This is a genomic window from Flaviramulus aquimarinus (assembly GCF_039543205.1).
Lineage (GTDB): Bacteria > Bacteroidota > Bacteroidia > Flavobacteriales > Flavobacteriaceae > Flaviramulus_B > Flaviramulus_B aquimarinus.
In genome coordinates this window covers 230,686-288,356 of the sequence record NZ_BAABJH010000006.1, presented here as the reverse complement: position 1 = coordinate 288,356, position 57,671 = coordinate 230,686, and the positions used below count along the sequence as shown (strand labels likewise).

Annotated in this window: 50 protein-coding genes (2 of these 50 only partly in view); 27 read left to right on the top strand and 23 right to left on the bottom strand. The window is 30.0% G+C overall.

All coding sequences use genetic code 11. From position 1 onward, the window contains the following. The 9 genes from ABD941_RS12770 to ABD941_RS12730 form a co-directional block, all read right to left on the bottom strand. Positions 1-194 carry the start of a VWA domain-containing protein gene (locus ABD941_RS12770; RefSeq protein ID WP_345274530.1) on the bottom strand. The gene continues 1,840 nt to the left of window position 1, outside the view, so 194 of the gene's 2,034 nt are visible here — the first part of the coding sequence; its start codon is at positions 192-194; its stop codon lies off the left edge, out of view. 50 nt (positions 195-244) lie between these two features. Continuing rightward, on the bottom strand, positions 245-991 hold the full coding sequence (gene fabG, locus ABD941_RS12765; protein ID WP_345274529.1) for a 3-oxoacyl-[acyl-carrier-protein] reductase: 747 nt from the start codon (positions 989-991) through the stop codon (positions 245-247). Between the two features lie 115 nt (positions 992-1,106). Next, a complete protein-coding gene (gene sucD / locus ABD941_RS12760; protein ID WP_345274528.1) occupies positions 1,107-1,979 on the bottom strand; it encodes a succinate--CoA ligase subunit alpha in 873 nt (290 codons plus the stop codon). A 76-nt stretch (positions 1,980-2,055) separates the two neighbouring features. Further along, positions 2,056-3,000, bottom strand: a complete 945-nt coding sequence (locus ABD941_RS12755; protein ID WP_345274527.1) for a UDP-3-O-(3-hydroxymyristoyl)glucosamine N-acyltransferase — start codon at positions 2,998-3,000, stop codon at positions 2,056-2,058. Positions 3,001-3,071: 71 nt separating this feature from the next. After that, positions 3,072-3,638 carry an elongation factor P gene (gene efp / locus ABD941_RS12750; protein WP_345274526.1) on the bottom strand — a complete coding sequence of 189 codons (567 nt, stop codon included), beginning with the start codon at positions 3,636-3,638 and terminating at the stop codon, positions 3,072-3,074. Between the two features lie 6 nt (positions 3,639-3,644). Beyond that, the gene (lpxA, locus tag ABD941_RS12745) at positions 3,645-4,430 is read right to left on the bottom strand and encodes an acyl-ACP--UDP-N-acetylglucosamine O-acyltransferase (RefSeq protein ID WP_345274525.1); all 786 of its coding nucleotides are present in this window, start codon (positions 4,428-4,430) and stop codon (positions 3,645-3,647) included. A gap of 2 nt (positions 4,431-4,432) precedes the next feature. Then, entirely contained in the window at positions 4,433-5,839 is a 1,407-nt protein-coding gene (locus ABD941_RS12740; protein WP_345274524.1) for a bifunctional UDP-3-O-[3-hydroxymyristoyl] N-acetylglucosamine deacetylase/3-hydroxyacyl-ACP dehydratase, read from the bottom strand. After that, positions 5,830-6,852 carry a UDP-3-O-(3-hydroxymyristoyl)glucosamine N-acyltransferase gene (gene lpxD, locus ABD941_RS12735; RefSeq protein WP_345274523.1) on the bottom strand — a complete coding sequence of 341 codons (1,023 nt, stop codon included), beginning with the start codon at positions 6,850-6,852 and terminating at the stop codon, positions 5,830-5,832. Before lpxD ends, ABD941_RS12740 begins: the two co-directional genes overlap by 10 nt. Before the next feature lie 54 nt (positions 6,853-6,906). Beyond that, positions 6,907-8,127 carry an HD domain-containing protein gene (locus ABD941_RS12730; RefSeq protein ID WP_345274522.1) on the bottom strand — a complete coding sequence of 407 codons (1,221 nt, stop codon included), beginning with the start codon at positions 8,125-8,127 and terminating at the stop codon, positions 6,907-6,909. Between the two features lie 113 nt (positions 8,128-8,240). Here ABD941_RS12730 and porX point away from each other — a divergent pair, with 113 nt between their 5' ends. From porX to ABD941_RS12710, 4 genes are all read left to right on the top strand, one after another. Continuing rightward, the gene (gene porX / locus ABD941_RS12725; RefSeq protein ID WP_345274521.1) at positions 8,241-9,788 is read left to right on the top strand and encodes a T9SS response regulator signal transducer PorX; all 1,548 of its coding nucleotides are present in this window, start codon (positions 8,241-8,243) and stop codon (positions 9,786-9,788) included. Between the two features lie 92 nt (positions 9,789-9,880). Further along, positions 9,881-10,285, top strand: coding sequence for a tRNA (adenosine(37)-N6)-threonylcarbamoyltransferase complex ATPase subunit type 1 TsaE (tsaE, locus tag ABD941_RS12720; RefSeq protein WP_345274520.1), 405 nt, complete (start codon positions 9,881-9,883; stop codon positions 10,283-10,285). A gap of 199 nt (positions 10,286-10,484) precedes the next feature. Further along, the gene (locus ABD941_RS12715; protein WP_345274519.1) at positions 10,485-10,616 is read left to right on the top strand and encodes a hypothetical protein; all 132 of its coding nucleotides are present in this window, start codon (positions 10,485-10,487) and stop codon (positions 10,614-10,616) included. Then, positions 10,591-11,100: a hypothetical protein gene (locus ABD941_RS12710; RefSeq protein WP_345274518.1), complete on the top strand. Its 510-nt coding sequence runs from the start codon at positions 10,591-10,593 to the stop codon at positions 11,098-11,100. Before ABD941_RS12715 ends, ABD941_RS12710 begins: the two co-directional genes overlap by 26 nt. Positions 11,101-11,233: 133 nt before the next feature. Here the strand turns inward: ABD941_RS12710 and ABD941_RS12705 are convergent, their stop codons facing one another. Continuing rightward, positions 11,234-13,657 carry an outer membrane beta-barrel protein gene (locus ABD941_RS12705; RefSeq protein ID WP_345274517.1) on the bottom strand — a complete coding sequence of 808 codons (2,424 nt, stop codon included), beginning with the start codon at positions 13,655-13,657 and terminating at the stop codon, positions 11,234-11,236. Between the two features lie 302 nt (positions 13,658-13,959). Between ABD941_RS12705 and ABD941_RS12700 the strand changes: the two genes are divergently transcribed. The 3 genes from ABD941_RS12700 to ABD941_RS12690 are packed head-to-tail and all read left to right on the top strand — an operon-like array spanning position 13,960 to position 16,158. Then, positions 13,960-15,159 (top strand): alanine dehydrogenase, encoded by a 1,200-nt coding sequence (locus tag ABD941_RS12700; protein ID WP_345274516.1) that lies wholly within the window; start codon positions 13,960-13,962, stop codon positions 15,157-15,159. Positions 15,160-15,193: 34 nt separating this feature from the next. Further along, the gene (locus tag ABD941_RS12695; protein ID WP_345274515.1) at positions 15,194-15,565 is read left to right on the top strand and encodes a hypothetical protein; all 372 of its coding nucleotides are present in this window, start codon (positions 15,194-15,196) and stop codon (positions 15,563-15,565) included. Continuing rightward, the gene (locus ABD941_RS12690) at positions 15,565-16,158 is read left to right on the top strand and encodes a sugar transferase (RefSeq protein WP_345274514.1); all 594 of its coding nucleotides are present in this window, start codon (positions 15,565-15,567) and stop codon (positions 16,156-16,158) included. Before ABD941_RS12695 ends, ABD941_RS12690 begins: the two co-directional genes overlap by 1 nt. 26 nt (positions 16,159-16,184) lie before the next feature. Here the strand turns inward: ABD941_RS12690 and ABD941_RS12685 are convergent, their stop codons facing one another. Then, a complete protein-coding gene (locus tag ABD941_RS12685; RefSeq protein WP_345274513.1) occupies positions 16,185-17,357 on the bottom strand; it encodes a proline dehydrogenase family protein in 1,173 nt (390 codons plus the stop codon). 94 nt (positions 17,358-17,451) lie between these two features. Between ABD941_RS12685 and aroB the strand changes: the two genes are divergently transcribed. Continuing rightward, the gene (gene aroB, locus ABD941_RS12680) at positions 17,452-18,519 is read left to right on the top strand and encodes a 3-dehydroquinate synthase (protein ID WP_345274512.1); all 1,068 of its coding nucleotides are present in this window, start codon (positions 17,452-17,454) and stop codon (positions 18,517-18,519) included. Between the two features lie 125 nt (positions 18,520-18,644). On the opposite strand, the gene ABD941_RS12675 is transcribed toward aroB, so the two are convergent. From ABD941_RS12675 to ABD941_RS12660, 4 genes are all read right to left on the bottom strand, one after another. Beyond that, on the bottom strand, positions 18,645-21,056 hold the full coding sequence (locus tag ABD941_RS12675; protein ID WP_345274511.1) for a GumC family protein: 2,412 nt from the start codon (positions 21,054-21,056) through the stop codon (positions 18,645-18,647). Between the two features lie 10 nt (positions 21,057-21,066). Then, complete coding sequence (locus ABD941_RS12670) at positions 21,067-21,843, bottom strand: polysaccharide biosynthesis/export family protein (RefSeq protein ID WP_345274510.1); 777 nt, start codon at positions 21,841-21,843, stop codon at positions 21,067-21,069. An 84-nt stretch (positions 21,844-21,927) separates the two neighbouring features. Continuing rightward, a complete protein-coding gene (locus ABD941_RS12665) occupies positions 21,928-23,889 on the bottom strand; it encodes a polysaccharide biosynthesis protein (RefSeq protein ID WP_345274509.1) in 1,962 nt (653 codons plus the stop codon). Continuing rightward, positions 23,886-25,016 (bottom strand): DegT/DnrJ/EryC1/StrS family aminotransferase, encoded by a 1,131-nt coding sequence (locus ABD941_RS12660; RefSeq protein ID WP_345274508.1) that lies wholly within the window; start codon positions 25,014-25,016, stop codon positions 23,886-23,888. Before ABD941_RS12660 ends, ABD941_RS12665 begins: the two co-directional genes overlap by 4 nt. A 565-nt stretch (positions 25,017-25,581) precedes the next feature. Between ABD941_RS12660 and asnB (ABD941_RS12655) the strand changes: the two genes are divergently transcribed. After that, positions 25,582-27,390 (top strand): asparagine synthase (glutamine-hydrolyzing), encoded by a 1,809-nt coding sequence (gene asnB / locus ABD941_RS12655; RefSeq protein ID WP_345274507.1) that lies wholly within the window; start codon positions 25,582-25,584, stop codon positions 27,388-27,390. A gap of 81 nt (positions 27,391-27,471) precedes the next feature. On the opposite strand, the gene ABD941_RS12650 is transcribed toward asnB (ABD941_RS12655), so the two are convergent. Next, positions 27,472-29,283, bottom strand: a complete 1,812-nt coding sequence (locus ABD941_RS12650; protein WP_345274506.1) for an Ig-like domain-containing protein — start codon at positions 29,281-29,283, stop codon at positions 27,472-27,474. A 642-nt stretch (positions 29,284-29,925) separates the two neighbouring features. On the opposite strand from ABD941_RS12650, the gene ABD941_RS12645 reads away from it, so the two are divergent. From ABD941_RS12645 to ABD941_RS12565, 17 genes are all read left to right on the top strand, one after another. Beyond that, positions 29,926-30,909 carry an SDR family oxidoreductase gene (locus ABD941_RS12645; RefSeq protein ID WP_345274505.1) on the top strand — a complete coding sequence of 328 codons (984 nt, stop codon included), beginning with the start codon at positions 29,926-29,928 and terminating at the stop codon, positions 30,907-30,909. Between the two features lie 7 nt (positions 30,910-30,916). After that, the gene (locus ABD941_RS12640) at positions 30,917-32,296 is read left to right on the top strand and encodes a nucleotide sugar dehydrogenase (protein WP_345274504.1); all 1,380 of its coding nucleotides are present in this window, start codon (positions 30,917-30,919) and stop codon (positions 32,294-32,296) included. Between the two features lie 6 nt (positions 32,297-32,302). Next, positions 32,303-33,580: a nucleotide sugar dehydrogenase gene (locus ABD941_RS12635; protein ID WP_345274503.1), complete on the top strand. Its 1,278-nt coding sequence runs from the start codon at positions 32,303-32,305 to the stop codon at positions 33,578-33,580. 84 nt (positions 33,581-33,664) lie between these two features. Further along, a complete protein-coding gene (locus ABD941_RS12630) occupies positions 33,665-34,609 on the top strand; it encodes a glycosyltransferase (RefSeq protein WP_345274502.1) in 945 nt (314 codons plus the stop codon). Between the two features lie 14 nt (positions 34,610-34,623). After that, positions 34,624-36,159: a hypothetical protein gene (locus tag ABD941_RS12625; RefSeq protein ID WP_345274501.1), complete on the top strand. Its 1,536-nt coding sequence runs from the start codon at positions 34,624-34,626 to the stop codon at positions 36,157-36,159. Positions 36,160-36,206: 47 nt separating this feature from the next. Then, positions 36,207-37,400: an O-antigen ligase family protein gene (locus ABD941_RS12620; RefSeq protein WP_345274500.1), complete on the top strand. Its 1,194-nt coding sequence runs from the start codon at positions 36,207-36,209 to the stop codon at positions 37,398-37,400. 95 nt (positions 37,401-37,495) lie between these two features. After that, complete coding sequence (locus tag ABD941_RS12615) at positions 37,496-38,572, top strand: glycosyltransferase (RefSeq protein WP_345274499.1); 1,077 nt, start codon at positions 37,496-37,498, stop codon at positions 38,570-38,572. A 13-nt stretch (positions 38,573-38,585) separates the two neighbouring features. Continuing rightward, positions 38,586-39,743, top strand: a complete 1,158-nt coding sequence (locus ABD941_RS12610; protein WP_345274498.1) for a glycosyltransferase — start codon at positions 38,586-38,588, stop codon at positions 39,741-39,743. 11 nt (positions 39,744-39,754) lie between these two features. Next, positions 39,755-41,650 carry an asparagine synthase (glutamine-hydrolyzing) gene (gene asnB / locus ABD941_RS12605; protein WP_345274497.1) on the top strand — a complete coding sequence of 632 codons (1,896 nt, stop codon included), beginning with the start codon at positions 39,755-39,757 and terminating at the stop codon, positions 41,648-41,650. Beyond that, on the top strand, positions 41,651-42,814 hold the full coding sequence (locus ABD941_RS12600; protein ID WP_345274496.1) for a glycosyltransferase family 4 protein: 1,164 nt from the start codon (positions 41,651-41,653) through the stop codon (positions 42,812-42,814). A gap of 222 nt (positions 42,815-43,036) precedes the next feature. Next, the gene (locus ABD941_RS12595) at positions 43,037-43,657 is read left to right on the top strand and encodes a sugar transferase (RefSeq protein ID WP_345274495.1); all 621 of its coding nucleotides are present in this window, start codon (positions 43,037-43,039) and stop codon (positions 43,655-43,657) included. A 7-nt stretch (positions 43,658-43,664) separates the two neighbouring features. Next, positions 43,665-44,705, top strand: coding sequence for an ATP-grasp domain-containing protein (locus ABD941_RS12590; protein ID WP_345274494.1), 1,041 nt, complete (start codon positions 43,665-43,667; stop codon positions 44,703-44,705). 38 nt (positions 44,706-44,743) lie between these two features. Then, positions 44,744-45,814, top strand: coding sequence for a peptidoglycan bridge formation glycyltransferase FemA/FemB family protein (locus ABD941_RS12585; RefSeq protein WP_345274493.1), 1,071 nt, complete (start codon positions 44,744-44,746; stop codon positions 45,812-45,814). Positions 45,815-45,840: 26 nt separating this feature from the next. Further along, a complete protein-coding gene (locus ABD941_RS12580; protein ID WP_345274492.1) occupies positions 45,841-46,572 on the top strand; it encodes a class I SAM-dependent methyltransferase in 732 nt (243 codons plus the stop codon). A gap of 24 nt (positions 46,573-46,596) precedes the next feature. After that, positions 46,597-47,844, top strand: coding sequence for a GNAT family N-acetyltransferase (locus tag ABD941_RS12575; protein ID WP_345274491.1), 1,248 nt, complete (start codon positions 46,597-46,599; stop codon positions 47,842-47,844). A gap of 5 nt (positions 47,845-47,849) precedes the next feature. Continuing rightward, positions 47,850-48,785 (top strand): hypothetical protein, encoded by a 936-nt coding sequence (locus ABD941_RS12570; RefSeq protein WP_345274490.1) that lies wholly within the window; start codon positions 47,850-47,852, stop codon positions 48,783-48,785. A gap of 27 nt (positions 48,786-48,812) precedes the next feature. Continuing rightward, positions 48,813-49,595 (top strand): formyl transferase, encoded by a 783-nt coding sequence (locus tag ABD941_RS12565; protein WP_345274489.1) that lies wholly within the window; start codon positions 48,813-48,815, stop codon positions 49,593-49,595. 17 nt (positions 49,596-49,612) lie between these two features. Here the strand turns inward: ABD941_RS12565 and ABD941_RS12560 are convergent, their stop codons facing one another. The 7 genes from ABD941_RS12560 to ABD941_RS12530 all read right to left on the bottom strand — a co-directional run bounded on the left by ABD941_RS12560 (position 49,613) and on the right by ABD941_RS12530 (position 57,077). Next, positions 49,613-49,858 carry an acyl carrier protein gene (locus ABD941_RS12560; RefSeq protein WP_345274488.1) on the bottom strand — a complete coding sequence of 82 codons (246 nt, stop codon included), beginning with the start codon at positions 49,856-49,858 and terminating at the stop codon, positions 49,613-49,615. A gap of 9 nt (positions 49,859-49,867) precedes the next feature. Then, the gene (locus ABD941_RS12555) at positions 49,868-51,376 is read right to left on the bottom strand and encodes an AMP-binding protein (protein ID WP_345274487.1); all 1,509 of its coding nucleotides are present in this window, start codon (positions 51,374-51,376) and stop codon (positions 49,868-49,870) included. 12 nt (positions 51,377-51,388) lie between these two features. Next, positions 51,389-52,489, bottom strand: a complete 1,101-nt coding sequence (locus ABD941_RS12550; protein WP_345274486.1) for a hypothetical protein — start codon at positions 52,487-52,489, stop codon at positions 51,389-51,391. 60 nt (positions 52,490-52,549) lie between these two features. After that, a complete protein-coding gene (locus ABD941_RS12545) occupies positions 52,550-54,001 on the bottom strand; it encodes an MBOAT family O-acyltransferase (protein WP_345274485.1) in 1,452 nt (483 codons plus the stop codon). 91 nt (positions 54,002-54,092) lie between these two features. Continuing rightward, positions 54,093-55,193: a glycosyltransferase family 4 protein gene (locus tag ABD941_RS12540; RefSeq protein WP_345274484.1), complete on the bottom strand. Its 1,101-nt coding sequence runs from the start codon at positions 55,191-55,193 to the stop codon at positions 54,093-54,095. 187 nt (positions 55,194-55,380) lie between these two features. After that, positions 55,381-55,860: an Lrp/AsnC family transcriptional regulator gene (locus ABD941_RS12535; protein ID WP_345274483.1), complete on the bottom strand. Its 480-nt coding sequence runs from the start codon at positions 55,858-55,860 to the stop codon at positions 55,381-55,383. Positions 55,861-55,931: 71 nt separating this feature from the next. Then, entirely contained in the window at positions 55,932-57,077 is a 1,146-nt protein-coding gene (locus ABD941_RS12530) for a M14 family metallopeptidase (RefSeq protein ID WP_345274482.1), read from the bottom strand. A 293-nt stretch (positions 57,078-57,370) separates the two neighbouring features. Between ABD941_RS12530 and ABD941_RS12525 the strand changes: the two genes are divergently transcribed. Beyond that, positions 57,371-57,671 carry the 5' portion of a helix-turn-helix domain-containing protein gene (locus ABD941_RS12525; protein WP_345274481.1) on the top strand. Its footprint extends 80 nt past the window's final position, so 301 of the gene's 381 nt are visible here — the first part of the coding sequence; its start codon is at positions 57,371-57,373; its stop codon lies off the right edge, out of view.

Below are 57,671 nucleotides of genomic sequence, written 5' to 3'. Positions count from 1 at the left end.
ACAGACAGTTTAATTTGCTCGAAACTGGGGTTTATAAGAAGTAATAAAACAGCAAACAGACTAATAAACCTTAAAAAAGAAAAAAGCATGTCTAATTTAGACACGCTTTTCTTTTTATTAAAATACTGAAAAAGCGCTAATAACAGTGCTATAATCCCAGCAATTATAATATATATTAGAGTTTCTGTTTGCATTAATGAATTTTTGATTTACGATTTAAAATTCTAAAATCGCAAACCGTAATTTATGTCAACATTCCGCCGTCTACATTTAAAGTCTGCCCTGTTACATAAGCACTCATATCGCTAGCTAAAAACACACAAACATTTGCAATGTCTTCTGGTGTACCGCCTCGTTTTAAAGGAATTCCGGCACGCCATCCTTTTACAACTTCTTCATCAAGTTTGGCTGTCATTTCAGTTTCAATAAAACCAGGAGCAACAACGTTACTTCTAATATTTCTTGAGCCTAATTCTAAAGCTACAGATTTAGAAAACCCGATGATACCTGCTTTTGAAGCGGCATAATTGGTTTGTCCTGCATTCCCTTTAACACCTACCACTGAACTCATATTGATTATTGAGCCTTTGCGTTGTTTTAACATTGTTCTTTGAACGGCTTTTGTCATATTGAAAACAGATTTCAAATTGACTTCAATAACGGTATCAAAATCGGCTTCAGAGAGACGCATTAATAAGTTATCTTTTGTTATACCTGCGTTATTCACCAAAACATCAATACTTCCAAATTCGGCAACAACGTCGTTAGCCAAGTCTTGAGCTTCTTCAAAACTTGCAGCGTTACTTTTATACCCTTTAGCTTTTACACCTAGTGCATTAAGTTCTTTTTCTAATGCGTTTGCTGCATCGACAGATGAACTATACGTAAACGCTACATTTGCACCTTGTGCTGCAAACACTTGTGCTATGCCCTTACCTATACCCCTACTTGCTCCAGTAACTATGGCTGTTTTTCCTTCTAAAAGTTTCATGTGTTATTTAGTTAGTTGTTATTAATCTTGTAGTATCAAATATAATAAATCCAAATGGCTTCAAATAAAAAAACCTCACAAGATTTGTAAGGTTTTAGAATTTATTTTCTATGTTTTAAGCTAATACTTCAGCTATCTTTTTACCAATTTCAGCGGGAGAATCAACAACATGAATTCCACATGCTCTCATGATTTTCTTTTTGGCTTGTGCTGTATCGTCACTACCTCCAACAATAGCACCTGCATGTCCCATAGTACGTCCTGCAGGGGCTGTTTCGCCAGCTATAAAACCTACAACAGGCTTTTTGCTTCCGCTAGATTTGTACCAATTAGCAGCATCGGCTTCCAATTGCCCTCCTATTTCCCCAATCATAACAACAGCTTCGGTTTCTGGATCGTTAATTAATAATTCAACAGCTTCTTTAGTTGTTGTCCCGATAATTGGATCGCCTCCAATACCAATTGCTGTAGTAATGCCTAAACCTTGTTTAACAACTTGGTCAGCAGCTTCATAAGTCAGAGTACCAGATTTAGAAACAATACCTACTTTACCTTGCTTGAATACAAATCCAGGCATGATACCAACTTTAGCTTCTCCAGGGGTAATAACACCAGGGCAGTTTGGTCCAATTAATCTACAGTCTTTATTTTTTATATAATTTGATGCGGTAATCATATCGGCAACAGGAATACCTTCTGTTATGGTAATGATTACTTTTATACCAGCATCGGCAGCTTCCATAATAGCATCGGCAGCAAATGCCGGTGGAACAAAAATAATTGTAGTATCTGCTCCAACTTGCTCAACAGCTTCTAAAACTGTGTTAAAAACAGGTTTATCCAAATGCTTTTGACCTCCTTTTCCTGGGGTAACACCGCCAACAACGTTGGTGCCATATTCAATCATTTGACTGGCATGAAATGTTCCTTCACTACCTGTAAATCCTTGAACTATTATTTTTGAATCTTTGTTTACTAAAACGCTCATAGAAGATTTTTTATCATTATTATAATTACTTAACAAAAGTAATTTTTTGTATTATATTTTTAAAGTAAAATTCAAATTACTTTTTACCGTTTTCTTTTAATTTTTCTAGTATTTCTGGAATCTTTCTTATTGATGCAATTTCTTTGTATTTAGAACGGAAATCATCGGCTGGTATTCCAAAATAGCTTTTACCGCCTTCAAGAGATTTACTGACTCCTGCTTTGGCAGATATAACTGCTTTTTTTCCAATTGTAATCCCGCTAGTTATACCGACTTGTCCCCAAATAGTAACTTCATCTTCTATAACAACGCATCCTGCTATACCGACTTGAGATGCTATTAAACACTTTTTTCCGACAACTGTATCATGTCCAATTTGAACTTGGTTGTCAATTTTAGAACCTTCTTTAATTCTTGTGTCTGCGGTTACCCCTCTATCTATGGTGCAAGCAGCACCTATATCCACATGGTCTTCAATAACGACGCGTCCAGAAGATTTTAATCTATCATAACCTTCTGGTCTATTTTTATAGTAAAATGCATTAGCTCCTAAAACTGTTCCTGCATGAAGTGTTACATGATTACCAATAACGGCATCATCATAAATACTTACATTGGAATGAATAATACAATCATCGCCAATTACTACATTATTACCTATAAAACAATTAGGTTGAATGATGGTGTTCTTACCTATTTTTGCTGAAGGCGAAATTGAAGCATTTGAAGCCTGAAAAGGTTTGAAATGTTCGGTTAGTTTATTAAAATCCCTAAACGGGTCATCACTAACTAATAAAGCTTTTCCATCTGGACATTCTACCTCTTTATTAATGAGTATGATAGTTGCTTCGGAATTAAGCGCTTTGTCGTAATATTTAGGATGGTCCACAAAAACAATATCACCTGGCTCTACAACATGAATTTCGTTCATGCCCTCTACAGGAAAATTATCGTCGCCAATATAATTGGAACCTATTAGATTGGATATATATTTTAGAGTTTGTGGTTTAGGAAATTTCATAGTTGAGTATACCGTTTACAGCTCTTAGTCTTCAGTATTGCTTATTGCAAACTGTAGCCTGCTAGCAAAAATTATTCCTTTACACGTTCTTTATAAGTTCCTTTATCGGTCTCTACTTTTATTTTATCACCTTCATTAATAAATAAAGGCACATTAACAGTTGCTCCAGTTTCAACGGTAGCTGGCTTGGTTGCATTTGTAGCGGTATTTCCTTTAACTCCTGGTTCTGTAGCTGTAACTTCTAGGATCACACTTGCTGGCATTTCAACTGAAAGCGGCATATTATCTTCTGAATTTATAATAACAGTTACCACTTCTCCTTCTTTCATCAAACCAGGATTGTCTAAAGCGGCTTCAACTAATTGAATTTGTGTATAATCTTCAGTATTCATGAAATGATAATACTCACCATCATTATACAAAAATTGAAATTTATGGGTTTCTACACGAACATCCTCTAGTTTATGTCCTGCAGAAAACGTATTGTCTATTACTTTTCCATTAGTAACACTTTTTAATTTTGTTCTTACAAATGCAGGGCCTTTACCCGGTTTTACATGCAAAAACTCAATGATTTTATATATATCGTGATTGTATTTTATGCATAATCCATTTCTTATGTCTGATGTACTTGCCATATTTGTTTAGTTTGATTTAAAATATCCTTTCATTATTCCTCGATGCGAATTTTTTATAAATTGAAGAATTTCATCACGCTCAGGAGTTGCTTGCATTTCTGCTTCAATAATCCCAGCTGCTTGTGTATTATTATAATTTTTTTGATAAAGTATTCTGAAAATATCCTGAATTTCTCTGATTTTTTCTGTGGAATAGCCTCTTCGTCTTAGCCCTACGGAGTTAATACCGACATATGATAACGGCTCACGAGCTGCTTTTACATAAGGTGGCACATCTTTTCTAACTAAAGACCCTCCTGTTACAAAGGCATGATTTCCAACCGAAACGAATTGATGAACAGCTGTCATACCAGCCAAAACCACATAATCCCCAATGGTAATATGCCCAGCAAGGGTACTGTTATTGGAAAAAATACAATTTTTCCCTACAATACAATCGTGTGCAACGTGACAATAAGCCATAATTAAGCAATTGTCACCAATAACTGTTTTCATTCTATCTGTTGTTCCTCTATTAATGGTAACACATTCTCTTATGGTTACATTATCACCAATTTCAACAGTAGTATCTTCGTCATTATATTTTAAATCTTGAGGCACAGCAGAAATCACTGAACCCGGGAAAATATTACAATTTTTACCAATCCGAGCACCTTCCATAATAGTAACATTACTACCAATCCAGGTACCTTCTCCTATTTTAACATTGTTATTTATAGTCGTGAAAGGTTCTATAACTACATTTTTTGCAATTTTTGCACCTGGGTGCACATATGCTAGTGGTTGGTTCATAATTATTTTACTTTAGAAATTTGGGCCATTAGTTCGGCTTCAGCACATAGTTTTCCATTAGAATACGCATACCCTTGCATGTGGCATATACCACGACGTATTGGGGTAATCAATGAACATTTGAATATAAGCGTATCACCAGGCATTACTTTTTGTTTAAATTTTACATTATCCATTTTCATGAAAAAAGTTAAATAGTTTTCTGGGTCTGGAACTGTATTTAAAACCAAAATCCCTCCAGTTTGTGCCATAGCCTCAACTATCAAAACCCCTGGCATTACTGGTGCGCCTGGAAAATGACCTTTAAAGAACTCTTCGTTCATAGTCACATTTTTGGTTGCTATAACATGGTTGTCTGTAAGTTCAAAAACCTTGTCTATTAATAAAAAAGGTTGTCTGTGCGGCAACATGGCCATTATTTGAATGACATCCATTAATGGTGGTTTATTCAAATCTATATTTGGCACATTATTACGACGCTCATTTTTTATTATTTTAGATAATTTCTTTGCGAATTGTGTATTAACATAATGTCCGGGTTTATTAGCTATGACCTTCCCTCTTATTCTTGTTCCAATTAATGCTAAATCCCCTAAAACGTCTAATAACTTATGTCTTGCCGCTTCATTAGGATGATGCAAAGTCAGATTATCCAAAATACCATTAGGTTTTACGGCTATGGATTCTTTATTAAATGCGACTCTTAGCTTTTCCATGGTTTCAGTAGATAAAGCTTTATCTACATAAACTATGGCATTATTTAAATCCCCACCTTTTATTAGACCATGTTCTAATAGCATTTCAATTTCATGTAAAAAACTAAATGTACGTGAATCTGAAATATCTTTCTTAAAATCTGAAATATGATTCAGTGTTGCATTTTGGGTGCCTAAAACTTTAGTTCCAAAATCTACCATAGTCGTGATTTGGTACTCTTTTGAAGGCATTACTAATATCTCGCTCCCTGTTTCTTCATCTACATAAGATACAATATCGGTAATTACAAATTCTTCTCTAAAAGCATCAAGTTCTAAAATTTTTGCTTTTTCCAAAGCTTCAACGAAAAATTTAGAAGATCCATCCATAATTGGCGGTTCCGATGCATTTAATTCAATAATGGCATTATCAACATCTAATCCAACTAAAGCCGCTAGTACATGCTCTGAAGTTTGAATAGTCACACCATTTTTCTCTAAACAGGTACCGCGTTGTGTATTCGTTACATAATTTGCATCAGCTTCAATAAGTGGAGTGCCTTCTAAATCCACACGTTTGAAAGCCAGACCAGAATTAGCTGGTGCTGGTTTAAAAGTTATGGTTACATCTTTACCAGTATGCAATCCAACACCTGTTAAAGAAACTTCGTCTTTAATGGTTTTCTGTTTTATTTCTGTATTAACTATTCCCATTTATTTTTTTCTAAATCATTAAAATTTTTAACAATAGTCGGCAAGTTTTTAAAATGAACGTATGCCTTGTTATAATCGCTTAGTTTTATTGCTGGAGAGCCTTGAAGCATCTCATTATCTTTTACATTTCTACCAATACCGGATTGGGCTTGTATTCTAACATTATTACCTATAGTTATGTGTCCAGCAATACCAACCTGCCCTCCTATTTGACAATTTTCGCCAATTTTTGTAGACCCTGCTACTCCAGATTGGGCAGCAATAACGGTATTTTCACCAATTTCTACATTATGGGCTATTTGTATTTGGTTGTCAAGTTTTACGCCTCTTCGTATTATTGTTGAACCTAAAGTTGCTCTATCTATTGTTGTTGCTGCACCAATATCAACAAAGTCTTCAATAATAACATTTCCTATTTGTGGTATTTTACTATATCCGCCCTCTTCATTAGGTGCAAAGCCAAATCCATCTGCTCCAATTATAGCACCAGAATTTATAACACAATTTTCACCGATAACAGTATCGGAATAAATTTTAGCACCTGAAAAGACAATAGTATTATTGCCAAGTACCACATTATAACCTATGTAACTGTTTGGAAAAATTTTAACATTATCACCAATAACAACGCCATCTCCAATATAACTAAATGCTCCGATATAGATATTATCGCCTTGTTTTGATGACTCTGAAACATATGAAGGTTGTTCAATTCCAACTTTATTCAGTTTTACTGAATTGTAATATTCTAGAATTTTTGAAAATGCTAGGTAAGCATCTTCTACTTTAATTAAAGTTGTTGAAATTGAATTTTCAGGAACAAAGGTTTTATTTACAATTGTAATGGATGCCTTTGTAGAATATATGTGTGATGTGTATTTAGGATTAGCTAAAAATGTTAAAGACCCTTCTGAGCCTTCTTCAATTTTAGAAAGTTTTGATACTTCAACATCAGGGTTTCCAACTACATTGCCTTCTAAAATTCCTGCTATTTGTTGTGCTGTAAATTTCACACTTTAAAAGTTATATGTTTTTTGTTTGATTCACGCAAAAATAGGAAAAATGTGCTAAAGTTTAACCTTAGGATAGCATATATAATATTTAGTAACTGGTTTTGATAAAGCTTTAAGGTTTAACTGATCTGACGCTTTTACTATATCTTCTATTTTACCAGACTTATGCAAGATGTTAATGCGCTTTGTACTTAATTGATAGGCTTGATTTGAAATGCTACCTGTAAACACAAAATAGCGTGCTTCTGCTTTGGTTATGTTATATGCTATCATTAAGGCTTTTGTTTGCTTTTCTAAACTGCTTTCTTTTATGTTTTTATTTTTAATTTTTATTTTAAGCAAGTTTCGGTTAATAATCATTTCGCATAAATTGCTGAGCACAAAATCATCATGGTTCTGCCAATGTTTCATAGCAGACACTATATCGTAATCATCCAATTGCGCAAAAACCTCAAGGGTTTCATTATTAAAATTATTAATCGATATTTTATTATTCAAAAAAAACAAAACTGCTGGGCTAGCTTGTAAAGCAATCCCTAAATCATGTAGTTCCTTAGCTCGTTTTAAAACTCTAATTAATAGTTGTTCAGCAACTAATCCTGTTTTATGTAAATACACTTGCCAATACATGAGACGTCTGGCTATAATAAATTTTTCGACACTATAAATGCCTTTTTCTTCTACTACTAAATCGTCTCCTACAACATTAAGCATGGTTATTAAACGCTCACTATTTATATTACCTTCAGCAACTCCTGTATAAAAACTATCGCGTTTTAAATAATCGGCTCGATCCATATCAATTTGACCCGATATAAGCTGACACATAAAATTTCTTGGATATTCGCCTTTAAAAATTTGAATAGCAAGCGTTAAACTTCCGTTAAATTCTTCATTTAACCGTGTCATAAAAAGCAGTGAAATCTCTTCGTGAGATACATTATTTACTATACTATGTTCCATGGCGTGTGAGAATGGTCCATGACCAATATCGTGCAATAAAATAGCAATATAAAGCCCCGTTTCTTCTTCTTCAGAAATTGTAACTCCTTTAAAACGAAGTACATTAACCGCTTGTTGCATTAAATGCACACAACCAATAGCATGATGGAACCGTGTGTGATGTGCTCCTGGATACACCAAATAAGACATGCCCATTTGTGTAATTCTGCGTAAACGTTGAAAGTATCTGTGCTGAATTAAATCGAAAATAAGCGAATTGGGAATAGTAATAAATCCGTAAATTGGGTCGTTTAATATTTTAAGTTTGTTCAAACTTTAAATTTTAGCATTATATATTTACAAATATAACTAATGAAGTTCATTAATGCCTTTGAAATAAAATAGTAAAGGGCTAATACATTTCATTATAAATAATTAAAAATAATATGATACATATACTTTGGGTTGATGATGAAATTGATTTATTAAAACCCCATATTTTATTTCTAGAAAAGAAGAATTACAATGTTACCACTTGTAATAGCGGAACTGAGGCCATAGACATGTTAGATGAATATAATTTTGATATTGTATTCTTAGATGAAAATATGCCTGGGCTTACTGGTCTTGAGACCTTACATGAAATTAAGGAAAAAGAAGATAGTCTACCAGTTGTTATGATTACCAAAAGTGAGGAAGAATACATTATGGAAGAAGCTATTGGTAATAAAATAGCCGATTATTTAATTAAGCCAGTAAACCCTAACCAAATTTTATTGAGCTTAAAAAAGAATTTAGACCACTCTAGATTAGTTTCGGAAAAAACAACGTCGAACTACCAGCAGGAATTCAGGAAAATAGCTATGGATTTGGCTATGGTTAATAGTTACGAAGAATGGGCTAATTTATACCAAAAACTTATTTATTGGGAAATTCAATTGGAAGACATTGAAGATGCCAGCATGTTTGAAATTTTAGAATCACAAAAAAATGAAGCCAATATCCAGTTTGGAAAATTTATAGAAAAGAATTATGCCGATTGGTTTAAACCACATACGGATGCTCCAATAATGTCTCACACCCTATTTAAAGAAAATATTGTTCCTGAAATTAGTAAAGAGCAACCCACTGTTTTAATTGTCATTGATAATTTACGTTTTGACCAGTGGAAGGTATTCGAACCTATAATTAACAATTATTTCAAAAAAGAAAAGGAAGAGGCTTTTTTTAGTATACTACCAACGGCTACTCAATATGCACGTAACGCCATTTTTTCTGGTTTAATGCCAAGTGATATGGAAAAATTATTTCCGCAATATTGGAAAAATGATACGGATGAAGGTGGCAAAAATTTGCATGAAGCCGATTTTCTTGACGCTCAAATGAAACGATTAAGCTTAAGCCATTTAAATTATGAGTATTATAAGATTACAAATTTAAAAAATGGTAAAAAATTGGCTGACAATTTTAAATCTCTAAAAAACAATGATTTAACTGTTGTGGTCTATAATTTTGTAGACATGCTTTCGCATTCTAAAACTGAAATGGAAGTTGTTAAAGAATTAGCCTCAAATGACAAAGCTTACCGATCATTAACGCTAAGCTGGTTTAAAAACTCACCGCTTTTAGAAATGATTCAACATGCCCAACATATGGGTTTTAAATTAATCTTAACTACAGACCATGGGACCATTAATGTTAAAAACCCATCAAAAGTCATTGGAGATAGAGATACAAGTTTAAACCTTCGTTACAAAACAGGAAGAAGTTTAACCTATGATAAAAAAGATGTTCTTGTTGCCAAAGACCCAAAAGAGTTGCACTTACCGTCTATAAATATGAGTAGTTCTTATATTTTTGCAAAAAGCGATTTGTTTTTTGCTTATCCAAATAACTATAACCATTATGTAAGTTATTTTAGAAATACTTACCAACATGGTGGAGTATCCCTTGAAGAAATGATCATTCCATTTGTCGTATTTAACCCAAAATAATCTACAAAACACCAAAAACATCGACGAAATACACTTTTTTTTAGGTTTTTACAATTTTTATTCATAATATTGCCCGTAAATAGTATTTAAAATTGGAAATTAGTTATAAATTAAATGAGATTGATCAGTTAGTTAATCAACTCATTACCCATGTAAAAACTAAAACCTTATTGTTTTATGGTAATATGGGCGTTGGCAAAACAACATTGATAAAAAGCATAGTTAAAGCTTTAGGAAGCCATGATGACGTTAGTAGTCCAACATTTTCAATTGTAAATGAATATAAATTGAATGATGATAAAGTATATCATTTTGATCTATATAGAATAAATGACATTGAAGATGCTTATAATTTAGGAATAGAAGATTATTTAGATTCTGAGCATTGGAAATTAATTGAATGGCCAGAAAAAATCGAGCCCATTTTATTTGATGATTTTGACAAAATAAGCCTTAAAATAGATGCTGATAATAACCGAATTTTAAAATTGAATTAACAATAAAAAACCTATTAAAAACAACAGTTTATGCACCAAAAATAACATAATTAACTCCTGATTTTGAAGTTTTACGGGAAACCCACAGTGGAAATTTTAAAAAAACCTGTTTTTAACATAATTTTAACATTTACGCATTAACTTCAAGATAGCTTTCATATACTTTTGGGTTATTAATTAATTAAAATCCCTTAAAATTATGAAAACTAAAAAGTATGTAATTGCACTAGCAATTTTCGGAGGCATGTTGTTTTTAGCTCAAACTGCAAATCAATACAATGTAGATGCACAGCAAACAGCAAAGATTGACAAAAGAAAAATCAAAATCTAATAAGAATTTAGTAATTGGTAGTATTATAGCTACTTTAATTGCTATAACACCTTATTTATTTTATTTACATGAAAGTGTTCCAGACACAGAAGTTTGGAACACTTTTTTATTTACCTATAGTAGTGGCTATTATGATAGTGCACAAATTGCTATATGGGTAGTATTAGGAAAGTTAATTCCTTTATATTTATTATTCTTATGGTTTTTTACTTGCAGACACTGGTGGTATCATACCCTTTTAGTGCCAATTGCCATGTATGTATATCAAATATTTGATGTATTAAATAAAGATGTTGTGTCTGTAGATTCAAACCAATTAATTTATTTAATACCTATCATGGCAGTTATTATACCATCTATTTATTTAATTAGGGCCCGTATATTCAACAAAATTAATGAAGCTAACAAATCTTTAGAAGAATTAGAAGATGAATTTAAAATATCCCCTAAAAACTTTTGGGACAAAGTCAAACAATATTTTTAATATTAAATTGAGTGGGTTGGAAAAAATAGAAAAAACTTATTTCTAACCATATACAAGACCATTTTAGTATCTTTCATTAATATTCTAGTTGAGTTGCATTTACAAAACAATACAGAATAAAGGGATTTTAAATTTAAGGGTTTAGAAGGCGTTCTCGCTCTTTTATATCAATTGCTTTTTGATTTGTTTTTAGTTTAAAGTTTCCAAATTTATAGTTAAAACCAAAAGTCAATAACCTATTTTCCATTCTGGAATTTAAAACCACATCTTGGTTTAAATATTTTGTGGTTTGTGTAAAGTTTTGAGTGTTGAAGATATCTGTAACACCAATACTTACTGAAACTTTATTATTCCATAAAGTCTTTCTAAAGTTTATATCCAATCCTGAGCGTGTACTTATTAAAGAAGGTCCATCTACAATTGGAGAAATATATAAATAAGAAATATCAGCAGTTAAACTTTCATCCGCTAACAGGGTAAAGTAATTAATTATTTGAGCGTAAACTGACCACTTATCTGTACTAAATGCTACATTATTGCTTTCTAAAGCAAAAAACTGGTTATCATAATAAAAAAGCGAGGACAATACATATACATTCCAACGATTAGCTACCTCTGTGTATGTTGTGAAATCTAAACCGTAGGATATACTTGTATCGGTGTTTGTATCTATGTATTTTAAAATAGTTTCATCATTATCTTGAAACAAGATTTGAATCGTTGGGTCTTTTTCATAACGGTAATACAATTCAAAAGTGTATTTTTCATTTAATGTATAGCCTAAAGTTAACACATCATCAATTTGTGGTTTTAAATTGGGGTCGCCTGTATTATAAACATTGTCGCTTAAAAAAAACTTAAAAGGGTTTAATTGACTATACCTTGGTCTATAAATGCGTTTATTATAACTAAAATATAGCTCATGGTGCTCATTTAAAGTTTTCAATACATAAAGCGAAGGGAAAAATTTAACATAGTTATTATTGCTTATGGCATTTGTTGATATTGAATTCCCTTTAATATCTGTATACTCAGCTCTTAAGCCTAATTTTAAGCTCCATGTATCCCAATCTTTGGAATAACTGCTGTAGGCGGCATAATTAGTTTCATCGTATAAAAAAGTGTCAGAGTTTTCTAAATCTTCTTCTTTTACATCATTTTCAAAAACAAACTGGTTTAATATACTTTTTGAATTGATATTGGATATTTTTAAACCTGCTTCAAATTGCGAGGAATCATGTATTGGCAATTCATAATCTATCTGTCCGGTATACAATTTTATTTCTTGACTAGAGAATGTTTGAAATCTATTATTTCTTATTAAGGTTTCATCCGGAAACAAATAATCAGTATCAACATCTTGAAAATTTGAAAAGTCATAAAAGGTATGGTGAACATTTGCTAAGAGTTTCTCTCCATCTCGTTTAAAATTATGAAGATAATCTAAGGTAAAGGCAAAATTGAACGTTTCGTCTACAGCTTTATTTTTAGTATTAAATGTAGAATCCAATACACTATTAGCACTGTATACCTCGGTTAAAGAGATAATACTTGTTTTAGCACCTTCTCTGGGAGATATGAGCATATTAGTTGAAAAACCAAGGCTGTTTTTTTTATCTATTTCATAATCAATATTGGCGTTAATATTTTGATTTTCTGACTCTCTTACTCGTTCATAATCTGTTTCCCAATTCGATGTTATTTGATTGTTTTCTATAAAATTAACAAATTCATCATTATTTTGGTAATCTCTTCTTGGACTAATACTATAGTTTAAATAGGTATTGAGCTTTTTAGTTTTAAAAAAATGACTGGTTCCAAACGAATACTTTGGAAACTCGCTACCCTGTTTATAGTTACCAAACACACTGCCATTATAACCAGCAACAATATTTTTACTGGTTACAATATTAAGCACCGCACCACCTTCAGCTTCATATTTTGCTGGTGGATTGGTAATGACTTCAATAGATTTTATATTAGTTGCCGATGTCCCTTCTAAAAGTTGCTGGACTTCGCTAATTGACAAATGTACACGCCTGTCATTTATATAAACTGTTGGCGTAGCTTGTTTTATTGTAATAGTGCCATCGTGCACCAATACACCAGGCGTATGCTTTAACACATCTAAAACATTGTTATTGGATAGTGTCGAGTTTTCAACATTAAACACCAAGCGGTCTACCATACGCTTTACTGTAGGGCGTTTAGCAACTACTGTAACACCATCAAGTGCTTCTAAATTTTCTACAAGTAGGATTCTGCCTAATTTAATATCATCGTCAACTTTAATTTCTGATGTATAACCTTTAAACCCTAGAAAACTAATTTTTAAATTATAAAGGCCTGTTTTTACATTATCAATAAAAAAAGCACCAGATTCATTTGTAGTAGTGCCTGTAATTGCTAATGGGTCTTCTGTGCTTGTTAATACAATATTAGCATATGCTATAGGTTGATTATTAGCATCTTCTACAAGGCCTGTAATACTAAACTCTTGAGAGAAACCTACCAATGAAAATAATACTATAAAAGAATTTACTAGCCTTCTAATCATAAATCTATTTATATTACAAACTTATGATAATTAATTTTAAATATTCTGATGAATACCCACAGAGATGTTTGTTTTTATTCTTACAAACATTCCATTTTTTGTAATCCATTATAAATCATTGTTATACTGAATCTATTATAGTTTTTTCTATATCATAAAAACAACTATATTCAAATACATAACTTAACATTTTTGATTAAAAACTAAAAGCCAAGATAATTTTATTACAACTAATTATTCATCTGTTTGTATTCTCATTAGAAAATTTATTTGTAATTTGATTTTTAATAATATAATGAACCATGTCGAAACCACTTTCGCCTTTTACAAAGCAACAACTTTTGCCTCAAGAGGAAACTCTGGAAATATTTAAGAAAAAGGGTGAGTTGTTTATTGGTATACCCAAAGAAACGGCTTATCAAGAAAAACGTGTGTGTTTAACACCAGATGCTGTATACGCTTTAGTAAGCAACGGGCACCGCGTATTGCTTGAATCCGGAGCTGGTAGTGGCGCTAATTATAGCGATAAAGAATATAGTGAAGCTGGAGCAGAAATAACAAAAGATACTGCTAAAGTGTTTTCATGTCCTATGATTCTTAAAGTTGAACCGCCTAGTTTTGAACAAATTAAACTTATAAATCCGCAAACCATATTAATATCAGCATTGCAATTAAAAACGCAGTCAAAAAAATATTTTGAAGCCTTGGCTTCAAAACGTATAACAGCACTGGCTTTTGAATTTATTCGTGATTCTGATGGCTCCTACCCTGCGGTAAAATCCTTAAGTGAAATAGCTGGGACATCATCCGTTTTAATTGCTGCCGAACTATTGTCGGATACCAAAGGCGGTAACGGTCTCATGTTTGGAAATATAAGTGGTGTACCTCCTTTAGAAATTGTTATTTTAGGTGCTGGTACCGTAGGCGAGTTTGCTGCAAGAAGTGCCATTGGCTTGGGTGCGGGCATAAAAATATTTGATAACTCCATTACTAAACTAAGACGTATTCAAACCCATCTAGGCCGTCCACTTTTCACATCTACCCTTCAACCAAAAAATTTAAATAAAGCATTAAAACGTTGCGATGTTGTTATTGGTGCCGTAAGAGGAAGCAATAGGTCGCCAATTGTAGTTTCAGAAACTATGGTGGAATCCATGAAAAAAGGTGCCATAATTATTGATGTTAGTATTGATATGGGTGGTTGTTTTGAATCTAGCGAAGTTACAACACATAAGCAACCTACCTTTGTAAAACATGGTGTCGTGCATTATTGTGTACCAAATATTCCAGCTAGATATCCACGTACAGCTTCTGTGTCATTAAGTAATATTTTTACACCTTATTTGTTGAAAATTGGTGAAGATGGCGGTATAGAAAATTCTTTGAGATTTGATAGAGGTTTAAAAAATGGATTGTATTTTTACCACGGCATTTTAACCAATAAATCTGTTGGTGAATGGTTTGATTTAAAACATAGCGATATTAATTTGCTGATTTTTTAATGACCTTTAATTCTACAAATCCTAATTACTTTAAATGAAACTTATACAACGTATTGGCTATTATCTTGGTGGTTTTTCTTTAGGACTAATCATTTTAGCATTTTTTTTAAACGGTAAAAAAACATCTTGCAGTTATGGCCCCGATGCCCGTGTTTTAAAAAACATAAGTTCTAAAAAAATTATGTACAGTACTCATATTAACTCACTTTTGGCTAACAATACTATTGATACGACTGCTATACAATATGTTTTAAAAAAAGGAGACATTAATTTTTCTGAAAGCAATACTAGACAAGAACCTTGCGGCTTATATATAGTTGAAGGGGATTTTAATGATAAAGAAATTGCTTTAACAGTTGAAAATTGCGATAGCATTGCCACTATTACAAGTTTAAAAGTAAACTAATGGTTAAACGTAGTTTTGATCTCATTTTTTCTACAATTGGATTGTTACTACTCTTTCCTTTACTGCTTTTAATTGCCATATTAATTAAATTAGACTCCAAAGGACCTGTCTTATTTATTCAAGAGCGTGTTGGTAAAAATAATAAAGATTTCAATATTTTTAAGTTTAGAACCATGCGCATCCAATCAGATAGCAAAGGCTTGTTAACACTAGGTAATAACGATTCTAGAATTACAAAAATTGGGTATTTTTTAAGACGCTATAAGATTGATGAATTTCCTCAGCTGATTAATATTTTAAAAGGCGATATGAGTTTTGTTGGGCCTAGGCCAGAGCTAAGATATTATGTGAATTTCTATAATGACGATGATATGACCATATTTCAAGTCAGACCAGGTATTACTGGGTTAGCTTCATTAAAATATAGAAATGAAGTCGAATTACTAAAAGCAGCAAAAGACCCTGAAATTTTTTTTATAAAAACCATTATTCCTGATAAATTAAAATTCAATAAAGAATATATTAGAAAGCGGAACTTCTTTTTTGATTTAAAACTTATTGGGATTACCATTATTAAAGTAATAACAAAATAGTTTCTGCTATTTAAATTAAAAATCTTTTAAACTTTTCTACGCTTTTTCTCCTTTTTTAAAAGTGCTAGTTCCCTTCCTGTTTGCCCAGATACAGATGTGTTTTCTTCAGCTCGTCTTATCAAATAAGGCATAACGTCTTTTACAGGTCCAAATGGAACGTATTTGGCTACATTATAGCCTTTGTTAGCCAAATTAAAACTTATATGATCGCTCATACCATATAGTTGTCCAAACCATATACGCGGATCATTGTTTTTTAAACTTTTTGCTTCCATGAATTGCATTAATAAATACGAACTATCCTCATTATGGGTGCCAGCAAATAAAGACATGCAGTCTAAATGATCCATTATATAATATAGAGCATTGTTAAAATTCTGGTCGGTTGCAAATTTACTTGCACAAATAGGTGATTTATAACCCATTTTATCAGCTCTTTCATTTTCTTTTTCCATATAGGCTCCACGAACCAATTTGAAACCAAGAAAATAATTACCAGCTTTTGCCTTTTGATGTTCTTTCTCTAAAAAAGCTAACCTATCATGCCTATACATTTGCAATGTATTATAAACTATTGGTTTCTCAGTATTGTATTTTTGCATTAATTGAGTGATTAATGTATCGGCCGCATCTTGCATCCAACTCTCTTCGGCATCAATTAAAACAGCTACATCATTAGCTTTAGCCTTTTTACAAACTATATCAAACCTATCTATAACTCTATCCCACTCATCTTGCTCATTTTCATTTAACAACACTCCCTTACCAATTTTTTCATATAAATAAAATCGTCCAAAACCACTTGGCTTGAAAACTGCTATTGGAATGGCATCAATAGCTTTAGCAAAATCAATTATTTTGAGAATTTTATCTCTAGCAGCATCAAACTCTTTTTCATTGTCTTTGCCTTCAACAGAATAGTCCAAAACGGAACTCACTCCTTTGCTATACATATTATCAATTACAGTTAAACAATCCTCTTCATTAACACCTCCACAGAAATGATCAAAAACTGTTGATCTAATCAAGCCTTCTATAGGTAAATTAGCCTTAATTGCAAAATTTGTAGCTGCAGTACCAATTTTTACTAACGGTTCAATTGAAATCATTTTAAATAAAAAATAGGCACGTTCTAATTCAGAATCACTTTTTAGCGAAAAAGCAATTTCTGTATTGTCAAATATTAAATCTGTATTCATTCAATAAAAAGTTTTATCAAAGATAATTATAGCTAAGTTATCATTTTATATAAAATCTCCTTAATTTCACAGCCTTAAAAAACAATAATTATCTATGGATTCTATTACAGCAAATGATAGTATCATTCATTTCAATGAAACGTGCTACCCTTCTATAAACGAGCACCTTAAAAAAGGTAACTTTTCTAAAATTTTTATTTTGGTTGATGAAAATACACATCAACATTGTTTGCCTTTATTCTTAGAAAAGTTGGAAGCAAATGTTGCTATTGAAATCATTGAAATTGAATCTGGTGAAATAAATAAAACCATAGATACATGCGTTGGTGTTTGGAATACACTTTCTGATTTAGATGCAGATCGAAAAAGTTTAATGATAAATATTGGTGGTGGTGTAATAACCGATTTAGGTGGTTTTGTAGCCTGTACCTTTAAGCGCGGTATTGCTTATATTAATGTTCCTACAACCCTACTCTCTATGGTTGATGCATCGGTAGGTGGAAAAACTGGAGTTGATTTAGGACATTTAAAAAATCAAATAGGTGTAATAAGTAATCCAAATTTAGTGCTTATTGATACAAAGTTTCTAGATACATTGGCAACAAACCAAATGCGTTCTGGCCTAGCTGAAATGCTTAAGCATGGTTTGATTACAGGTGAATCGTATTGGAACAAATTTCAAGATTTATCAAAGTTATCATTAAATGATTTGGACAAATTGATTTATGAATCTGTAATCATAAAAAAGAACGTTGTTGAAAATGACCCGTTTGAAAACAATTTGCGGAAAACATTAAATTTTGGACATACTTTAGGACATGCTATAGAATCGTATTTTTTAAGTAATGAAAATAAAACAACTTTACTACATGGTGAAGCTATTGTAGTTGGAATGATTTTAGCTTGTTATATTTCTACAGAACTAGCTGGTTTTCCAAGGCAAAAAACTATAGATATCAAGGATTTGTTTATAGGATATTATGGAAAAGTAAAAATAGATGAAAGTGAATATAAAGCTATAATCGAATTACTTAAATACGATAAGAAAAACAATCATGGTAATATTAATTTTGTACTCTTAGAATCTATTGGCGCATGCAAAATTGATTGTATTGTTGATGATAAAATAATAATTGATGCTTTTGACTTTTATGCAGTCTAATCATTCTTAATACCAAGACAACCATCATTCAATTAGATTTTCAATTGTTTTATTTCCAAAAAATAAAAAAAGTTTGTTGAAAATTAGTTCCAACAAACTTTAAATTAGTTTAGTTATTTAATTATTTAAGCCTTTGCTTTTTTTCTTCTAAAGAAACCTTTCTTTTCAGGAGCTCCATAATAACCATATTTAGCACCATAGCCAAAGTTTGATTGGTTAACATCGTTAACAACAAGCATCATACCATTAAGTTTGTTTTCAGAATGTAATTCCTGGGCAAAGTTTAATATTTTATTTTCTGTATGATCAGCTCTTGTTAAATAAATAGTATGGCCTGCATATTCACTAATTAGCAATGTATCTGTTACTAACATTGAAGGTGCTGTATCGACTACAACATAATCATATAGCTCTGAAACTCTATCAAATAAATCCTTAACTCTGCTATTCATTAAGAGCTCTGCAGGGTTAGGTGGTACTTTTCCTGAAAGTAATATATCCATTCCAATATTATTAATATCGTATTTATTGATAGTGTTTTCCAAAAGCACTGAATTATCAGCTAAATATTCAGTTAGTCCTATTTTTGAATTGCCTTTTGCTTTTTTACCATTAATAGCAGAATAAATTTGAGGGTTTCTAACATCTGCACCAACCAATAAAACTTTTTTACCGGTATTTGCCAGTGTAAGCGCCATGTTTAAACTAAAAAAGGATTTACCTTCTCCATTTATTGTTGAGGTAACAAAAACCACATTGTTATATTTTTCAACACCTTTACGTCGTCTTATATAATCGAAATTAGTTCTAATAATCCTAAAGGATTCTGATAAAACGGATCTATCGTTACGCTCAATAACACTTTTATCATTTCCTGAAATTCGAGGAATCTCACCAAGAACAGTAATATCTTTAATTAATTCCTCTAAATCTTCTTTATTGTGTATTTTATTATCTAGCAAATCTCTAACATAGAAAAACACAAAAGGGATACATAACCCAATCATTACAGCAGCTATATATGTAATAGATACTTTTGGGGCTACTTGCATGCCTTCAGAATGTGCAGCATCAATAATTTTAGCATTTGGTGATGTTGATATTAGTGCTATTGTTGCTTCTTCACGTTTTTGTAAAAGATATAAATATAAAGATTCTTTAATACCCTGTTCACGCTCAATATCTCTAGATTTTCTAACTTGTCCAGGAACAGCGAAAATTTTTGAGCTAATTTTTGCTGACTGGTTTTCTAAACTATTAATCCTAAGAGTAGCTGTTTTTGCAGAATTATTTAAAGTTTGACGTAGACCATCTTTCAAATTATTGATTTGTTGATCTAAATTTACTATAATAGGGTTTTTTTCATTAGAGCTTTTTAATAATCTATCACGATTATCCAATAACTCATTGTATTTAGTAGCCATTGAATTTACTGATGCATCTGATAATCCCACATTTGATGGAATACGGTCAAATGAATTATCACCAACTTGATTTTTCATATAATTAATCATACTTAGTTCCGTACGACTTTGAGCTAATTTTTCCTCAGTTGCGGCATTGGTGCTTAAATATAAATCTGATTCTGAAGTAATGTTGGTTAACTTATTACCTGTTTTAAACTGTTCTATTTCGTCATCAACCTTTGATAAATCCGTAGCTATTAAATTTATTCTTTTATTAATAAAATCCGCTGTATTATTTGATTTCATACTTTTTTCATCAATTGAAATCCTGTTATATTCATCAACCAAAGTATTAAGAATAGCTTTAGCCCTAGTTACAGAAGGATCATCTAAAGACAAATTGATAACTTTTGAAAATTCTCCAGCTGATGAAATAAGTATTTTGTTTCTGTATTTCTCAGCTAATGTTTCAATTGATTTAATATTAACATATAAAAGCTGGTCTTTTAAAAAAGATGCATTTCTAAAGTTAGGAGTTATAACAATATCGCCAATTGGAGTTGAAACATTTTTCCCAAAAAGCATATGTTCTGTAGTTGGTTCTAATGCTCCTACAGGAGTATGAATAAAATCAAATGTAGTATCAGAGGTAACCAATAAACTAAAAGTAAATTTAGACTTATTGATAATAGAATCTGATGCAATAAAATTCACTTTAATAGGCGCCTTATCATTAGGGAAAAATTGTGAATCATATATTCTCCCTTTAGCAAAAAATTGAATATTTAAATCTAACCTTTCTACAACGCCTGTCATTAATTTTCTTGACTTTAATACTTCAATTTCATCTTCTATAGCCTTTGCTTCTACATTAGATATTTGGCCAATATCATTGAGTATGTTTTCAGCGGGATTAGCTACACCATCATTATTAACAAGCATTATTTTAGCATATGCGTTGTATTCTGGCGTTGCATATCTTAAATTAAAGTATGCAAGTATAATAAATACAATACAGCTTAAAACAAACCATTTCCAATTCCGGAAATAAGGTAAAAGTGTTTTCTTTAAATCAAATTCTTCTTGTTGACTTTTATTAATATTGTTTTTTGTCTTAATTGATTTTCCCATGATTTATTACCTAATTTCTGGTTATTAAAACAATAGCGGTTGTAATAAGAATTGATGCTATAGATATGGCAGTATTAACTCTAGCATCTAAATATGCATCACTTATTGCAGATTTATTTGGTTCAACATAAACAATGTCATTCTGGGTAAGATAATATACTGGAGAGTTGAATAGTTCCTTATTAGTTAAATCTATTCTGGTAAATGTTTTTGAGCCATTAAAGTCTCTTATTACTAAAACATTTTCTCTTTTTCCTTTAATCCTTAAATCTCCAGCCATAGCAATTGCTTGAAGAAGCGTAACACGCTCTCCAGGTACTTCATATATTCCTGGTGAATTGACTTCGCCATGTACAGAAATTCTAAAATTTAAAATTCTAATATTTACTATGGGATCTTTGAGGTAATCTGCGAGCTTTTTCTTTAATAATACTTTGCCTTCCTCTACGGTTAAACCTAATAGTTTAATTTTTCCCAGAACTGGGTAATCAATATTGCCATCTACATCTATTAAATAATCAATATATTCTAAGCCACCTGAAGCAGATTGTCCTTTTTTTAAGTTAAATGGTTCTGCTGCTTCTAAATCAAATGTAGAAACATATATACTCACTATATCATTCACTTTAAATTTTGGTGTAAATGAGTCTGTATCTACTAAAGTTTCAAAGTCTTTTGCGTTTTGAAAATAAACAACATCTTTTTTAGATCCACAGGAGTATGATAATAAAAAAACTGTAAGAATATAAAGTATTGAAAATCTCTTTCTTTTTACAAATTTATTCATTTTATTAACGTATTTGGGGCTATTATTAAGATTATTAAATTTAAAACTAAGTTTCAAATTTAATAATAATATTGTTAATATCAGTTATATTGATTTGTATTCTACTTTATTCAAAGAATTGCTATCTATAATACCTTTAGCTTTTTTGTATATTTTTACTCGAGTATCAAATCTCTCATATTCCGAGTTATTGGATTTATATTCAGGAATCAAACTTTTCATTTTCATAACAATATTATTGTTTTGAAAACGGTTTGTGATACATAACTCTTCTATTTCAGATTTTACTTTTACATAATCCAACGCTCTTGTCTTGCTTATCATAATTTTTTTATGATAGGTAGAAAGTGTGTTTTCTCCATTAGCTAAAAGCTCTTCATATAACTTCTCTCCTGGACGTAATCCAGTTATTTTTATGTCAATATCTTCAGGATATCGTAATCCAGATAATTTAATCATATTTTTTGCAAGGTCAAATATCTTAACAGACTCACCCATATCAAATATAAATATCTCACCACCTTTACCCATAGTTCCTGCTTCTAATACTAATTGAGAAGCTTCAGGAATGGTCATAAAATATCTAGTAATATCTTTATGAGTTAAAGTTAATGGACTACCGTTTTCAATTTGTTTTTTGAATAATGGAATTACGGAACCATTTGATCCCAACACATTACCAAATCGTGTTGTGATAAATTTAGTTTTACTTTCTTTTTGAAGACAACTAATATACATCTCTGCCATCCGTTTTGTAGCCCCCATAACACTAGTGGGATTTACAGCTTTATCTGTAGATATAAAAACAAACTTTTTAACATTATAACGAGATGCTGTGTCTGCCAAGAGTTTTGTGCCATTTACATTTATTTTAATGGACTCATAAGGAGATTCTTCCATCAAAGGTACATGTTTATATGCGGCCGCATGAAAAACCATTGTTGGTTTATAATCTTGAAATATACTATCAATTCTTAATCCATCTCTTATATCTGCTACAATGGCTGTATAATTATATTTTCCATTTTGTTTTAACTCTTGTTGTAAATCATAAAGAGGTGATTCTGCCTGATCTACTAAAATAAGTTGTTTAACATTTAAATTAGATAATTGCTTAACAAGTTCACTCCCAATTGAGCCAGCAGCACCTGTCACTAGAACTCTTTCACCTTTAAATTCACTTAAAAGGTTTGGATTATCTATCTGTATTGGAGGTCTTCCTAAAAGATCTTCAATTTGCACCTGCTTTATCTGTTTAGCACTTAACTCACCATTAATCCAACTTTCAATTGGTGGTACTTTAGTAACTTTTACATCAGAATCAACAAGGCAGTCAATAAGTTTTATTAATTTATTAGTATCAACATGTTGTGATGCTACTATAATTTCATCAATATTATTAGATGTCACATAGGCTTCATTAATATGACTATAAGGTAAAATTGAAATACCATTAATAACCTGTCCATTCTTTTTTACATCATCGTCAATGAACCCAATAACATTAACACTTGTACTCACATTACTAACCAATGCATTATAGGTTACAATTCCAGAATCTCCAGTACCATAAATCAATACTCTTTTAGTTTGTAACAACTTACATTTTAAATACTTATAAGTCATTTTAAAAAGCAATCTGCTGGCACTAAGCACTACAAAACTCAATACGGCATGCATTACAATTATTGAAAGTGGAATGGTAAAACCAGAAACAATATCAAAAGTTCTATTGATTAAGACAAAACCTATAAAAGCCAAAGACATTAAAAGTATTGACTTAAATACATTCACAACGTCTGTAAAACCTGTATGCCTTATAATACTTTTAAATGAGCCAATTACGAAGAAACTCATTGCAGAAACAACTAGAACAAACGGAAGTTCATATACAAATTGCTCTAAATCAAAATTGAGGGTAAAATTGAATCTAATAAAGTAAGCCATAAAAAATGTTGACAAAACCAATATTAAATCAATACCTAAAACAAGCCATTTTGAGGCATATTTTTGTGAATAATAGGTAAAGAAGTAGTTATTTATCATAGGTTTGGGGTTTTTGATATTATATTAACAATTCTTTTTAAATCATTTTCATTTAAGTTAGAACCACTTGGCAAGCATAAACCTTTATCAAAAAGTTTTTCTGAAGTACCATCTGTGTAATGCATACTGTCTTTAAATATAGGTTGCATATGCATTGGTTTCCAAAGCGGTCTAGACTCTATATTATCTTCTAATAATGTTAATCTTATTTGTTCTCTAAGTTCGTACGAGCTCGTTTCTATACATGTTAACCATCTATTTGAAAAGAAGTTTTTGGGTTCTTCTAAAAATGAAATTTGACTATATTGTGATAGATTTTTTTTGTAAAATTCAAAGTTCTGTCTTCTAGAAGCTACTCTATCATCAAGAACTTCCATCTGCCCTCTTCCAATTCCAGCTAAAACATTACTCATTCTGTAATTAAAACCTACTGATGAATGTTCATAATGTGGAGCATTGTCTCTTGATTGCGTAGATAAAAAAACCGCTTTATCTTTTAGATTTTTACTTTTAGTAATTAAAGCACCTCCTCCAGAAGTGGTTATTATTTTATTACCATTAAATGATAAGATCCCAAAATCGGATAATGTACCACAAGGTTGATTAAAATATGAACTTCCAAAAGCTTCTGCACTATCTTCAATTACTGGAATTTCATATTTTTTTGCAATAGCATTAATTTCATTGGCTTTATAAGGCATACCATATAAATGAACAGCTATTATGGCTTTTGGCTTTTTGTGTTTTTCAATCCTATCTTTAATTGCTATTTCCAATAATTCTGGAGACATGTTCCAAGTATCGGATTCACTATCAATAAATATAGGTTTAGCACCTTGATAAAGGATGGGATTAGCTGAGGCAGAAAATGTAAAACTCTGGCATAGTACTTCATCGCCATGGGATACATTTAATAATTGTAATGCCAAATGAATTGACGCTGTTCCTGAGCTAAGTACAGCAACATGATCATTTCCTCCTAAATAATGCTTTATATCATTTTCGAATCCATCAACATTAGGACCTAATGGAGCTATCCAATTCGTTGCAAAAGCTTCATTAACAAATTTTTGTTCTGAGCCACCCATGTGAGGTGATGATAAATATATTTTAGTTGCGGTCAACATTCTTAATTATTAAAATTTAATTTTGCACATAGGTATATCTGTACAGCATATATATACTGAATTGCAAATAAGCAACTAAATTCTTTTAGATTATCTCCCCTTTTGTACATAAAAACAAAATCAATTCTTTAATTATTAGCTCAATTAAATTAGCATTAAACGATGTCTATAAAATAAATAATCTATTTTCTTGTGTTATAGATTAATAATTTGAGAGTTTAAATTACTTTAATATCATCATTTTAATACAATTAAATCAATATGCTATTAATCAATTCAATCTTGTATATTATGGTGTAAATTTAGTAATTGTTTTAAAGTTATATGGGTAGAAATAAGTTATTTCGCTAAAATCATAATTAAAATCGGTTAAATACATATCTTCATTTCTTACAACAGAAAAACTCTGTAATTTATCGAGTAATTAACCCTTGATTTTTAAGGGTTATTTTATTATATACATTTAGACTCAATACACCACTTATTTTTTGCTTTTTATAGATTAACTTATTTAAATATTGTTTTATTAAAAAATAAACATTTGTTTTACCTAAAATAAAAAAAAATGTGTGGTATATATTTAACTAATATTCCCTATGAAAAAGCTGTAGTTCAAGAAAAACTAAAGTCCATATCATTTAGAGGTCCAGATTATACAGGTATTAATAAAATAAACCATTTGACTTTAGGGCATCTTCGTTTATCAATTTTAGATTTAGATGCGCGTTCTCATCAGCCCTTTCTATATGAAGACTTATCAATAGTTTTTAACGGTGAAATCTACAATTATAAAGATATCAAGAAAGAGCTTCTGCAATTAGGGTATCATTTTAAAACTGAAAGCGACACCGAAGTTCTTTTGATAGGTTACAAAGCATGGGGGAATAAAGTTTTAGAGAAAATAAACGGCATGTTTGCATTTTCTATATATGATAGCACTAAAAACAAGGTTTTTTCGGCCAGAGACCGTTTAGGCGTTAAACCTTTTTACTATTACTGGAAAAACAATGAATTTGAAATTTGTAGCCAGATAAGACCCCTACTTAAGAATAAGGAAATTGATGAGGAAGCTGTCTCAATCTTTTTGGATTGCATGTTTATTCCCAGTCCATTTACCATTGTAAAAGATGTATTTAAATTACCTCCAGGAAATTATATGGAGATTGATTTAAACTCTAATCAATTAAACATTAAAGAGTATTGGAATTTAAAAGATGTAAAAATCAAAGATATTTCTTATGATGATGCCAAAGCAGAACTTCATGAATTATTAAAAAACGCTGTTAAAATAAGGTTGCAATCTGATGTTCCAATTGGCTCGTTTCTTTCTGGGGGTATTGACTCTGCATTAGTTTCGAGTATTGCTTCTAAAATATCTAAGGAGCCAATTAACACATTTTCAATTGGTTTTGATGACCCTAAGTATGATGAAAGCAAAATAGCTGAACAATATGCTAAAATAATAGGATCCAATCATAAAACTACCATTTGTAGTTCAGATGATATTTTACATTTAATACCTAAATTGGTTGAGGTATATGACGAACCTTTTGCAGATAGTTCGGCATTACCTTCTCTTCTTTTAAATTCAGTTACAAAAAAGCATGTAACCGTAGCTCTATCTGGCGATGGTGGCGACGAGAGTTTTATAGGCTATAACCACTTTGATTCACTTATAAAGAACAAAGCTATAATAGATATTCCTTATGCTATTAGAAAAGTGTTGTCAAACACATTTTTACTAAATCTATTTGGTAAAAACACCCATAGAGTTAGAAATGCCTTGAATACAAAAACAAGGAATGACTTTATTGAAAATATTTTCTCAAGGAAAGGCTTTCTTTTAAACAAAAAAAGACAGGACTATATGAAGCACTATCAAGGCTACAAAAAATGGTCTAACATTTTTTTACAAAAGGCTGCAGATTTAAACATAAAACTATGGCTAGAGAATGATAGTAATGTTAAAGTAGACCGTGCAAGTATGGCCTATTCTGTTGAAGTTAGAAGTCCTTTTTTGGACTATAGAGTTGTAGAATATGCAAGATCATTACCAATGTCTTTTAGATATGAAAAAGGCAGACAAAAAAAGATTTTGAGGGATGTATTGAAAGAATATATACCTGAAGACGTTTTTAACCAACCAAAACGAGGTTTTGCTGTACCTATTGGTAATTGGATGAAAAACGAGTTGAAAGATGAATTTCTTACTGCTTTAAATGATGATTTCCTGAATAAAGTCCCTAATTTAAATGTGGCTAAGTTTAAAAAGTTATTAAATGAACATATGGAAGGTAAGGATGATCATACCGCAAATATTTGGAAGCTTTATACATTAAGTAAATGGTATAGCGAATTTGGATTTCTTGATTAACTAACATTCTGGTTTGATATAATAAAAATAACTTGTACTAGTGTACAAGTTATTTTTATTATATCAAGTTATTATTTTGGTTTATAAATCCACTAAATCTATAAACTCCTCTAAATCAGTATAGCCATCACCATCAAAATCCCCTCTACCATCTCGGTCATAAGTTTCAAACTTATTATACTCCCAAATATCTGGCATGCCATCTTTATCGGTGTCATAATCATCAGGTCTAGTATTTATTGGTATACCTGTTATACTAGCTTCAAAATTAGCATAACGTTGTTCGCCATACCAACTCCTAATTGCAGAAGCTCCTGAACTATTCATAGAATAAGCTTCATAAGCACCTTCACCTAGCGCCATAATATCTAAATAATCAGTATCGTTTGCATCTGTATGATAAGTCACAGAACCATCTTCATTTAATGAAGCATTAGCTCCTACGTTAGTAATTACATCAGCATAAGCATCGTTAGCATTTTGGATTGGTAATGCATCCCCAATTAAAGCATATTGGGTATTGGTAAACTCCGAAGAAGGGGCGTAAGTTGTTTGGGCTCCACTATCAAACTCAACCCACAATGCTTTATTGTCTGCATTTGGGTCTGTAAATATATTTTTATCAATAATATTACCTGCTGAATAAATTTGTATATCATAAGAAGACACTAACGGATTCAGATTAATCTGCGAGCCTCTAGTTAACCCTGTACGTCCTCCCATTGCATAATAATTATTTATGTGATTCAACTGTATATCTCCTAGAACCATACTTAATCGGTATTGCCAATTTTGTACTACATTATTAATAATATCCACCCGTCCATTACTAGCTGAATTAGGTGTTCTATGTGAAACATTCCAATATAAGCAGTTCAATAAACTATTATCGTAACTAAATTCTGGATTGGTTGAATCTCCAAATAGTGAACCAGTTTTCGATTCTGCAATAAGACATCTTTGGTAAGTAATATTGTGAGTTTGCCCACCTCTTACACTAAGAGTTTCGTCACTTCCATAACTTGCTGAAACATGGTCTAGTATAATATTATATGCACCATCTGTATTTCCATACAAATCAAACGCATCGTATTCCGACCCTGTAGCTGTTCCTCGAACTCGTATGCGGATGTATCTTATTATTAAATTATTACAATCTTGAAATCTAATTTTCACACCAATAGCAGGCGCAATAGTTATTCCTCCAACTGGAGCCGTTTGTCCTGCAATAGTTAAATTATCAGATTCAAAAACAATATTAGAAGTTAGGTCAATTACTCCCGAAACATCAAAAACAACTGTTCTATTTGATTGACTTATAGCCTCTCTAAAAGAACCTGAACCACTATCATTAAGATTTGTTACATGGTAAACTGCACTTCCACGACCTCCTGTGGCTTGTGAACCACCACCATAAGCGGTTGGAAAAGCTTTTAACTCTCCAGAAACGTCACTAGTATTAACGGGTTCTACTATTATTTCAACAGTTGCTGTATCACAATTTTCTAAGTTAGCCTCATCACATATAGTATAATCAAAAAAATCTGTCCCTAAAAATCCAACATTTGGTGTGTATACAATACTATCATCTAGAGGGTTATCTGGTGTACCGTTATCATTTATTGTTAAGTCTCCATTAGATGGATTAGTATTTGTTATATTTATACTTGAAGGGATGTTACTATCATTAGTATAAACTATTATATCTACTGGTGTATTTTGAAGTGTTGTTGCGGTATCATTTTCTGCTTCTATGAAAATTATTTTATCTTCTGGAGGTGTTTCATCTTCGCTAGATGGTAATTCTTCAGTTATCAAAGATTCATCTATTTCATAAAGCTCTTCATTATTGCATGATGGCAAAAAAAATATAATAAATAAAATTATTAGCATTCCTTTGAATGTTTGTTGTAGGTTTATCATTTTAATTAGAATTGGGGAGGGAATAAATAAAATCTATTAGCTTATTAAATTAATATCATTTAAGCAAAATGTTCTCATAGGTTATTGTATTCAAAATTTGTGTATAAAGTTGCAATTAAATTAGTGTATAGTAGGCTTAGGATAAAGTTCTTCATTTTTATAAATTTAATAAGACATGACAAACATATGTATTTAAATCGGATTTTAATGCGTTTTGTCGAAAATATTATTGTTTTTTTGATAAAAAATAAGTAAAAACTTACTTTTTATTTGTTTTCACTCAAAATTTTAATCTATATACGTTCATAGTTTTCAAATAGATTATAATTAACCTGAAAAAATTATTATAATAAATTAAATAAAAAATAATACCCTTAACTAATTAAATATTATTGTTGTGCTAATACTTTATAAACGAATAAAAACTTTATGAAATTTAAAAGATATTATATTTGTTTTCAATAGATTAACGCATGTTTTTATCGATTTAAAACCTTATTTATTTATTATTAACGATTTTTATCGTAAAAAACACTTCGTTTGTATAATAATACTAATTGTTAAAATATTTTTTTTCATATTTGCATCTACTTAAAATCAAACCCAAGTCGAATGATTGAAATATTACAAAACAAAACTATATTAGTTACTGGCGGTGCTGGTTTTATAGGTTCTAATCTATGCGAAACACTATTAGCAAATAATATCAATACAGTCTGTTTAGATAATTTTGCAACTGGTAAACGTGAAAATATTGAGCCTTTTCTTAAAAATGAAAATTTTAAACTTATAGAGGGTGACATTAGAAACCTTGAAAATTGCCATGAGGCATGTAAAGGCGTGGACTTTATTTTGCATCAAGCGGCTTTGGGTTCTGTCCCTAGATCTATAAATGACCCAATAACAACCAATGATGTAAATATTTCTGGTTTTTTAAATATGCTTGTTGCCGCTAAAGATGCAAAAGTAAAGCGATTTGTTTATGCTGCAAGCTCTTCAACTTATGGTGATTCTGAAGCTTTACCTAAGGTGGAAGATAAAATTGGGAAACCGCTTTCCCCTTATGCTATAACGAAATATGTAAACGAATTATATGCTGACATCTTTAATAAAACCTATGGTTTAGATACTATAGGCTTACGTTATTTTAATGTTTTTGGAAGACGACAAGACCCTAACGGTGCTTATGCTGCTGTAATTCCTTTATTTGTAAAGCAATTTATTGCCCATGAATCACCAATGATTAATGGTGATGGCACGTATTCAAGAGACTTTACATATATAGACAACGTTGTACAAATGAATCTTAGAGCTATAACAACCAAAAACAAGGAGGCTTTGAATAACGTTTATAACTGTGCTTATGGAGAAAGAACAACACTAGTAGAATTAACAACATTGTTAAAAAAATATCTGTCAGAATTTGATAATAGCATTAAAGATGTTGAAATCAAATACAGAGAAAATCGAGCTGGTGATATCCCCCACTCTTTAGCATCTATCAATAAAGCAAAGGAGTTACTAAATTACGATCCAAAATTTGATATCAGTAACGGCTTAAAAGAAGCGGTTTCTTGGTATTGGAACAACTTATAATTATATTATGGAAATAAAGAACATATGTTGCATAGGAGCTGGTTATGTAGGAGGTCCTACTATGGCAGTAATTGCAAAAAAGAATCCACATTTAAATATTACTATTGTAGATATAAATGCCGATAGAATTGCGGCTTGGAACCATCCAGATTTATCAAAACTGCCTATTTATGAACCAGGACTAGCAGACATAGTAAAGGATACAAGAGGTGAAAATTTATTTTTCTCAACCGATGTTGATTCAGCTATTAACAACTCTGAAATGATTTTTATATCTGTTAATACACCAACCAAAACCTATGGAAAGGGTAAAGGCATGGCTGCTGATTTAAAATATGTTGAGTTATGCGCAAGAAACATTGCTAAAGTTGCTAAAACAGATAAAATAGTAGTGGAAAAATCCACACTTCCAGTTAGAACTGCAGAGGCTATTAAAAGCATACTGCATAATACCGGAAATGGTATAAATTTTCATATACTTTCAAACCCTGAGTTTTTAGCAGAAGGAACAGCAGTAACAGATTTATTAAACCCTGATAGAGTATTAATAGGTGGTGAATCAGAAGAAGCCATTGAAAGTTTAGCTAAAGTTTATAGCAGTTGGGTACCCGAAAACAATATTTTAAGAACCAATCTTTGGTCATCTGAATTATCAAAATTAACTGCAAATGCCTTTTTAGCGCAACGTGTATCTTCTATAAACGCTATTTCAGAATTATGCGAAAGTACCGGAGCTAATGTCAATGAAGTTGCCAGAGCTATAGGTATGGATTCCAGAATTGGTTCAAAATTTTTAAACGCATCCGTAGGGTTTGGCGGTTCTTGCTTTCAAAAAGATATCCTAAATTTAGTATATATTGCTAGAAGTTATAGCTTAAATGAAGTTGCAGATTACTGGGAGCAAGTTATTATAATGAATGATCACCAAAAAAGGCGTTTTTCTGATAGGTTGATAAAAACACTATACAACACTGTTTCTGGTAAAAAAATTGCCATGTTTGGTTGGGCTTTCAAAAAAGACACAAATGACACTAGAGAATCTGCAGCTATATACGTTGCCGATCATTTACTAAATGAACAAGCCAATATTTCTATTTATGACCCTAAGGTTTCAGAAGAAAGAATTTTAACTGATTTAAATTATTTGAATACGAGAACTGAAGCTGAAAATCGAAATGGAGTTTCATACACAGCTTTACCACTTGATGCTGTCAAGGATGCTCATGCCATTGCTATTATGACAGAATGGGATGAATTTAAAGCCTACGATTGGCAAGATATATACAATCAAATGCAAAAGCCTGCTTTTATATTTGATGGAAGAAACTTATTAAATAAACAAAAAATGGATGCCATTGGATTTGAATACTATTCAATAGGTCAATAATTAATTATGAGTAAAGATAAAATCGCTATTATAGGTTTAGGCTATGTAGGTCTACCCTTAGCCAGACTTTTTGCAACAAAATATAATGTTGTTGGTTTTGATATTAACCAAAATAGAATTGATGAATTATCAAATGGAAATGATTCTACTCTTGAAGTTGAATCTGATGTTTTAAAATCTGTTTTAAAATCAGAACAGAATGATAATATTGGTCTTATTTGTTCATCGAATCTTGATGATATCAAGGACTGTAACTACTATGTAGTGACGGTGCCTACACCAATAGACAAAAACAACAGACCCGACTTAACCCCACTTTATAAATCTAGCGAAACTGTTGCTAAGGTTCTAAAAAAAGGCGACATAGTCATCTATGAATCTACCGTTTATCCTGGTGTTACTGAAGATGAATGTATTCCAGTTTTAGAAAAAATAAGTGGGTTGAAATTTAATGAAGATTTTTATGCAGGATATTCACCAGAACGTATAAACCCAGGTGATAAATTACATACCGTAGATAAAATTTTAAAAGTTACTGCAGGTTCTACTCCAGAAATCGGCAAAAAAGTAGATGCACTATACGCTAGTATAATAACTGCTGGAACCCATCTTGCTCCTACAATTAAAGTTGCCGAAGCTGCTAAAGTTATTGAAAACTCACAACGCGATATAAACATCGCGTTTGTAAATGAGTTGGCTAAAATCTTTAACTTGATGGATATTGATACACATTCTGTTTTAGAGGCTGCAGGCACTAAATGGAACTTCTTGCCTTTTAAGCCAGGTTTAGTTGGTGGCCACTGTATTGGTGTTGATCCCTATTATTTAGCTCAAAAAGCACAAGAAGTAGGATACCACCCAGAAATCATTTTGGCAGGACGTAGAGTTAATGATAGTATGGGGCAATATGTAGCTTCAGAGATTATTAAACTTATGGTACAAAAAGATATTCGTATTAAACAAGCTAAAATTTTAGCTCTAGGAATAACATTTAAAGAAAACTGTCCTGATGTAAGAAACACTAAAGCAGTTGACGTTATCGATCAGCTTAAAGGTTATGGTACAGATGTTACTATTTATGACCCATGGGCTAATCCTGAAGAGGTTTTGCACGAGTATGGTTTAAAAACTGTTCAAAATTTACCTGATGAAACATTTGATACTATAGTCCTAAATGTTGCTCATAATGAATTCCTTGATTTGAACTTAGAAAATCTTCTAAATTCAAAAGGTCTTATTTATGACGTAAAAGGAATTTTAAAAAAATCTGACGGACGCTTATAATAAGCACAAAAGGTTTTATACTAAAATCTTTATCAGAAATAAAAGCCTTTATAAACACTTATTGATAACCAAAAACATTTAAACATGAAAGACAAGATTAGCATCATTGTACCTGTTTATAATGTTGAAGCTTATTTAGAAAGATGTATCGATTCTATCATAAACCAAACATACAAAAACCTTGAAATCATATTGGTTAATGATGGCTCTACAGATAATAGTAAAATTATTTGTGAGCAATATGTTAAAAAAGATCCTCGTATTGTAGTTGTTAATCAAGAAAATAGCGGCTCAAGCATTGCAAGAAACACTGGATTAGATATAGCAACTGGTCAAATCATATCGTTTATAGATAGTGATGATTATATTGATAATTCTATGCTAGAAAAAATGGTTCAACATATGATTGCAAATAATCTTGAAGTTGTAGAAATTGAACCTAATGTTTTGACAAGAAATAAAGTTTTTGATAATAAGTTTACGATTGAGGATAATATTTCTGCTATAAAAAGAATCATAACAAACACCAGTTTTTCTGTTTGGAGGAGAATTTATAAAAAATCTCTAATTGAAAACATGAGGTTTATTCCCAAGATAATACATCAGGATGTGTTTTTTACTATTGATATATTAAATAAAATATCTAATATAGGATATTTAAATAGTCCGCTTTACACATATAATACTGATAATATAAGTGTTATACGAAGTAAGTATACTACTAAAAAAATCGATACCGGTATAAGAGCAACTGAATACATAATTAAAAATGTCCCTGTTAATCCTCTATTAAATGAAACTGTAAATAATTATGTGGTCTATTATTACACTGACCATTATTTTCTATTGAGTCGTAACAGAGGAGTTGATGCTAAACAGTATTATAGAAAAAAGCTAAAACAAACAATAATTAATACTGTAAGTATAAAAAATATTTCGTTTAGAATAATAATTGTTATTATATTACCAATAAAGGTTACTGAATTTTTATATTCTGCATACCAATTTATTACAAAAATCAAAAAATAAAGGCAAACCTAATAATGTCTAGATTAAATTTAACACTAAAAAATGGTTGGATTGCCCTAGTTTTTCAACTGGTTTATATAGTTGTTCAATTTTTTGCGAGAGATATTTTTTTGGATAATTTAGGTGATGAATTTGTAGGGATAGAAGGCACACTAAAAAGTATGCTCATGTTTTTAAATTTATCAGAACTTGGTATTGGTACAGCAGTAGGCTTTTCACTTTACAAACCTATTTTTGAGAATAATAGAGCAAAGATTAACGAGATTATTGGTTACTTAGGCTATTTGTACAAAAAAATAGGCCTATTTGTTTTAATAGCAGGGATTACCCTTATTCTATTTTTCCCTTTGTTCTTTAAAGAAACTGATACCCACTTAGGCCTAATTGTATATTTGTTTTTCTCTTTGGTTGTAGGTAATTTACTAAATTACTTTTTTACCTACCACATGTTTCTTTTAGAAGCTGACCAAAAATCATATGTAAATATTAAAATTTATCAAACCATACACATTGGAAAGTTAATCGTTCAGTGTTTCGTACTTCTGTATTTTAACAGTATTATTATCTGGATATCTTTAGAACTTATAGCGCCTTTTGTTGGTGTATTTATTTTACGTAGAAAAATAAAACAAATATACCCTTGGCTTCTTTTTAACTTCACAACCACTAAAGAGGTTAAAGAAAGAAACAGGCCATTACTTAAAAAAATTAAGCAAATCAGTTTTCATAAATTAGGCAGTTTTGTAACAACAGGAACAGATAACATAGTAATATTCGCATTAATAAACCCAGCAGCTGTGGCATTTGTAGGTAATTATCAAATGGTAATGGGTAATATAAATATTCTTGTAAACAAATTATTTCATGGTACAAATGCAAGTGTTGGCAATTTAGTGGCAGAAAATGACATTAAAAATATGCTTAAAATATTCTGGGAAATGATGGCTTTACGTTTTTTCTTTGCAGGAACAACATTGTTATTAATGTATATAGGCCTCGATGATTTTATTATTATTTGGCTAGGCGAAAAATACTTACTATCACATAAAATTCTCATAGCTCTTGTAATCATATTCTTTATTTTTCAAACTAGGCAACCTGTAGATAGTTTCAAACAAGCTTATGGTCTATATGACGATATTTGGTCACCAGTAGTGCAAAGTATTATAAATTTAATATTCTCAATTATTTTTGTCTTAAAATATGGTATACTTGGTGTGTTTATTGGTACAATAATAAGTCAATTTGTTGTAGTCATGCTATGGCGGCCATATTATCTATTTGCCAAAGGCTTTAAAGTAAGTACAATGCTATATTGGAAAGGATTTATTCAACATTTTATTTACCTTACATTTACAGGTGGTGTGTTTTATTTTATATTTCATTTGTTTGACACTGAAATGAGCAAAAGTATAATTATGTTGATAATTAAGTTGACTAAGCTTGGAATTGTTTTTTTATTGATATACTTTATAGTTTTAAGATTATTTAGTAAAGGTTTTAAAGATTTAATCAACCGTTTTTACCCACTCATTAAAAATAGGTTCTAAATAACATATCTAATGATTAAATTAGTTCAAATATAAATAATAGTGAAATGAAATATATTCTTGGTGTATTATTAGTTTTATTTGCGTCCTATGCCGATATTTTTTTATTTCGTATTAATATTATACCAGTTCCTCCTGCCTCATTTCTTATTCCTTTGTTTCTTATTTTATTTTTGCTGAAATACTCTATAAAAGATTTTTCAAACACATTCAAAAGTCATAGTTTTAAGTTCTTATTCTTTATATTTATTATTTCTATAATTTATTCCGCTTTTACTAAGTCTCCGACTTCGGTAATTATTGATGAAATCATATTAAATATTATCACCCTAATATTATATTCATTTACGCTTCACTTCTTTATGGTTGAAGACAAAAAAACGGTCATTTTTGTTTTAGCTACTGCCCTATTAGTCTTAGGAGGAAGTGTAATCTATGATTTCTTTATTGGATTACCTGCGTATAGTAAAAAATTGTCTGAAGCAGTAAGAAAAGGTGGGTTTGGTGAAAACCCTAATCAAGCAGCATCAGGAATAAAATTTTTAGCAATTGGGGTTTTAGTTTTAATAAATAAAAACAAAACCTCCAGATACCTTGCAATAGTATTCATGTTAGTAACCGTTTTTCTAACACTTTCAAGAAGCGGCATGGCTTCTGTTATACTTATCTTGGTATTTGGAACAATGAATAACTGGAGTTCTAAATTTAAAATTAACCCCAAAACAGCTTTTATAAGTTCTTTTAAACTGATATTACTATTATCAGTATTATTCATATCATTACTTTCCTTTTCAGAAATCATTAAGGAAAATTTTCCAGCTTTTTCTAGAGGGGCTGCTGGCGAACGAATGGATATGTTTCTAGGAAAAAGCAAAGTTACTGTTGACGAAGGTGGTGCAAGCGGCGGTAGGGCACTAATATTATTCAAATATTGGAATGATTTTCAAGACAACCCATTGGGGTATGGTACTGGCTACACATCCGATAAAAGGTTTAATGGTTTAAATACACATAATTATTTTTTATCTTTAGCTGTTAATTTTGGTATTTTAACATTGTTAGTATTCTTGTTTTATCTTGGATATGGCGCAAAGCTTTCTTTTGAAACTCCTCAATTTTATTATTTAATTTTTTTAGTTTTAATTATTTTTGAATGTTTTATTTATCACAATATTTGGTATACAAGAACTTTACTTATTTCATTAGCTTTTTTTGATAGTACCTTATATAAAAAATATTAAGTAAAGATTAAATGATAGATTCAAAACTATATATATAGTGCTTGAAAACTAACAAATTGATATTAAAAAGATTATTAAGCACATTTAATTTATTAATGAAAAAGAAAACAAAAATTATTTTTATTTTACCATCATTAGCTTCTGGTGGAGCCGAAAGAGTTATTTCTTTTGTGTCTCAAAATATTAATAAAGAAATATTTGAACCTATATTGTTAATTGCTGGTTACCAAAGTGAGACAGCTTATGACATTAAATCCATTAAAATAAATTACTTAAATAAATCTAAAGTTCGTTTTGCAATACCTTCAATTATTCTATTTTTAATTAAACATAGAGCCGATATAGTTTTAAGTTCTATTTCGCATACCAATGAAGCTATGTCGCTCATTTCTCCTCTTTTTAGAAAAACTAAATTTATTGGTCGCGAAGCCACTATTTTAAGCCATCGAAAAAAAGAAAGAAATAAAAAAAAATGGTCGCCTTTCTCTTTTGTTTTAAAGAGATTAAAAGATTTTAAAAGACTGGATATGATTATATGTCAATCAAGAGATATGGCAGAAGATATGATAAAAAATTATCAAGTGCCAAAGCATAGAACATGTATCATAAATAATCCTATTTCAAGCCTACCTCCTGTAAAGAGCAGTAGAGTAATAACTGAAACCAAAAAATTTATTACTGTTGGCAGACTTACACAGATAAAAGGACATCTAAGAATTTTAGAAATGCTTTCTAAGCTTAAAACCCCATTTTTATATACAATTATTGGAGATGGAAATTATAAAGATGTGATTTTTGAAAAAGCTAAAAAACTGTCACTTTTGAAATACATCAAGCACATCCCCTTTACGACCAATGTTAATGACTATCTTGCCGAAAATGACATGTTTTTACAAGGTTCTTATGTAGAGGGTTTCCCTAATGCATTGCTTGAAAGCTGTGTTATAGGAACTCCTGTTATCGCATTTAATGTTCCTGGCGGTACTAAAGAAATTATTGAAAATGGTATTAATGGTTTTTTAGTTGATGATGAAACAACTTATATTAATATGATGGAAGATGTCAGAGAATGGGAGCCTGATGAAATTAGACAATCTGTTTATTTGAAATTCAATAAAGAAAAAATAATAGAACAATATGAAAAACTATTTATAGATATTCTAAAAAAGTAAACACCTTTTTTGTATGACGAATTTTAAAAAAAACATAAGTATTCTAAATATTACCTTAGCAGGTGGTGGTGCAGAAAAAGTAATTAGTTTATTATTGAAAAAATTAATTAATGACTACAATGTAACTCTGTTTCTGTTATATAATGATATACATTATGATATTCCAAAAGAAGTAACTATAGTTATACTCAATAACCAAAACGCTTCAAATAAATTTGGGTATATTAAAAAAATATTAGCTCCAATTATTTTACAAATAAAATTTTTAAGAGAACTTAAACGCAGAAAAATTAATATCTCTATCTCTTTTTTGGCCTATCCAAATTTTCTAAACAGTATAGCTTCAATAAGGTATTCTAAATTAAAAACTGTTATAAGTGAACGGGGTTATCCATCAATGAATACAACATCAAAAATTTCATTTTATATTTCAAAAATCTTTTATCCAATTTTATACAATAGAAATGATGTCTTGTTTTCTAACTCTATTTATATTAATAAAGACTTAAAAGAAAACTTTAAAGTAAAACTTCCTTTAAAAGTTATTTATAATCCAATTATCATACCCTCTTCCAATGTATTACAAAACACTATTGTTCCTAAAGAAGAAGATTTAAAAGTAGTAACGGTTGGTAATCTTTTTAAAAGTAAAAATCAAAAGATGATTATTAATGCTATTTCTTTATTAAAAGGTGGATATAAATTATCAGTCTATGGTGAAGGCCCCTATAAACAAAGCCTTAAAGATTTAATTAATGTAAAAAAAATGAGTGATAGCGTTTTTTTAGAAGGTAAGGTGAAAAATATAAATCATTATCTCATTAAACATGATTGTTTTGTTTTATCATCGCTTAATGAAGGTTTTCCTAATGCTCTTTTAGAAGCAATGGCAATAGGCTTGCCATGTATTTCTACAAACTGTTTATCTGGACCTTTGGAGCTTTTAAATAAAAACTCAGATCCAATCACTATTAAAGAAGGTTCTTTTTATAAAGGAGCATACGGATTGCTTGTCAATAATAATGATGAAAAAGGCTTAGCTGAAGCATTAAATTATTACAAAGAAAATCCAAGTATAAGAAGCGAATATGGTAAGTTAGCTAATCAAAAAGCAAAAGAATTTGAACTTGATAATATTTATAAAAAATTCAAAGAACTTATTAATTTTTAGGATATAAAATTATGTGTGGAATTAACGGATATATAAAATTTAACCATGAAAGTAAAGAGCAGCTAAATGCAGATATGAATACAATGAATAAGCTCATTTTTCATCGTGGACCAGATGAAGATGGGGTGTTTTCAGAATCCAATGATTCGTATTCAATTGCTATGGCAATGCGACGATTATCCATTATAGATTTAAGTTCAGGTAAGCAGCCTATTTATACAGATGACAAAAAAATAGTCATAGTTTTTAATGGTGAAATTTATAATTATAGAGAATTAAAATCTAAATTAATAAATGAGGGTGTTACATTTTCGACGACAAGTGATACTGAAGTTATTTTAAAATTATATGAAAAATATGGGGTCGAATCATTCAAGGAACTGGATGGTATGTTTGCCTTTAGTATCTATGATAAAAAGAAAAACAAGTTATATATAACTCGTGATTTTTTTGGAGAAAAACCCTTGTATTATTATAAGAGTGACAATCAGCTTATTTGGGCTTCAGAATTAAAATCCATTGTTAGCGTATTAGATAAAAAACCGGCAATTAACAAAAGGGGACTTAATTTATATTTTAGATTAACCTATATACCTGCGCCATATACTATATATGATAACATTCATAAACTTGAACCTTACCACTATATAGAATACGATTTAAGCACCCACAATTTTTCTATTAACGCAATAGATATAGAAATTGAGCCTAAAACGAGAAAGGTTTCATTTGATGAAGCCAAAAAAGATGTAAAAGCCTTGATGTATGAAAGTGTTGTTAGTCGGTCTGTTTCCGATGTTCCTATAGGAACCTTTCTGTCTGGTGGTGTGGATTCTTCAGTAGTATCCTTATGTCTTTCTCAATTTAAATCCACTCCAATTGACACGTTTTCAATAGGGTTTGAAGAAAAAGGGTTTGATGAAACCGATAAGTCACAAATCGTTGCGAAAATGTTGAAAAGTAATCATCATGAGTTTATTATTAGTGAAAAAGACTTAGAAGAGGACATATCAAAGATTTTATTGAATTTTGATGAACCCTTTTCAGATTCATCGTCTTTACCAACATTTATTGTATCAAATAGAACTCAAAAATATGCAAAAGTAGCTTTAACTGGTGATGGTGGCGATGAAGTTTTTGGAGGCTATAATAAATATTACATGGGCAAAATGAATGATAGATACACGAAATTCATTCCAAAAGCACTCCATGGTTCGCTGGTAAAACTAGGGACTCCCCTATTAAAAACATCAACAGATAATAGAGGTAGGAAATATAAAATCAACAGATTATTGAACTCAGTAAATTATGAAGGTGATTACTACTGGGATATAATTTCTCTTGGACACACACAAAATAGCTTGCACAAATACCTGTTACCTAATTTATTAGACAATGATATATTTTCATCTTACATTAAAAGCACAGGTATAAAAGGCCCCAAAACACTTACCGAATTCAGAAAAATAGACAAGCACATTAGTTTAGAAGGTGATATGTTGGTTAAAGTGGACAGAACCAGTATGTTAAATTCATTAGAATGTAGAGCGCCTTTTTTAAATAAGAAAATTTGGGATTACACAAACACACTGCCCGAAGATTATTTAATGAAAGGATGGGACAAAAAATACATTTTAAAAGAAGCTTTTAAAGATCAGTTTCCTGATGAATTTTTAAATAAATCAAAAAGCGGGTTTGGAGTGCCAGTCGGTAATTGGTTACGCTCTTCACTAAGAAAAGAGCTAGAAAGTTATATTATTGAAAAAGAACTTATTGATCAAAATATTTTTAATGTAGATGAAATAATAGAATTGGTAAAAAACCACCTGTCTAGTAAAGAAGACAATTCATTTAAAGTTTGGAATTATTATTGTTTTCAAAAATGGTATTTTAACACGTATAAGTAAATGAATATAGACAAGAAAAAAATAATTAGAATAACAACAGTTCCAGGTTCATTAACAACTCTACTAAAAGGTCAATTAAGCTATGTTTCTAAACATTTTGAAGTTGTAGGCATAACTTCTAAAAGTGGAAGCTTAAAACAATTAGAGGAATTTACTAAAAATGAAGGCGTAAAAGCAATTACGGTCAATATGACCAGAAAAATCACTCCAATTAAAGACCTAATTGCATTATTTAAACTCTATAAAATATTAAAAAAAGAAAAACCATTTATTGTACACTCACACACCCCCAAGGCTGGAACTTTAGGCATGATAGCTGCTAAAATGGCAAGGGTCCCAAATAGGCTGCATACCGTTGCTGGACTACCATTAGTTGAGTCAACAGGAATCAAAAAAAAGGTACTCATAACTGTTGAACGTATTACCTATAGATGTGCGACCAAAGTATACCCCAACTCATTTGGTTTAAAAGATATCATTCTAGATGAAAAAATAACTAAAAAAGAAAAAATTAAAATCATTGCTAATGGTAGTTCTAATGGTATAGACACCAATCATTTTGATCCTAACCTCTATAATAATAAACAAAAACACACGCTTAAAAACGAACTAAAAATTAAAGAAAACGATTTTGTTTTTGTTTTTGTTGGCCGATTAGTAAAAGATAAAGGAATTAATGAACTTATTGAAGCTTTCGATAAATTAAGTACTGAATTTAAAAACATAAAATTGCTTTTAATTGGTGGTGTTGAAAAAGATTTGGATCCTTTATTACCAGAAACCACAAATACCATAGATATAAATCCAAATATTATAGCAACAGGATGGGCAGCCGATGTTAGACCTTATTTTGCCATATCAAATGTTTTGGCATTTCCTAGTTATCGCGAGGGCTTTCCTAATGTTGTTATGCAAGCCAGTTCAATGGAACTAGCTAGTATTGTTACAGATATTAATGGATGTAATGAAATTATAAAACATGAAGAACATGGATTTATCATTCCAAAAAAAGATATAGATTCATTATATCAAGCCATGGTATATGCACTTTCCAATAAAGAAATATTAAAAAAAATGGGTGTAGAATCAAGGCAAAATGTTATCAATAATTACGAACAAAAAAATGTTTGGCAAGCCATTTTAGAGGAATACAAATCATTATAAAACATTATTAATCGTTACATATAAATCTACTAGAAAAACTTATTTATATGTTTTTCTACTTAATGTCATTTCACAAATACTATTTCATTTGATGTAATAAACCTATTATTATTTAGTTTTCATCGAGAAAATAATGATTAAGACCAAATATTACAATAAACATCGAAATTTAAAAAAGATAGCATTATTTTTGAATTAGTATAAAATTTATTTTGAAGAAAAATGTATAAGAATTTTTTTAAAAGAATTATTGATTTCTTTTTGGCGTTTACAGGGTTAATTATGCTTTCCCCAATAGTATTAATAGTGTATTTAATATTACTTTTTATTAATAAAGGAAATCCATTTTTTTATCAAAAGCGTCCTGGGAAAAACGAAAAAATTTTCAGCATCATAAAATTTAAATCAATGACCGATAAAAAAGACAGCAATGGAAAATTGTTGCCAGATGCTGATAGAGTTACCAAGTTTGGCTCATTTATAAGAAAGACATCACTTGATGAAATACCTCAGTTAATTAATATCATAAAAGGTGATATGAGCCTAATTGGACCAAGACCTTTAAGAGTACATTACCTACCCTATTATACTCCCGAAGAAAAAATAAGGCATTCTATAAGACCTGGCGTAACAGGCTTAGCTCAAATTTCAGGTAGAAATTTGTTAAGTTGGGATGATAAACTAGCAAAGGACATCGAATATGTTAATAATTTATCATTTTTAACAGACATTTCCATATTTTTTAAAACTATTAGAAAAGTATTCGTATACGATAATACATTATATGACCCGAATATGTTAGATTTGGAAGAATTAAGAAAATCTAGCCATCAGAATTCTTAATAAACCTATGATGCAGAACATACTTTTTACATGTGCAGGAAGAAGAAACTATCTTGTAAACTATTTTAAGAAAGCTTTAAATGGTCAAGGTAATGTTATAGCTGTCGACGAGCAAATGCATGCGCCAGCTCTTATGGATGCTGATTTATCCTTTGTAGTTCCCAGTATCTATGATAAAAACTATATTTCTACATTAATAAAGATTGTAAAGGAAAACGCCGTTACGGCCATCATTTCATTAAATGATTTAGAATTACCGATAATAGCAGATAATAAGGGTTTATTTGAGCGCAATGGAGCAAAAGCAATCATATCCTGCCCGTCAATAATTGATACATGTTTTGATAAATGGGAAACATTTAATTTCTTAAAAAAATCAAAGTTCAATACGCCAAAAACATATATTGATCTAAATAAGGCAATAAATGATATTGAAGATAAAAAGCTAGAGTTTCCATTGGTTTTAAAACCTCGTTGGGGAAGCAGCTCTATTGATATTAATTATCCAGAATCCATTGAAGAATTAAAACTTACGTATAAACTTCTGGTCATTAATCTTAAAAAAAACGTATCAAATAAAAGCACCTTAGAAGGTGTAGAACAAACCATTTTAATTCAAGAAAAACTTGACGGTATTGAATATGGAATGGATATCCTTAATGATTTTGATGGTAACTATTATGGCAGTTTTACTAAAGAAAAATTAATTATGCGCTCTGGAGAAACCGATAGAGCAAAATCAATTATAAACACCCAATTTGAAGCATTGGGAAAAAAACTAAGTCAAGCCTTAAAACATATTGGTAATTTAGATTGCGATGTATTTCTAGTAAAAGACAAACCATATGTTCTAGAACTTAATCCTAGATTTGGTGGAGGATACCCGTTTTCTCATGAATCAGGAATAAATATTGCAGCCATATACATAGCATGGCTTAATGGGCATACAAATTTGTCTCAATACAATAATTATAAAGAAAATATTATTTTTTCTAAATATGATAGACTAATTAAAAGTATTGGTGCAGAACAAAGGTTCTTTAACTAAAGTTTATATGTTTCTATTAACTTTAATTAAAGTATTAAATGATTAACAGTAAAAATGAATTAGTGAAAATAGAAATTCTAACAGAAAAGAAGGAATGGAATGAATTTTTACAAAGTGTAGATGACTACGGTTTTTATCACACTTACGATTATCATCAAATTTCAAAATCAGAATCAGATAAAGCTGTTTTAATTAAATATACCAATAACGACATCTTTATTGGCTTGCCCTTATTGATAAGAAAGATAAATGGCTCTGATTTTTATGATGCCATATCAGTTTATGGGTATTCTGGACCTATAGGCAGTAAAACACCTTTAAATTTCAATACATCAAATTACGAGCAAACCCTACTTGATTTTTTTAATAAAAAGAAGATTGTTAGTGTTTTTGTAAGGCTAAACCCGTATTTAACATTTCAGAATATTCTTTTTTCAAATTTAGGTGAATCTTCTTATTTTGGAAAGTTATCTTATTTAGGAAAAATAGTCAATATCAATATATCAAAACCATTAGAAATACAAAAAAGGGACTATCAAAGACGATTAAAAACCCATGTAAACAAAGCTAATAGGCTTTTAACATTAAAGATTGCTGAAACTAAAGAAGATTTTCAAAAATTCAAAACTTTATATTACGAAAATATGAAGCGCATAAATGCCAAAGACCTTTATTTTTTTAGTGATGACTATTTTGAAAGTTTTAATTCTTCTAAAGATTTTAAAACCGAGGTCTTACTTGCTATTGATAATGAAACAAAAAAAGTAGTATCTAGTTGTATGTTTATAAAAACAAACACTATGGTACAATACCATTTATCTGGTTCTGACGAAAAGTTTTTACATTTAAATGGAACAAAATTCCTTATAGACCAAATGAGAATAAAAGCGACCAAAGAAGGTTATAAAAATTTTAATCTTGGCGGCGGTTTAGGAGCCAATGAAAATGATTCCTTATTTCGATTCAAATCGTCATTTTCAGATGAATATCATCCATTTTTTGTTTGGAAACTTATTACAAATAAAGAAATATACGAGGCTCTATGCAAGAAAAACAAAGTTCATGATAAAGAATCCTCTTTTTTCCCTTTGTATCGTTTAAATGAGTAGCTTATAGCTAAATAGCAGTAATAATTATGCAACATAAAGACTTAAACAAAGTACTCTATTCAGATATATTATTTAAAGTTTGGTCTGAAAAAAAAGAGTTATTGCCAATTGAAGATTATTTAATAAAAAAATATCTACTCAATAAAAAAGGAAAGGTTTTAGAGGCTGGCACAGGTGGCGGTAGAATTATTTTCGAAGTCGAAAAATTTGGCTTTACTACCCTTGACGCTTTTGATTATGTAGAAAATATGATTAAGTTCTGTAATGAAAAGAAAAAAAAAATTAATTCTTCAATAAATTTTAGAGTTGCAGATACCGCTAATCTTATTGATTATAACGATAATGAATTTGATTATCTAATCTATTTGCAACAAGTTTTATGCTTTATGAATGAAGATTTAATGACTCAAAGCCTAAAAGAAGCCTATAGAATTGGCAAAAATGATAGTACATACTTATTTTCTTTTCTTAATTGGAACGTTAAATTTTATAATCCTATATTAAGTTGCTTAGTTAACCTATTTAGGATTTTTAGAAATGAAAAAACCAATAAATATAAATTACCTTGGCTAAAAATTGGAAATAAATTTAATTGGAAGTTCTTGAATGCAAACCAGCCACAAAATATTTGGTTTAAAGAAGATAGAATTATTAAAACGCTTAGAAATTCAGGCTTTTCAATTATTGAAATCGAGAGTCAATTAATGCCAAAAGATAAAGTTGGCCATCTACATGTCATTTGTAAAAAAGCGTATTAAATTTCAATCATTTATTAATTTTAAATGAAAACAAAAAACAGTCCCTTTAATGCAAATACCTTTCAAGAAATTTGGAAGAAACATTTTTTTAAAAATAAACAAATAAAAAGATTTCAGTTTATTGAAGGTACTTCATTTTATAAAAGTAAATTACCCGCTCTATTTTTTAATATTGGCAAAAACTTAACAAAAGGAAATTATTATAAAATACATAACCACAAAGATTTTGAAAATAAAACCTTTGTAATTTATGATGTTTTAACAGACACAGAGCAGACAGTACATAACTTACCAAAAAATTTAAAAATTCTAAAATCAGTTCAATACCCAGGTTTCTTAATACATTTAAACAAGTTTAAAAGTATTGATGATTATCTGTTAAATACGTTTAGTAAGAATACCAGAATGAAAATGCGCAAATTTAATAAGCGCTTAGATACATGTTTTGATATATCTACAAAAATGTTTTTTGGAGATATTGATAAAAAACAATATGATGACTTATTTGATTCATTTTTGGAACTTCTACAAAAAAAGTTTTCTGATAAGCAAATTTCATATAACAACTTAGAACCTTCCGAATGGAATTTTTACAAAGAAGTTGCTTACCCTTTAATTTTAGAAAAAAAAGCATCTCTTTTTGTTGTTTATGACAATCAAGTCCCAATAGCTATTACATATAATTACCATACTGAAAACACGCTAATAGATGCCATAACTGTTTTTGATGTTGATTATTCAAAATTTAACATGGGCTATGTAAACAACTTAAAATTAATTAGTTGGTGTTTTGATAACCAAGTACAAACACTAGATTTTTCTAAAGGGTATTTTGATTATAAGAAACGAATGTCCACCCTTGAATACAATTTTGAATATCACATTATTTACGATATTAATTCTATAGTATCAAAAAGTATTGGGTTTGCTTATTATGCTTTTTTTGAATTAAAAGCTTATATGCGAAAAAAGGGTTTAGATGTTAAGTTTCATAAATTCACATATTTTCTTAAAAACAAGAAGCAAGCTAATACACAAAACTTAAACGCTAAAACAACTAATCTTAATAACTTATCCGATTTTAAAGATTTAGTAAAAATAGATATTAAAAAGGATACCAATTATAATTTTTTAATAAAACACGTTAACAATTTTCTATACTTAAATATTAAGTCTTATCTCGATATTAATGTTTTTAAGCTTAAAAATCAAGAAGATACGTATGTGATTTCGAGTGATTCTAGTGCTCAGCAAATTAAATTCATGAAATAGAGTTTATGAAAAAGCTTTTTATAAAATGTACACTATATATATTCTTTATAATAATTGCTTTAGAGCTTGTAGTTCGTGTTTTTCACTTATATAAAGATGTTCCAATACGTTATATTGATGCCTATGACGTCGAAAAAAGCTTACCAAACCAAACAGGATTTGCCGTAACAGGCAATAGAAGACAAAATTATTCTGAATATCATATAAACAGTTTTGGTTTTAATTCTTATCGAGATTTCCAACCATCTGATGATAAAACAGAAATAGCTTTAGTTGGAGATTCTTTTATAGAAGGTATGCACCAGAATTATTCTAATTCAATAGGTAAAAAGATTGAAGGTTTATTAAAAAATGTAGAAGTCTACGAATATGGATATGCAGGCTATGATTTAGCAAACCAATTGTATTTAATTCAAGCTTATCAAGAACATTTTAAGGCTATTGATCACATCATATTTTATATAAAGTACAACAATGATTTAGATAATTCTGCTTATACACCCAATTATCAAAGAATAAAACTACTAAAATCACCTTTGTTTAAAATCAGAGATGAGTTTAAACTACTGGCTTATGCCTCTGCTATTGGAATTGTAGATCCTATTAAAGATATGGCTATTAATATTATTAAGGAAAAACCAAAATCAGTAAGTGAATCCGAAGAAAGAGATAAAGACTTAAAAAAATTAGAGAATTTTAAAAGCTTAATTAATACTTTTGGTTTTGATAAAAATAAAATGGCTTTTTTATTAAATTCTAAAACGAGCAGTCCCCTTTTTTTAGAGTATTGTAGAGAAAATGGATATCCAATTATTGACTTTGCCCTACCTTTTGAAAATTCAAAAGAGCCTCCTACTCTAATTTACGACTTGCATTGGAATAATCATGGAAGAACTATTATAGCTAACGTCGTAGCCGATTTTATAAAAGCAAAAAAATAATTCTATAATTTACTTTATTAAAGCTGCATGGAAAAGAAAATAATAATGATAGTTGGTGATTGGTACTACCCAAAAATGGTATATGAAAATTTAAAAGCTGAATTTAATATTGAAAGTATTATTATAGACAAGGGTGAACCTACATCAAAATTATTAAAACGAAGGATTAAAAAACTTGGGATTATTCATGTTTTAGGGCAATTGTTATTTAGACTTTTTGCAGTTTCATATATAAATATCACATCAAAAAGAAGGTTTCAAGATATTTTAGACCGAAATAATATAAAGGAATCGCCTTTTGAAGCCAAAAAAACGAATGAAGTCCCTTCTATAAATTCTGATGCAGGACGAGCGCTTCTTAAAAAACTAAACCCAGATATTGTTATTATTGTTACCACCAGAATTCTATCAAAAAAAACGTTAGAGAGTATTGATGCTAAATTTATTAATATTCATTCAGGAATGACACCTTTATACAGAGGTTTACACGGTGCCTATTGGGCTTTAATAAACAAAGACAATAATAACTGTGGTGTAACGGTACATTTAGTAGATGAGGGCATTGATACGGGAAATATCCTTTACCAAGATACTATAACGGATACCATAACGGCTAAAGATAATTTTATGACCTATACCTATCTGCAATTAGCCAAAGCATTGCCATTGTTAAAAAAAGCTATAAAGGATATTCAATCTGATAATATGAAAACCAAAATTAATAGCAAAGAATCTATAAACAATAAACTATACTATCATCCAACATTGTGGTTTTACTTATACAATAGATGGTTTAAAGGCGTTAAATAAAGATGGGGGTGGCTTACTTAAGCTGCTAATTCTTTTTCAATAATAGCCATTAAATCGCCAACATTTTCCATAGACATTAAGTCCATAAGCTTAAATTTAATGTTAAAGGATTTTTCTACTTCATTAATAATAAGCAAATGTGTAATAGATTCCCACCCATCTACATCTTTTGCTGTTGTTGTTTCATTTAGCTCAAAATTATCATGCTCTAATATTTTTACAAATGATGTTTTTATATCAGCTAACATATCATTTTTATTCATACCTGTATTTTATCCTATTAATTCTTTTAGTTTTTTTCTATCTAGTTTCCCGTTGCTATTATACGGAAACTTATCTAAAAAAAACACTTTATTGGGCACCATATATTCTGCTAATTTTTCATTCATATAAACCAATAAATCTGTGGTGTCAAATTTACTACTTTCTATTACTAAAACAAGCTCGTCATTATTACTAGAATTCTTAACATCAATTACAACTAAATTCAAAGCATTTGTAGATGCATGATTTCTAGCATGGTATTCTATTTCCCCTAACTCTACTCTATACCCTCCAATCTTTACCTGAAAATCTTTTCTTCCAACATACATATAAAAACCATCTTCATCTCGATAACATAAATCTCCAGTTTTATAAAATCGCTTTGCAACGTCTAAATCCGTTTTATTTATAAAAAATGAAGATGCATTCAATTTATCATTTTTCCAATACCCTTGAGTAAGTTGATTACCTGCTAAACACAACTCCCCTTCTACATTATCATCAGGAAGGACGTTATTATTACCATCCAATATAAGGTAATCTACATTTTTAAAAGGTTTCCCTATTGACAACACACCATTATGGGATTTATTACTATCAGCTATTTTATAATTATAGTAGCCACTACAAACTGTAAACTCGGTTGGCCCATAATGGTTCAGAACTTTACTATTTGGTATGCATTTAACCCATTCATCAACTATGTCCTTATATAATTTTTCACCTCCAAAAACACAATACCTAACCGATGTTGCATTAATTTCCGGAAAATATGGTCTTAAATAATAAATTATTGATGGCACCATTTTTAACACGGTTAGCTTGTGCTTTACCAACAACTTAAATACATATAAATATTTTATGACATTTGATGGCACTGTATATGCACAAGCACCAACTAAAAGTGTAGGCAAAAGTGCTGTTAATGAAGCATCGAATGTTAAATCATACATTTGTAAACACCTATCGGAAGATTTAAGCTTGTACTCATCGTCAATATCAAGTTCGTTAAAAAGTGCATTTAAATTTTTAAAACTTATAGGAACACCCTTAGGGTTTCCAGTGCTACCACTAGTAAATAAGACATAGGCTATACTTTTGTCATCAAACTTAACAGGTTCGAATAATGATAATGACTGAGTAGTATTTTCAAAATGGTTTATATTTAATACTTTGAATGACGTAAAATCTGTTTTTTGTGAAGAATCAAAAACATAGTGTACATCTATGGCCTTAAAAATAGCCTCATTTCTACTTATTGGAGCAGTAGGGTTTACTGGAATATATGCTTTTCCCTCCATCCATATCGAAAAAATCGTAGCATAGGTTTCTAAATCATTGTTAGTCACCAAGCCTATAAAGGATTCATTATCAGCAATATGATCAGCTATAATTTTTCTGGTTTTTATAATACACGCTAATAAATTTTCATAAGTATAAAAGACATCATTTATACAAAAAACATGCTTTTCTTTGTTTTGTACAAAAGCGTTGTATAAGCTATTAATCAAGTTCATAAGACCACTAAATTAGAAAAAGTTACCGTCTTGATCATTCACAACTACATTTTTAAAAGACTCACCAACATCATTATGAACAAGAGAGAACAGCTGCTTAGCATCAGTATATACAGCCAAGTATCTATTATTTATGCGTTCCCCTAAAATACTATTTTCGGTTTGAAGTAGGGTGCATTTTGTTTTTATAAAATTTTTAATCAATGCATCTACACAGTCATCAAAATGGTTGTCATTGGCGCAAAAATACCTTACTATAAATCTATTTCCTGAAACAAATCCTGATATAAAACCAATCGTTTTTCTTTCTTTCTTTACCAGAAAATTTAAATTATATATGTTATTAGCTATACTAGATAATAAACAAGTATTATTTGGCTTATTCGCTTCATCATTTACAACATGATACTGTTTATTACTTATTTGCCAATTAATATAGTCTTGTGTTTTTGGTATGATATCATGGTAACACTGTTTTTCAATAAAATGCCAAGTGTTTTTGTCTATGGAAGATACATACGCAAATTCTAAATTTCTAGTTTTTTGTTTATTCTTTAATGTGTTAATTGATGAAATCATTTTGTGTGAGATTCTATCAAGAACTTTCAATAGAGTCGCTATTTTTTTAAGGCTTTTCTTTTTGTAAATCAGAATATCGTAATCTAAACTAAAAATGATGATATAGCGTTTTCTTTCAGAAAATTTAGTAAAAGGTTGCTTTTCATAATAGGCTTTAGTATTATCGCCTAAAAACTTTATGAGCACTTGGTTATTAGATTCTTTAAGCGATATACTTTTAGCATATGTAGGAAGAATGGTGTCTTTATAGGCATCTTTTGCCCACCATCTTTGACTCCAAAATATGTTTTTTACACCATCATTTTTGGTTTTGACCCAATCTGGAACTAAAGATACAAACGCTACAATGGCATGGTTTTCATAACCTAGAACAGCCAATATATCATCATCTTGCGCACGATTGTTTTCAATCATCCATTTTGCCTTGTTTTTAGAAAAAGGCGCTTCATATGTATTGCCCCAATACTTATTTTGATGAATGGCTTCTTTGAGATTTTTTTTTGTTAAAGTTATGACCTCTAAGTTATTATTCATTAAATGGATGTTTGCTATTTTTAAGATTTAAAACTAAAATAATATATATTTAACTTGTAATTAGAATTGAAAATATATAAATGATCGGTCCATATTGCTATCATAAAATAAAAGCATTCCCAAAACTACAACTGTATAAGCAATAAATCTAACGACTTTGGATTTAAATTTAAAAGGGGAACGTTCATCTTTTCTAATACGGTATTCATACAAAACAAATAATATTATAAGGATATAATAATCAATCATTCTATAACCCATTGGATGCTGGTAAACGTCATATGAGGAATTAGAAAATAAACGTTCTATAAAAGCAAATGCATCTGTAATGGAATTAGACCTGAAAAATATTCTAGAAAATGTAACTATTATAAATGTAAGTAGCACCTGCCCTATTTCTGTTAATGTTGGGAAAAATGAGTTTTCACCCACTACACTATTTTTATAAATTGTATTCCTTCCCATTAAAAACACGGGGATAAATACCAATGCATGAAATGCTCCCCAAAAAATAAAGGTCCAATTAGCACCATGCCAAAACCCGCTAATTAAAAAAACAATTATAATATTCCTAACAGATTTTAACTTGCTAACCCTAGAACCACCTAACGGAATATAAATATAATGTCTAAACCAAGTTGAAAGCGACACATGCCAACGTTGCCAATATTCTGCAACATTTCTTGAGAAAATAGGAAATTTAAAATTAGACATTAATTCTATTCCAAAAAGTTTAGCCGTGCCAATCGCTATGTCTGAATAACCACTAAAATCGCCATAAATCTGAAAACTAAAAAAAACAATACCTAAAACTAGTGTCGATGCTGGGTATGTATGATAATTAGCAAAAACATCGTCGACTATAAGGCCTAGTGAATCTGCAATAACTATTTTTTTAAACAAACCCCATAAAATAAGCTTTATGCCGCTAACGGATTGATTATAATTAAATATTCTTTTGTTTTGGATTTGGTGTAATAAATTAGAAGCACGCTCAATCGGACCAGCAACTAATTGCGGAAAGAAACTTACAAATGTGGCAAAGGATAAAAAATCTTTTGTTGGTTTTAGTTTTTTATAATAAATATCAAACGAATATGACATGGTCTGAAACGTATAAAATGAAATTCCAACTGGAAGAATAACTTTTAGCGTCCATGTACTTTTTAAAGTATAGCCCATCATGGAAAACATATCAATCCACGAATCGACAAAAAAATTATAATATTTAAAAAATCCTAAAAGACCAACATTAAAAAACACACTAACCCATAGCCATTGTTTTCGTTTTGATTGTTTACTATTAGCATGAATATTTAAGCCAACAAAATAATCGACTACAGTACTTAGTAGAATTAATGAGAGGAATCGCCAATCCCACCAACTATAAAAAACATAGCTTGATATTAAAATCAGGATATTTTGGGTTTTAAGGTTTTTTTTTAAAAGCCCCCAATACAGTATAAATACTATAAATAGAAATATAAAAAACTCTAATGAATTAAATATCATAGAAAGTCAAGATAAGCGCATTATTTTATATATATAAACAGGATACTAAAAAGCAAAATCCATAGTAAGTAGCTTAATACATTTTGTGGTTTCATTTACTTAACAATGTTTCAAAAAGGTTTTTCCATTTTGGGAATATATTATCTGGAGATAGTCTTAGAATACTTTCTCGAGCTTGATGTCCCATTTTTTTTCGTTTTTGCGGGTTTTCCATTAAATTAATTAATGATTTTGCAAAAGAGTCTGTATCATCAATATTAACGAGAATACCATCTTCTCTATGAGTAATTAGTTCTTGAACTCCACAAGGGCAATTAAAGGCTACCGCAGGAACACCGCAAGCCATAGTTTCTATAAGAACTAAAGGAAACCCTTCAAACCTTGATGAAAGGGCATAAATTGAGGATTCCATATATACATCCATAATGTTTGAAACAGGATCATGGAAATTTATATAGTCTAATATGCCATAGTCTTTTGCTAATGATAACATACTTAGAGTCTCATCTTTTTTACCATAAATTTCTAATGTCCAGTCCTTGTAAGTTTTTACAACTTCTTTCCAACTTTTTAAAAGCATGTCAAATCCTTTTTGATGTGTATGTCTACCAACAGCCAACACTTTCTTGTTTTCTAATTTAGCATGCTCATCTGGATAAAAGATTAAAGGATTGCTTATTACAGTCAGGTTTTTTAAATTTTTCCATTCTTTTATATGGTCATCAGACAACAGCACTAAAGTATCATACCGTCGACCTCCTTTCAACAACAACTTTTTTCCTATGTTAATGATTTTGTCCTTTATAGATGTAGCATTTTGGGTATAATTGACACGTTTTGAATTATGACGTTCATAAATCAATTGGAAATTCTTTTTTAGAAAAATGGGGAGATACAATCCAAATATATTATCAATACAAACAATAACAACTGAAGGTGCTTCGGCTTTCAATATCTCGTTTATTTTTTTGAATCTAGAAAAATGATGTGATATACTATTGCTAAGCTTTGGGATATTATGAATCTTAATAGCTTCGCTTAATTCAAAAAACGGAGTATCCTCAACTTCGTCTAAAGTTAATATAGTGACTTCATAGCCATAGTGTTTTATAAAATAATTGGATTTTAAAGCTATAATTCTCTCTTGTCCTGTCGTTCCATTTATTTGATTAACTATGTAAAGTAATTTCATTTTTGAATTAAGATTTGAGCGGTGACAGATTTAACCATAATACAATATCACTTATGGTACGTTGCTAATTTAAAAAAAATACCATTTAAAACGCTAAAAATTAGATAAGAGTCATGTTTACAACATATTGTCCATAAAAAAACCCTTAAATTAAGGGTCTTTTTAAAAATATTATATAAAATAAAATTTACATATCATTAAAAATAGAATGCATTAAACGTTTTTTATCGTTTATGCTTTCTTCTAAAGAAATCATGGTCTCAGTTCTGTAAACACCTTCAATAGCATCTAATAAAAAGATAACTTCTTTAGCATGCTCAGTACTTCTAGCTCTAATTTTACAGAAAATATTAAACTTTCCTGTTGTAATGTGAGCTACTGTAACATAAGGAATTTCATTTATGCGTTCTAAAACGAACTTAGTTTGGGAAGTGTTGTTTAAGTATACTCCAACATATGCTATGAATGAATATCCAAGTTTTTTATAATCTAGCATTAATGAAGATCCTCTAATTATTCCAGATTCTTCCATTTTTTTAACACGTACATGAACAGTACCTGCAGAGATTAATAATTTTTTAGCAATGTCTGTAAATGGAATTCTTGTGTTATCAATTAACATATCAAGAATTTGATGATCGATTTCGTCTAATTTAATTTTCCCCATAATTAATTTATTCTTAAATAAAAAGCAAAATTAATACATTTTTATTAATAATAACTCATAAATAGTACGTTTTATTTCGGTAATAATGAGATTTTCTCATTATTTAATATTACGAAAACGTTTTCGTTATCTATTTTCAATAATTGACCATGATCATCAAATACTTCAAATCCCTTAGCATCAATCTCCCGATGTCCAAAAAATGTATCCATTTTATCAATTTTGTTGATTTTTGGAATAAATCTTACTTTATCTTTAATCAGCTTTTCCTGATATTGTATACCAATATCAACCAAATCACCATTTATTTTAGTATTTCTAATGATAATATCTAAAAAACACTTATCATTTTCTGGAATATTAAAGTAAGATTCATAGTTCTCACCCATAGTGTTGGTTTTAGAAATATAATCTAACGAAGTGATATATGACAAATAAATTAGCTCCCGTGTTTTTTCTCGTTCATAGTCATTTGGGTAATGCCCAGCTTCAAATAAAATGGTTGGTATGTTGTTACTCTGAAAAGTGTCCCCAACACAATTTAAGTTAAAAGCATCATCATATACTCCAACTTGATTTGGAATAACTTCCTGTAAAGCGGTATTCATTACACTTATTACATCCATAGCAATCTTTCTATTAGCCGTTACGGTACAGGCTTTATCTTGGGCAGGTGCTAAAAAAGATACCGTTGCTAATTTATTAGTGTTTCCAGCACTAAAAATAGTACGTTGCCCATGAAGGTTATAGCAAAAATGTGGGTTAAACAATTCAAAAATAAATTTTAAAACCTTGCTTTCTGGTTGCGTTAAATTTTGAGCATCTCTATTTAAATCAACCTGATTGGCATTAATACGGGTATAAGCCTTGGCGCCATCTGGATTTAATATAGGGATGATATATAATGTACACGCATCTAAAATGTATTTCAGCTTTGCATCTTTATCTAATAATGTATTTAAAAGATCAAACAAGGACTTAGTAGTAGTAGATTCATTTCCGTGCATTTGAGACCACATTAAGATTCTTTTTTTTCCATGACCAATTTTTAAACCATATATAGAATCCCCTAAAACAGACTTACCAATAGTTTCAATAACAATGCTTTCATTTAAATTATTTAACAAAGGTTCTATGTCTTTATTCGTTATATAACGACCAGATAAACCAGTTTCTTTATACTTTGAAAACAATGATTTTATATACTCAACTTGCATACTTATATATTTATATGACAAATGTAAACAATTACTAATTTACAAATGTAAACAAGACATGTTGCCAATATGTTTACAATAATACACAAAACTATTAACCCCATTCTATTCTAAGTTTAAAATCTATATGATTTGATTTTTTGTAAATTCAAATAATTGATAACTAGTAATTTAAATTTTAAAAAGTGAAGTGATAGTTTATATAAAAAATAAATTTAAACATAATAAAACTCCATTTTTTAAGTTATATTGTTACATTTGTAAAACAGAGTTGACCACACATGTAATTTACAATGATAAACACTGAAAATTTTATAAAACGACTGCATAAAGTGATGGATTATTATGGAGAATCCGCCTCCTCTTTCGCTGAAAAAATTGGTGTACAGCGATCAAGTATCTCTCATATTTTATCTGGTAGAAATAAGCCAAGTTTAGATTTTGTTTTAAAAGTACTTTCTGCTTTTCCTGAGGTTGATCTCTATTGGCTATTTAATGGCAAGGGAGAATTTCCTTCTAAAGAGAAATCTGAGAAAGCCTATCCGCCTATCGAAAAAGAAATAATAACTTCTGTTTCAACCAATGAATTAAAAT

Excerpts from the sequence above, each read along its gene's own strand:
- ABD941_RS12705 (WP_345274517.1), bottom strand. The coding sequence starts at position 13,657 with ATGATTAGAAGGCTAGTAAATTCTTTTATAGTATTATTTTCATTGGTA.
- ABD941_RS12545 (WP_345274485.1), bottom strand. The coding sequence starts at position 54,001 with ATGATATTTAATTCATTAGAGTTTTTTATATTTCTATTTATAGTATTT.
- ABD941_RS12640 (WP_345274504.1), top strand. The coding sequence starts at position 30,917 with ATGGAAATAAAGAACATATGTTGCATAGGAGCTGGTTATGTAGGAGGT.
- ABD941_RS12755 (WP_345274527.1), bottom strand. The coding sequence starts at position 3,000 with ATGAAATTTCCTAAACCACAAACTCTAAAATATATATCCAATCTAATA.
- ABD941_RS12685 (WP_345274513.1), bottom strand. The coding sequence starts at position 17,357 with ATGAATACAGATTTAATATTTGACAATACAGAAATTGCTTTTTCGCTA.
- efp (WP_345274526.1), bottom strand. The coding sequence starts at position 3,638 with ATGGCAAGTACATCAGACATAAGAAATGGATTATGCATAAAATACAAT.
- ABD941_RS12570 (WP_345274490.1), top strand. The coding sequence starts at position 47,850 with ATGAAAAAGCTTTTTATAAAATGTACACTATATATATTCTTTATAATA.
- ABD941_RS12650 (WP_345274506.1), bottom strand. The coding sequence starts at position 29,283 with ATGCTAATAATTTTATTTATTATATTTTTTTTGCCATCATGCAATAAT.
- ABD941_RS12700 (WP_345274516.1), top strand. The coding sequence starts at position 13,960 with ATGTCGAAACCACTTTCGCCTTTTACAAAGCAACAACTTTTGCCTCAA.
- sucD (WP_345274528.1), bottom strand. The coding sequence starts at position 1,979 with ATGAGCGTTTTAGTAAACAAAGATTCAAAAATAATAGTTCAAGGATTT.
- ABD941_RS12580 (WP_345274492.1), top strand. The coding sequence starts at position 45,841 with ATGCAACATAAAGACTTAAACAAAGTACTCTATTCAGATATATTATTT.
- ABD941_RS12670 (WP_345274510.1), bottom strand. The coding sequence starts at position 21,843 with ATGAATAAATTTGTAAAAAGAAAGAGATTTTCAATACTTTATATTCTT.
- ABD941_RS12565 (WP_345274489.1), top strand. The coding sequence starts at position 48,813 with ATGGAAAAGAAAATAATAATGATAGTTGGTGATTGGTACTACCCAAAA.
- ABD941_RS12690 (WP_345274514.1), top strand. The coding sequence starts at position 15,565 with ATGGTTAAACGTAGTTTTGATCTCATTTTTTCTACAATTGGATTGTTA.
- aroB (WP_345274512.1), top strand. The coding sequence starts at position 17,452 with ATGGATTCTATTACAGCAAATGATAGTATCATTCATTTCAATGAAACG.
- ABD941_RS12560 (WP_345274488.1), bottom strand. The coding sequence starts at position 49,858 with ATGAATAAAAATGATATGTTAGCTGATATAAAAACATCATTTGTAAAA.
- ABD941_RS12675 (WP_345274511.1), bottom strand. The coding sequence starts at position 21,056 with ATGGGAAAATCAATTAAGACAAAAAACAATATTAATAAAAGTCAACAA.
- ABD941_RS12645 (WP_345274505.1), top strand. The coding sequence starts at position 29,926 with ATGATTGAAATATTACAAAACAAAACTATATTAGTTACTGGCGGTGCT.
- ABD941_RS12590 (WP_345274494.1), top strand. The coding sequence starts at position 43,665 with ATGATGCAGAACATACTTTTTACATGTGCAGGAAGAAGAAACTATCTT.
- ABD941_RS12635 (WP_345274503.1), top strand. The coding sequence starts at position 32,303 with ATGAGTAAAGATAAAATCGCTATTATAGGTTTAGGCTATGTAGGTCTA.
- ABD941_RS12610 (WP_345274498.1), top strand. The coding sequence starts at position 38,586 with ATGACGAATTTTAAAAAAAACATAAGTATTCTAAATATTACCTTAGCA.
- fabG (WP_345274529.1), bottom strand. The coding sequence starts at position 991 with ATGAAACTTTTAGAAGGAAAAACAGCCATAGTTACTGGAGCAAGTAGG.
- ABD941_RS12715 (WP_345274519.1), top strand. The coding sequence starts at position 10,485 with ATGAAAACTAAAAAGTATGTAATTGCACTAGCAATTTTCGGAGGCATG.
- asnB (WP_345274497.1), top strand. The coding sequence starts at position 39,755 with ATGTGTGGAATTAACGGATATATAAAATTTAACCATGAAAGTAAAGAG.
- ABD941_RS12615 (WP_345274499.1), top strand. The coding sequence starts at position 37,496 with ATGAAAAAGAAAACAAAAATTATTTTTATTTTACCATCATTAGCTTCT.
- ABD941_RS12740 (WP_345274524.1), bottom strand. The coding sequence starts at position 5,839 with ATGGGAATAGTTAATACAGAAATAAAACAGAAAACCATTAAAGACGAA.
- ABD941_RS12535 (WP_345274483.1), bottom strand. The coding sequence starts at position 55,860 with ATGGGGAAAATTAAATTAGACGAAATCGATCATCAAATTCTTGATATG.
- asnB (WP_345274507.1), top strand. The coding sequence starts at position 25,582 with ATGTGTGGTATATATTTAACTAATATTCCCTATGAAAAAGCTGTAGTT.
- ABD941_RS12695 (WP_345274515.1), top strand. The coding sequence starts at position 15,194 with ATGAAACTTATACAACGTATTGGCTATTATCTTGGTGGTTTTTCTTTA.
- ABD941_RS12625 (WP_345274501.1), top strand. The coding sequence starts at position 34,624 with ATGTCTAGATTAAATTTAACACTAAAAAATGGTTGGATTGCCCTAGTT.
- ABD941_RS12600 (WP_345274496.1), top strand. The coding sequence starts at position 41,651 with ATGAATATAGACAAGAAAAAAATAATTAGAATAACAACAGTTCCAGGT.
- ABD941_RS12585 (WP_345274493.1), top strand. The coding sequence starts at position 44,744 with ATGATTAACAGTAAAAATGAATTAGTGAAAATAGAAATTCTAACAGAA.
- ABD941_RS12630 (WP_345274502.1), top strand. The coding sequence starts at position 33,665 with ATGAAAGACAAGATTAGCATCATTGTACCTGTTTATAATGTTGAAGCT.
- ABD941_RS12550 (WP_345274486.1), bottom strand. The coding sequence starts at position 52,489 with ATGAATAATAACTTAGAGGTCATAACTTTAACAAAAAAAAATCTCAAA.
- ABD941_RS12555 (WP_345274487.1), bottom strand. The coding sequence starts at position 51,376 with ATGAACTTGATTAATAGCTTATACAACGCTTTTGTACAAAACAAAGAA.
- ABD941_RS12540 (WP_345274484.1), bottom strand. The coding sequence starts at position 55,193 with ATGAAATTACTTTACATAGTTAATCAAATAAATGGAACGACAGGACAA.
- ABD941_RS12575 (WP_345274491.1), top strand. The coding sequence starts at position 46,597 with ATGAAAACAAAAAACAGTCCCTTTAATGCAAATACCTTTCAAGAAATT.
- porX (WP_345274521.1), top strand. The coding sequence starts at position 8,241 with ATGATACATATACTTTGGGTTGATGATGAAATTGATTTATTAAAACCC.
- lpxA (WP_345274525.1), bottom strand. The coding sequence starts at position 4,430 with ATGAACCAACCACTAGCATATGTGCACCCAGGTGCAAAAATTGCAAAA.
- ABD941_RS12530 (WP_345274482.1), bottom strand. The coding sequence starts at position 57,077 with ATGCAAGTTGAGTATATAAAATCATTGTTTTCAAAGTATAAAGAAACT.
- ABD941_RS12595 (WP_345274495.1), top strand. The coding sequence starts at position 43,037 with ATGTATAAGAATTTTTTTAAAAGAATTATTGATTTCTTTTTGGCGTTT.
- ABD941_RS12660 (WP_345274508.1), bottom strand. The coding sequence starts at position 25,016 with ATGTTGACCGCAACTAAAATATATTTATCATCACCTCACATGGGTGGC.
- ABD941_RS12620 (WP_345274500.1), top strand. The coding sequence starts at position 36,207 with ATGAAATATATTCTTGGTGTATTATTAGTTTTATTTGCGTCCTATGCC.
- ABD941_RS12665 (WP_345274509.1), bottom strand. The coding sequence starts at position 23,889 with ATGATAAATAACTACTTCTTTACCTATTATTCACAAAAATATGCCTCA.